The organism is Cellulosimicrobium sp. BMG9.22 (assembly GCF_059159975.1).
The window spans coordinates 1-57,127 of record NZ_JBZGBY010000017.1 but is presented as its reverse complement, the minus strand read 5'-3'; the positions used below and the strand labels follow the sequence as shown (position 1 = coordinate 57,127).

Below are 57,127 nucleotides of genomic sequence, written 5' to 3'. Positions count from 1 at the left end.
CCCGAGGCGCATCGCGTGCAGCCACTGCCTGGTGAGCTCGACGCGCGAGGCGAGCACGGGGTCGGCGCCGTACGTGAGGTCGCCGACGCACGGGTGGCGCAGCGCGGAGAAGTGCACGCGGATCTGGTGGGTGCGCCCGGTCTCGAGGTGCACCTCGACGAGGGACGCGGCGGGAAGCATCTCGAGGACCTCGTAGTGCGTGACGCTCGGCTTGCCCTCGGCCGTGACGGCGAACTTCCAGTCCGCGCTCGGGTGCCGGCCGATGGGGGCGTCGATCGTGCCGGTCGTGGGTTCCGGGTGCCCCTGGACGAGCGCGTGGTAGACCTTGTCGACCGTGCGCTCCTTGAACGCGCGCTTGAGCGCCGTGTACGCGAGCTCGCTCTTCGCGACCACCATGAGGCCCGAGGTCCCGACGTCGAGCCGGTGCACGATGCCCTGTCGCTCGGCGGCGCCGGACGTCGAGATGCGGTAGCCGGCCGCGGCGAGCGCGCCGACGACGGTCGGTCCCGTCCAGCCCGGCGACGGGTGCGCGGCGACGCCGACGGGCTTGTCGACGACCACGACGTCGTCGTCGTCGTGGACGATCCCCATGCCGGGCACGGGCTCGGCGACGACCTCGACCGCGGCGGGCGCGGCGTCGGGCACGTCGACCTCGAGCCACGCTCCGGGGACGAGCCGGTCGGACTTGCCGACCTCCCGGCCGTCGAGGCGGACGGCCCCGTCGGCGGCGAGCTCGGCTGCACGGGTGCGTGACAGGCCGAGGAGCCGCGACAGGCCGGCGTCCACACGCTCGCCCGCGAGCCCGTCGGGGACGGGCAGGGAGCGCAGGCTCACCGTTCGACCTCGCGCTCAGGGCTGTCGGCACTGCGCGCGGTCCCCGGGTCGGGAACCACCGGCAGGTCGTCCGCGGGGGTGGCGCCCTGTCCGGGTGCGGGCTGCGACGCCGCAGCGCCCGCGCCGTCAGCGGCCACGGCCTGCGTCTCGTCCGTCGCCTCGTCGCCCCCGTGGCGCGTGCCGTCCAGTCCGATGCCGACGACGGAGAGCACGGCGATCATCACCGCCGCGCCGACTACGGCGATGTCCGCGACGTTCCCCACGAACCAGTTGCCGTACGCGATGAAGTCGACGACGTGGCCCCGTGCGAAGCCGGGCTCGCGGAAGAACCGGTCGATCAGGTTCCCCAGCGCGCCGCCCAGCAGGAGGCCCAGCGCCACGGCCCACGCGCGGGAGCCGATCCGGCTCACCATGCGGATGATCACCACGACGACCGCGACCACGCCGATCGTCAGGAGCCAGGTCATCCCGGTCGCGATCGAGAAAGCCGCGCCCGGGTTGTAGATGAGCCGCAGCGAGAGCAGGTCGCCGATCAGCGGGACCGGGGCGGCGCCGACCTCGAGGGTGGACTCGGCCCACCACTTGGTGAGCTGGTCGATCGAGAGGACGAGCGCGGCGAGGACGACGGTCCACAGGACGAGGACCCTGCGGGGTCCTCGACTCGGGGTGTCGTTGGCGGTGGTGGCGGCGGCCGCGTCGGCGTGCTCGGACGGCTCGGGCTGTGCGGAGGAGGACATCGGCGGCAAGTCTGCCACGTCCCCGGCAGCGCCGGGTGTCGGTCAGGGGCCGCCCGGCGCCGCCGGACGTGTCAGCGGCGTTCCTCGCGCTGCTTCGCCTCGACCGAGAGGTTCGCCCGGGGGAAGGCCTGCAGGCGCGCCTTGCCGATGGGCAGGCCCGTCGCCTCGCACGTCGCGTAGGAGCCTGCCGCGATGCGTTCGAGCGCGTGCGACGTCTGCGCGAGCAGGTCGCGCACGTTGTTGACCAGGGTGAGCTCCTGCTCGCGCTCGAGCGCGCTGGAACCCGAGTCGGCCTGGTCGTCGCCGGCACCGTCGCCCGAGTGGCGCAGCAGGTTCGAGAGCTCCTCGTCGGCCGAGGCGAGCTCGCCCTCCAGGCGCTCCTTCTCCGAGAGCAGCTCGGCGGCCAGCTCCTCGACCTCACGCAGGGTCCAGGGCTCCTCCCCGTCTCGCACGGGGAAGGACTTCACGTCCTTCGCGAGGTTCGGGAACTGTTCGCGCACGGCCGACCTGGCCGCGGTGGTGAGCTTGGTCATGACGCCCCTCCTGGATCGAGTGCCGCGAGAGTAGACGCAGCGGCCGGTACGCACAACACACCACGCCGGTCCGCCGGAGCGGGAGGCGCAGGTGCGAGGCGTACCGGCCGCTGCCGGACGGTCGACGCAGGTGCTAGATGCCGGGCGCGAGGTCGCTCGTGCGGCTCGTCCCACCGACGTTGCTGCGCGGCGGGAGCGCGCTGCCCCGGTTGTCCAGGTCACCCAGCAGGTTCTGCAGGTAGCTCTTGAGACGCGTGCGGTAGTCGCGCTCGAAGATGCGCAGCTCGTCGATCTTGCGCTCCAGGAGCGAGCGCTCCTGCTCGAGCTGCGAGAGCGTGCGGTGCGACGTCTCCTCGGCCTCGCGCACGATGCGCGTGCCCTCCTCCTTCGCCTCCGCGATGAGCCGGTCACCCTCCTCCTGGCCGGAGCGCACGTAGTCGTCGTGCAGCTTCTGGGCCAGCTGGAGCATGCCCGTCGCAGACTCGGGCTCGGCGCCGTTCTTCGCGACGACGGCCTGCGAGATCGGCGCGGCGGGAGCCGGCTCGGGCGCGGGCGCCTTGGGCGCGTCGACGACGGCGGGCTGCACCGCGGCGTTGGACGCGTCGGCCCGGCTGAGCTCGGCGATACGACGCTCCGCCGCGGCGAGCTTCGACGTGAGGTCCTCGTTCTCCTCCTGCACGGAGTTGAGGGTCCTCACCACCTCGTCCAAGAAGTCGTCGACCTCTTCGACGTCGTAGCCCTCGCGGAACTTCGTCGCCGAGAACTTCTTGTTCAGGATGTCCTCTGCAGTGAGCAGTGCCATCGGTTCACCTCATAGCGTTTGCGTGTCGGTCCGGGCGACCTCGCGATCACCAGAGTCCAAAGTAGCGGAGATTGCCCTCGGGGGGCGGGAGCGGCCGTGCGCTCGCGCGCCGCGACCTTCGCCCACCCGCCGTCCGCGCCCGGTCAGGACGGCGAACGGGTCGGGGCGAACCGGACGTAGCGCCCGGCGTGGTGCCGTCCGGTGCGTGACGTGCGTCTCAGAGACCGGCGACGACCTGCGCGGCGATCGTCACGGCGAAGAACAGGATGATGAAGGCGAGGTCGAGCCGCACCTGACCGAGCGTGAGCGGCGGGATGACGCGGCGCAGGGCACGCAGGGGCGGGTCGGTCGCGGAGTAGATCACCTCGGCGAGCACGAGCACCGCGCCCCGCGGCTTCCACTCGCGCGCGAAGAACTGCACCCAGTCGAAGACGAGCCGACCGATGAGCAGCAGCAGGTAGAGCCAGAGCAGGAATCCGACGATCCCTGTGATGAGGTCCCAGATCACGGGGTCAACTGTGCCAGACGACGGCGGCGCGCCCGGCCACCGGACACGCCCGGGCACTGCAGGTCACCTCGACGGGCAGAGCGGAGGGGCAGACGCCGGACGGCGTCTGCCCCTCCGGTCGACGGCGCGCGAGGACGCGCTGCTGCTCAGCCGGGTCGCGGTTCAGCTCTGGTTGTAGAAGCCGGCCCGTCCTGGCGGCGGGGTCGCGGCGGCCTGCTCCTCGCCCGTGATCTCCACGTGCTCGGGCGACAGGAGGAAGACCTTGTTCGTCACGCGCTCGATGGCGCCGTGCAGGCCGAAGATCAGTCCGGCGGAGAAGTCGACGAGGCGCTTGGCGTCCGCGTCGTCCATGTCCGAGAGGTTCATGATCACGGGCGTCCCGCCGCGGAACGCCTCGCCGATCACCCGCGCGTCGTTGTACGAGCGCGGGTGGACCGTCGTGATCCGGCGGAGCTCGGCGGCCGACATGTTGGTCTGCGGCACCTCTCGTGGCCCGAGGCCGCGGTGCAGCGGCGTCACCTGGGCCTGGTAGTCGTGCGACACGTCCGCCCCCGTCTCGTCGAGCTCGTCGACGTACTGGTCCTGCTCGTCCTCGCCGCGATCATCAGCGAGGCCCAGATACAGCATGGTCTTGCGCAGTGCTCCTGCCATGGGCCTTGCTCCGTCCTCGATCCAACCGTCGGTCCCGGCCGTCGGACCGGTGATTCACGCTAACCGAGCGCGTCGCGGGAGCGGGACGCGACACGCCCGGGAGGGGTGAACCTCGTCCGCTGCGCCCGGCGTGGCGCCCTCACACCTCGACGAGCGCCACGAGCCCGGCGAACCGCCCGGTCGTCGTGCCGTGGCGAACCGCACGGCGGTGCGAGAAGAACCGCTCGTCCTCGATCGTGCACGCCTCGACGCGGCGCACGGAGGCGACGCCGGCGTCCTCGAGGTCGGCGACGACGCCCGCCGGGAGGTCCAGCGCGGGCGTCCCCCAGGACGTCGTCGACCTGGTCGCCGGGCGGGAGCGCGCCACGTCGTCGCGCAGGGTGGCCGGGACCTCGTAGCAGCGGCCGCACGCGCACGGCCCGACGGCGGCGCGCACCCGGTCGGTCCGCGCACCCGCCGCGACCATCGCGGCGACCGCCGTCCCGACGACGCCCTCGGCCAGCCCGCGGCGGCCCGCGTGGGCGACCCCGACGACACCCGCCTCGGCGTCGGCGAGGAGCACGGGCACGCAGTCGGCGACCAGCACGCCGAGACCGTTGCCCGGCCCGGTCGCGACGATCGCGTCCGCCTCGCCGACGGTCGGAGCGTGGGCGTCCGAGCCGACGGGCGTGTCGAGGAACACCACGTGGGTGCCGTGCACCTGCGTCGCGAACGCGACGGGCGCTCCGAGCCACGCGGCTGCCAGAGCGCGGTTCGTGCGGACGCGCCCGGCGTCGTCCTGCACTCCGAGCCCGAGGTCGAGCGAGTCCCAGGGCGCGGGCGAGACGCCCCCGGCGCGCGTCGTGAACCCGGCGCGCACGCCGGGACCGAGATCCACCTCGACGACGTCGAGCGGGCCGGTGCCCACGGCACCGGCCCGCTCGTCGCGCTGCTCCGTCACGAGGTCACTTGAGGAAGTCCGGGACGTCGAGCTCCTCGACCTTGCGGCGCGCGGGCTCCTCGTCGAAGATGCGCGGCGGCACCTCGACCGCGGGGTTCTGACCGCCGGGGGCGGCCTCCGCGTTGTGGTTCACGGGCTGCTCCGACCCCACGACGGTGAACGCGGGGGCCCCTGTCGCGGAACCGACGGGAACGGGCCGCGACCCGCCGTCGAGCGTGACCGGGACGTCGTCGCCCTCGCTCTGGATCGGCACGACCGGGCGCGGGAGCGTGTGCGCCCCCGTCGTCGGGACGGGGGCCGGCGGCACCTGGCGCGGCACGCCCGGCACTGCGGGGATCGCACTCGTCGCCGGGCGCTGCGCGCCCGCGACCTGGCCCAGCGCGCGCGAGTCCCCCCGGACCGTAGGCGATCCGCCGTCGAACCCCGCGGCGATGACGGTGACACGCACCTCGTCGCCGAGCGCGTCGTCGATCACGGCACCGAAGATGATGTTCGCCTCGGTGTGCGCGGCCTCGTGCACGAGCCGCGCGGCCTCGTTGATCTCGAACAGCCCGAGGTCCGATCCGCCCTGGATCGACAGCAGCACACCGTGCGCCCCGTCGATGCTCGCCTCGAGCAGGGGCGAGGAGATCGCCATCTCGGCGGCCTGGACGGCGCGGTCGTCGCCGCGCGCGTTGCCGATGCCCATGAGCGCGCTGCCTGCGCCCTGCATGACGGACTTCACGTCCGCGAAGTCGAGGTTGATGAGGCCCGGCGTGGTGATGAGGTCGGTGATGCCCTGGACACCGGACAGCAGCACCTGGTCGGCCTGGTGGAACGCCTGGAGCGCGCTGACGTTGCGGTCGGACATCGAAAGCAGGCGGTCGTTCGGGATGACGATGAGCGTGTCGACCTCGTTGCGGAGGTTCTCGATGCCCTGATCGGCCTGGACGGAACGGCGCCGGCCCTCGAACGTGAACGGACGGGTCACGACACCGACCGTGAGCGCGCCCAGCGAGCGCGCGATGCGTGCGACCACGGGGGCGCCGCCCGTGCCCGTGCCGCCACCCTCGCCCGCCGTGACGAAGACCATGTCCGCGCCGCGGAGCACGTCCTCGATCTCCTCGGCGTGGTCCTCGGCGGCCTTCTTGCCGACCTCGGGGTCCGCGCCGGCACCGAGCCCGCGCGTGAGCTCGCGACCGACGTCGAGCTTGACGTCGGCGTCGGACATGAGGAGCGCCTGCGCGTCCGTGTTGATGGCGATGAACTCGACGCCCTTGAGGCCGACCTCGATCATCCGGTTGACGGCGTTCACGCCCCCACCGCCGATGCCGACCACCTTGATCACTGCTAGGTAGTTCTGCGGAGTTGCCACGTCAATGCCTCTCGATCGGTCAGCCCTGAACCTTCACCCTCAACTAGAGGGTTATAGTTATGTCAGGTCGTTCATGGGTCGACCGTAGGTGTCGGCCTGCCCATCATCAACGACCGCCTCGCGCGTGTCGGGGATCGCTCATCGCGTCACCGGCATCGTGGGCGCCGAGACGTCGTAGTGCGTCACCCCGGCGTTCTCGGGAACGGCCCGCAACGTCTGCAGGACGCGCACCTTGAGCGCCGCGTCCTCGCCGCTCCCCCACTCGACGACCACGCCGTCGCGCAAAGTCATCCGCACCGCGTCGCGCGTCGGCGCCGAGACCTCCGCGACCTGCGCGTGCAGGTCCGCAGGGAGCGCGTTGAGCAGGACGAGAGCGGTCTCGAGCGCCCGGGCACCCCGCTCGTCGAGCGGTGCGTCGATCTCGGGCAGCCCCTCGGGCACGACCGGGTCGGTACGGACCCGGACACCGTCCGCGTCGAGCAGGGCGAAGCCCTCCTCCACCGGGACAGCGACCACCGGTTCCCGCGACTCGAGACGCACGTCGAGCCCCGACGGCCACACCCGGCGGATCTCGACGTCCCGGACCCCGTTCAGCCGTAGCACGCGCTCGCGCAGCGCGACGGTGTCGAGGCGGGGCAGCGGGACGCCCGCCGCCTCGGCGACGACGGCCTCGACCTGTGCCGGGTCGATCACCGTCCCCTCGCCCGAGATCGTCACGTCCTCGGTCTGCAGGCCGAGGACCGACGAGAAGAACGCGACCCAGACGAGGGCTGCCGCGACGACCACACCGCCTGCCCACCAGAGGATCCGGGACCGCACCCGGTGGCGGCGCATCGCCTCACGCTCGGCGAGCCGCTCGGCCATCCCGTGCGAGACGACGCCGACCGGCGCCGTCGAAGGACGAGACGGCGCGGTCCTGGGGACGCGGGCGGGACGCGCGCCGGCGTCCCGTGCCGTTCGCGGAGCGCCAGTCGGCACGAGCTCACCGCGCGGCACGGAGGCGACCTTCCGCACAGGGCGGGTCGGTGTCTCCTCGGGCGGCACGGGCGCCCGTCCCGTCGAGCTCGACCCGCCCGGACGCGTGCCCGACGACGCGCCCGCGCTCGTCCCACCGGCGCGCGTCCCGTCGGGCCGGGCCTGTGCGGGGCGAGGGCGGGGTGGGGGTCGCATCAGCGCACGCCCCCTCCGCGGGCGGCGAGCAGGTCGAGGACGACCGCTCCCAGCTCCGTGACATCGCCCGCGCCGACAGTGAGGAGAAGGTCCCCGGGCCGTGCGGCATCGGCGATCCGGTGCGCCGCCTCGACCCGGTCCTCGACCGCGGCGGCCGCCGCCGACCCCATGAGGTCGACGATCGTGTGCGGGCCGACGTCCGGGTCCGGGTCCTCGCGCGCGGCGTAGATCCCCGTGACGACGACCTCGTCCGCCGCGGCGAGCGCGTCGGCGAACTCGCGCGCGAACGTCGCGGTGCGCGAGTACAGGTGCGGCTGGAAGAGCACGAGCAGGCGCCCCTCGCCCGCGACCGGCCGCGCGGCCGCGAGCAGCGCCGCGACCTCCGTCGGGTGGTGCGCGTAGTCGTCGACGACGCGCACGCCCCCGGCCTCGCCACGCTCCTCGAAGCGACGGCCGGTCCCGAGGAAGCCGTGCGCGGCGGCCACGGCCGTGGGCGGGTCCACGCCCAGCAGCACTGCCGTCGCCACGGCGGCCGTCGCGTTGAGCGCGTTGTGGTGCCCGGCGACGCGCAGACGCAGCCCGACGGGCCCGAGCTCCACGGCGCCCACCGACCCGGCGAGCGTCGCCCGCACGCCGACGCGACCCTCGTCGTCGGCCTCCGGGCGCACGTCCGAGAGCCGCACGTCGGCGTCCGCGGACGTGCCGTACGTGACGACCGTGCCGCCCTGCCCCGCGTGCGTCGCGGCGAGGGCGCGCGCTCCGGGGTCGTCCGCGCACGCGACGAGCGTCCCGCCCCCGGCGACACGACCGGCGAACTCGACGAACGCCTGCTCGAACGCGGCACGCGACCCGTAGTGGTCGAGGTGGTCCGGCTCGACGTTCGTCACGACCGCGATGTCGGGCGCGTAGTTGAGGAACGACCCGTCCGACTCGTCGGCCTCCGCGACGAGCACGTCGGACCCGAGGTGCCCGCCTGCGACCGGGCCGTCCGCCGTGAGGACCGTGCCGCCGATCGCGAACGACGGGTCGAGGCCCACCCCGCGCAGGACGGTCGCGATCATCGCGGACGTGGTGGTCTTCCCGTGCGCCCCCGCGACCGCGACGGACCTGCCCTGGGCCATGAGCGTCGCGAGCGCCTGCGACCGGTGCAGCACGCGCAGGCCCGCGGCGCGCGCGGCGGCGAGCTCGGGGTTGGACTCGCGCACCGCGCTCGAGACGACCACGGTGTCCGCGCCCTCGACGTGCCGGGCGTCGTGGCCGACCCACACGCGCACGCCGTCGGCGCGCAGCGCGGCGAGCGTCTCGCTCTCCTTGGCGTCCGAGCCCTGCACGCGCACGCCGTGCGCGGCCAGCAGCCGCGCCACCACGGACATGCCGGCACCGCCGATCCCGACGAGATGCACGATGCCCAGCTCGTCGAGAGGCACGGGGGCGCGATCCTGGCGGTCCGTCACGTCCTCGCCCCCGCAGCGGCCTCGGCGACCGCCTCGGCCACGAGGTCCGCGACACGCGCGGCGCCGTCGCGCACGCCCGCGCCGGCCGCGGCGTCGGCCATGGCTCCGAGCCGGTCCGCGTCGCCGAGGAGCGCCGGGACCTGCTGCGCGACCCACGCCGCGGTGAGCTGCGCGTCGTCGACGAGGAGGCCGCCGCCGGCGGCGACGACCGGGCTGGCGTTGAGCCGCTGCTCGCCGTTGCCGACGGGCAGCGGGACGTACACGGCGGGGACACCGAGCGCGGCGAGCTCGCTCACGGTGCCCGCGCCCGCGCGGCACACCACGAGGTCGGCGACGGCGAGCGCGAGCTGCATCTCGGAGAGGTACTCGCGCACGTCGTAGCGTGCGCCCGGACGGGCCGCCACGGCGTCGGCCGCGGCGTGGCGCACGGCCGCGTCCTTGCCCTTGCCCGTGAGGTGCAGCACCTGGACCCCGCCGGCGAGCAGCTCGCCCGCGGCGCCCGACACCGCCTCGTTGAGGCTCTGCGCTCCGAGCGACCCGCCCGTCACGACGAGCGTGCGCGCGTGCGGGTCCAGCCCGAGGCGCGCGGCGGCGTCGGCACGGGCGGCCGCGGCGTCGGCCTCGCGCGCGGCCACGAGGTCGGCGATCTCGCGCCGCAGCGGCAGGCCGGTCAGGACACCGTCCTTGAGGGCGGTGCCGGCGAAGGTCACACCGACGCGCGCGGCCCAGCGGGCCCCGAGGCGGTTCGCCAGCCCGGGGCGGGCGTTCTGCTCGTGGATCACCACGGGGACGTCCCGGCGCCGGGCCGCGAGGTACGCGGGCGTCGAGACGTACCCGCCGAAGCCGACGACCACGCGCGCGCCGGTCTCGTCGATCACCGCGCCCGCGGCGTCCACGGCGGACTTCAGGCGACCGGGAAGGTTGACCCACTCCGCGCTCGGCCGCCGCGGCAGCGGGACGCGCGGCACGTACCGCAGCGGGTAGCCGCGTGCCGGCACGAGGTCGTCCTCCAGCCCGCCCGCGACGCCGAGCGCCGTCACCACCACGGAGGGCTCACGCTCCCGCAGCTCGTCCGCCACCGCGAGCAGCGGGTTCACGTGCCCCGCCGTCCCGCCACCCGCGAGCACCACCGAACCGATCGTCGTCACGTACCTCGTCGTCCTCTCCTGCGCGGCCGGTGCCGCGTCGTGGTCGTCGTCCTGCAGTCGTTCACGTGCTGCGTCGTCCTGCTCCCGGGCGCGCCGTGGCCCGCCCGAGGGTTTGCTCACGAGGTCCGTCGTCGGGGCCGCGCGGCCCGGCCCACGACCGCGAGCGAGCGCCGCACGACGCTACCCCGTGCCGCGAGCGCCTCGGCGGCACCGGGCTCGGACCGCGCGAACGAGATCACCACGCCGAGCGCCGCCATGGTCGTGATGAGGGCAGACCCGCCGGCCGACACGAGGGGCAGCGGTACCCCGATCACCGGGATGAGCCCGATCACGACACCGATGTTGATGAACGCCTGCCCCACGATCCAGCAGGCGATGGCGGCCGTCGTGATCTTCACGAACGGGTCCGGGTGACGGCGCACGATCCGGCTCATCGCCACGCCCAGGACCACGAACAGACCGAGCACGAGGAGCGTGCCGAGCAGACCCAGCTCCTCACCGATCACGGCGAAGATGTAGTCGTTGTGCGCCTCGGGCAGGTAGCTCCACTTCTCGCGGCTCGCGCCGAGGCCCACGCCCGTCAGGCCACCAGTGCCGAGTGCCCACATCCCGTGCATCGGCTGGTAGCACGAACCCAGGGTGTCGGCGCACTCGCCCCAGGTGTCGGTGATCCGGCCCAGCCGGTCCCCACCGTCCTGGAGGTAGATGAAGAAGTACGTCACGACGAAGGCCGCAGCTGCCGCGCCGAGACCGAGCAGTCGCATGCTCGCGCCGGACACGAAGAACGCGCCGGCGACGAGCAGCATGACCACGAGTGCGGTACCGAGGTCGTGGCCGGCGAGGACGAGAGCGATCACGAGGCCGGCCACGGGTGCGGCGGGGATCAGGACGTGTCGCCACTGGCCCAGCAGCCGCTGCTTACGCCCGAGGACGGCTCCGAGCCAGAGCGCGAGCGCGAGCTTCGCCACCTCGGCAGGCTGAAAGGTGAACAGCCCCAGGTCGACCCAGCCCGCGTTCCCGTTCACGTTCTTGGCGAGCGACGTGAACACGAGCATCTGCACGGCGAGCGCTCCGACGAGCACGGGCCACGCGAGCCGCTTGTACCAGGCCACGGGAACCCGTGTCGCGACAAGGAGCACGGGTAGTCCCATGAGGACGAACTGCGCCTGACCGACGAACGCCTCGAACGGGGAGTTCCCGGCCGCGATCTCGGTGACGGCCGAGCTCGAGAACACCATGACGAGGCCGATGATCGTCAGGAGCGCGGTCGCGCCCACGAGCAGGTAGTAGCTCGTCACGGTGCTGTTCCACTGGCCGAGCCACTGGGGTTCGGCCGGCGCCGAGCGCTTGCGCGCCGGTCGTGCCGAGGTGGTCGTGCGCGGCGCTCCGCCTCGCGCCGTCGTTCGACCGCCGCCGGTGCGGGACGTCGTGCGCGTCGCCGTCGTGCCCCGGCCGCTCGCGGTCTGTGTCATCGCCGGTCCGGCCTACCCGTGCTCGGGCGCCAGGGCCCGCGCGGCGTCGGCGAACGCGTCGCCGCGGGCGGCGTACGAGCGGAACTGGTCCATCGAGGCTCCGGCGGGCGCGAGCAGCACCGTGTCGCCGGCCTGGGCGAGGCGGCGCGCGGAGTCGACGGCACGGGTCATCACCGACCCAGTGTCACCAGGATCCACGCGCACGACGGGGATATCCGGCGCGTGTCGGGCGAGCGCGCCCGCGAACGGCTCGGCGTCTACCCCGACGAGCACGACGGCACGCAGCCGGTCCGCTCGCGCGGCGACGAGGTCGTCGAACGACGCGCCCTTCGCGAGCCCACCCGCGACCCACACGACCGTGCCCGGGGCGAAGGCGGCGAGCGACGCGGACGCGGCGTGGGCGTTCGTGGCCTTGGAGTCGTCGACGTACGCGACGCCGTCGACGCTCGCGACCTGCTGGATACGGTGCGCGCCCGTGCGGAACGCTCGCAGCCCGTCTCGCACGGCGACGGCGGTCACGCCGTGCGCGCGCGCGAGCGCGGCCGCCGCGAGCGCGTTGGCGACGACGTGCGCCGGCACGACGCCGTCGGACCCGGCGAGGTGCGCGAGGTCGCCGAGCGTCGCGAGCTCCGCGGCGTACGTGTGCCGGTCGCGCGCGTCCGCGGGAGCGTGGAACGCCCGGTCGACGAGCACGTCCTCAATCAGGCCGAGCTGGCCGCGGGTGGGGGCACCGAGCGTGAAGCCGACGGCGCGCGCGCCCTCGACGACGTCGGCGTCGCGCACGAGCGCCTCGGTGCGCGGGTCCGCGGCATTGTAGACGCACGCGATCTGCACGTCGGAGAAGACCCGACCCTTGTCCGCCGCGTACGCGTCGAGACCGCCGTGCCAGTCGAGGTGGTCCGCGGCGACGTTGAGCACGGCCCCGGCCTCGGGCGAGGTCGTGTGCGTGAAGTGGAGCTGGAAGCTCGACAGTTCGACGGCGAGGACCTCGAGCGTCGGGTCGAGCGCGGCCTCGACGACCGGGGTCCCGACGTTCCCAACGGCCGCCGCGCGCAGACCCGCGCTCCGTAGGATCGTCTCGAGCATCTCGACGGTCGTCGTCTTGCCGTTCGTCCCGGTCACGGCCAGCCAGGGCGCGGGCCGCCCGGACGGGCCGTCCACGCGCAGGCGCCACGCGAGCTCGACCTCGCTCCACACGGGGACGCCACGCTCGGCGGCGTCGACGAGCAGCGGGTGGCTCGGCGGCCAGCCCGGCGAGACGACGACGAGGTCGGTCGCGCCGAGGTCGACGGCACCGGCGTCGTGCAGGTCGGCGTCGTCCGCGCGGTCGTCGAGCGTGACGACGGCCGCCGCGCGGGGCCGCAGCGCCGTCGCGGCCGCGCGGCCGGAGACGCCGAGGCCCGCGACGACGACGCGCGCCTGGTCGAGCGGGACGGCGAGGTCGTGACGGTCGCGCACTAGCCGACCACCCACTCGGCGTAGAAGACCCCGATGCCGAGCGCGGCGAACAGCCCCGCGATGAGCCAGAACCGGATGACGATGGTGACCTCGCCCCAGCCGGACAGCTCGAAGTGGTGGTGCAGCGGCGCCATCTTGAACACGCGCCGACCGGTCATCTTGAAGAAGCCGATCTGGATGACGTCGGACAGCACGATGATGACGAACAGCCCGCCGATGATGAGCGCGAGGAACTCGGTGCGCGTGAGGATCGACAGGCCGGCGAGCGCGCCGCCGAGGGCGAGCGAGCCGGTGTCCCCCATGAAGATCTTGGCCGGGCTCGCGTTCCACCACAGGAAGCCGAAGCACGCGCCGACGATCGCGGCGGCGACGATCGCCATGTCCTGCGGGTCGCGCGTCTCGTAGCAGCTCGGGCCGGCGGAGGCGAGCCGCTGGCAGGTCTGGTTGAACTGCCAGATGCCGACGAGCACGTACGAGCCGAACACGATGAGCGACACCCCCGTGGCGAGGCCGTCGAGCCCGTCGGTGAGGTTCACGGCGTTCGACCAGGCGGTGATGAGGAAGTTCGCCCAGATGACGAAGAGGATCAGCCCGACGGTGGCGCCCGCGAACGCGAGGTCGAGGTTCGTGTCGCGGAGGAACGAGATGCGGGTTGACGCGGGCGTGCGCCCGTTCTCGTTGGGGAACATCAGGGCGAGCACCGCGAATGCGATGCCGACGGCACCCTGCCCGACGATCTTCGCGCGCGCGGTGAGGCCGAGGCTGCGCTGCTTGCGGATCTTCGTGAAGTCGTCGAGGAACCCGACGATCCCGAGGCCCGTCATGAGGAACAGCACGAGCAGGCCGGAGACGCTCGGCAGCCGGCCCGAGACGACGTACGACATCGCCCAGCCCAGCAGCGTCGCGCCGATGATGACGACGCCGCCCATGGTGGGGGTGCCGCGCTTGGTGAAGTGCGCCGTCGGCCCGTCCTGCCGGACGAACTGCCCGTAGTTGCGGCGCACGAGGAAGCGGATGAACAGCGGCGTGCCGAAGAGGGCGACGAGCAGGGAGACGCCCGCCGCGACGATGATCGCGATCATGCGGCGCTCCCTCCCGCGAGCTCGTTGCCGAGACGCCACAGCCCGGAGCCGTTGGAGGCCTTCACGAGCACCACGTCCCCTTCCCGCAGCTCGTCGCGCAGGAGCTCCGAGGCCTCCTCCACGTCCGCCACGAAGCGCGTCTCGTCCCCCCACGACCCTTCCTGGGTCGCGCCGTCGTGGATCCCGCCGGCCCCCTCGCCGACGACGACGAGCAGCTTGATGTTCAATCGCACCACGAGCCGGCCGATGTCGTCGTGAGCGACGCGCGAGTCGTCCCCGAGCTCGAGCATCTCGCCGAGCACCGCGACCGAGCGCCGCTCGCGCCCGGCCATGACGGCGAGCGCCCTGAGCGCTGCCCGCATGGAGTCGGGGTTCGCGTTGTAGGAGTCGTCGATCACGGTCACCCCGTCGGGGCGCTCGGTCACCTGCATGCGGTGCGGGCTGAGCGCGCGCGCGTCGGAGAGTCGCGCCGCGACGTCGTCGAGCGACACACCGAGGCGCAGGGCCGCGGCCGCCGCCGCGAGCGCGTTCGTCACGTGGTGCTCGCCCACGAGCCCGAGGGTCACGTCGGCCTGCATCTCGGCAGGCGTCTCGGAAGTCTCGGCGTCCGCCGCGGCCCGGCGCACGCGCAGCGTGAACGCGGCGCGGCCGCTGCGGTCGATGCGCAGGTCCTGCGCGCGCACGTCCGCCGAGGAGATCGTCCCGAAGGTCACGACGGCGCCCGGGGCGACGTCGGCCATCGCGGCCACCCGCAGGTCGTCCGCGTTGAGCACGGCGACGCCGCCCGGTGCGAGACCGGCCACGATCTCCGCCTTCGCCCGGGCGACGGCGTCGATGCCCCCGAACTCCCCGAGGTGCGCGCTGCCCACCACGAGGACCACGGAGACGTCCGGCGGCGCGATGCGCGTGAGGTAGGTGAGGTGCCCGACCCCGCTGGCGCCCATCTCGAGCACGAGGAAGCGCGTGGACTCGTCGGCCTCGAGCACGGTCAGCGGCAGCCCGATCTCGTTGTTGAACGAGCCGCGCGGCACGACGGTCGGTCCCTGCGGGCTCAGGAGCTGGCCCAGCAGGTCCTTCGTCGTCGTCTTGCCCACGGAACCCGTGATGCCGACGACGCGCAGGTCGCCGCGCTCGCGCAGCGTCGCGAGGACGTGCCGGGCGAGCTCGCCGAGCGCCGTCTGGACGTCGTCGACGACGACGCACGGGACGTCGAGCTCACGGGCCGCGAGGACGAGCGACGCTCCTGCCGCGACCGCGGTCGCCGCGTAGTCGTGTCCGTCGACGTGCTCGCCGGGCAGCGCGACGAAGAGCGATCCCGGTGCGACCCGACGGGAGTCGACGACGACGGGCCCCCCGACCCGTGTCTCGGGGTCGGCGGACAGCCGTCCACCGGTCGCTGCGGCCACCTGGGCCGCAGTGAGCTCGATCATGCGTGGTGCTCCTTCGGGTCGTGCGGGGCGGGGGGTGCGGCGCGGCGCTCGAGCGCGGCGCGCGCCTCGACGCGGTCGTCCAGCGGGTGGTCCACGCCCGCGATCTCCTGCCAGACCTCGTGCCCACGGCCCGCGACGAGCACGGTGTCGTCCGGGCCCGCCGCGGCGATCGCCTCGTGGATCGCCCGCGCGCGCGGGGCGACCTCCCGCACGACGACGTCGCGGGGCTCAGGTGCGGCGGCGGCGGCCTCGCGGGCCGCGAGCGCGCCGGGCAGGACCTCGGCCCGGATCGAGGCAGGGTCCTCGCCGTGCGGGTCGTCGTCCGTGACGACGACGACGTCGGCGCCCTCCACGGCGACGCCGCCCATCGTGGGGCGCTTGCCGCGGTCCCGGTCGCCCGTGGCGCCGAAGACCACGACGAGGCGGCCGGGCGTCGTCGGCCGCAGTGCGTCGAGCGCGAGCGCGAGGGCGTCCGGGTTGTGCGCGAAGTCGACCACGACGCGCGGGGCGTGCGGGGGCTGGGAGACGACCTCCATGCGGCCCGGGACCGCCGGGGCGAGCCCGCCGACGGCGTCGAGCGCCGCCTCGAGATCGCGCGGGTCGGTGCCCGCCTCGAGCACGAGCGCCAGCGCGAGCGCGGCGTTGGCGACGTTGAACGACCCGGGCAGCGAGGTCGTCGTGCGCACGGAGCGACCGTCGCGGTGCCGGAGCGTGAAGGACGTGCCGCCCGCACCCTGCGGCACGGCCTCGGTCACGGTCCAGTCCGCGTCGCCCGCTGCTCCGCCGTCGTCCCCACCGGCGACGCGCAGCGTCGCCACGGGGACGTGGGCGGCCGCGACCATGCGCTCGCCCCACGCGTCGTCGACGACGACGACGCCGCGGCGTGCGTGCTCCGGCGTGAAGAGCAGAGCCTTCGCCTCGAAGTACTCCTGCAGGTCGCCGTGGAAGTCCAGATGGTCCTGGCTGAGGTTCGTGAAGCCCACGACGTCGAAGACGAGGCCGTCCACGCGGTGCAGCGCGAGCGCGTGCGACGAGACCTCCATCGCGAGCGTGCGCACCTCGTCCTCGCGCATCGCGGCGAGCAGCGCCTGGAGGTCGGCGGCCTCGGGCGTCGTCAGGCGGCTGGGGAGCACGCGGTCGCCCGAGCGCATCTCGACCGTGCCGATCAGGCCGCCCTTCCAGCCGAGCGCGCGCAGCGCGTGGTCGACGAGGTACGTCGTGGTGGTCTTGCCGTTCGTGCCCGTGACGCCGAACGTTGTCAGGTCGTGCGCGGGGCTGCCGTAGACCCAGGCGGCGACCGGCCCGAGCAGCGCGCGCGGGTCCTGCGCGACGAGCACGGGGACGTCGATCCCCGCAGTCTCCAGCAGTCCCGCACCCTGCTCGTCGGTGAGGACGGCGTGCGCGCCGCGGCCGACGGCGGCGGCGGCGAACCGGGCGCCGTGCGCGCGCGCGCCCGGGAGCGCGACGAACAGGTCGCCCTCGTCCGCCGCGCGGTCGTCGGAGGCCACCGACCACACCTGCACGGCAGCGTGTGCCGAGGGAGCTTCGACCTCCCCACCTGCGCGGACGTCGAGACCGAACCGTGCAGCCAGGTCCTCGACCGTGCGACGGGTGGTCGCGGCAGGACGAAGACGGTCGATCGGGGATGTCACGTGTAGAACCTACCGTGCCAGGCACGGCAGGCCCGCAAGCGGCGTGCCCGGCCGCAGGTCGGCAGACCGCGATCGCGCGGGTCGGCACCGCCTTCCACGCACGCCGTGGTGAGCATCACCACGTCGTGGCGAGAGGGACGTACGGCTCGGTGCTCGGCGGCACGCCCTCGTGCTCGAGGGTGAAGCCCATGATCTCGCTGAAGACCGGCGCCGCGACCACCCCGCCGAAGATCGAGGAGTGCGGGTCCTTGAGGAAGACCGACACCGTGTACTGCGGGTCGTCCGCCGGGGCCACGCCGATGAACGACGCCATGATTCCCGAGAGCTGCCCGTCGGCACCCGCTGCCTCAGCCGTGCCCGTCTTTCCCGCGATCCTGTAGCCGGGGACGGCGGCGCTCGACCCGGTGCCCTCCTCGACGACCGACTCCATCATGTGCAGCACCGTGTCGGCCGTCTCCTGTGAGACGACGCGCTCCGGTGCGGGGGTGTCGGCGGGCACGAACGTACCGTGCTCGACCGTCGTCCCGGCGACGATGCTCGGCGTCGTCCGGAGGCCGCCGTTCGCGATCGTCGAGAAGACGCTCGTTGCCTGGATCGCGTTCACCGCGACGCTCTGCCCGAACAGCACGGCGTACTCGGTGCGCCCGTCCCACTCGTCGGCCGGGTGGAGGATGCCCGCGGACTCCCCCGGTAGCCCGAGACCGGTCGTCTCCCCGAACCCGAACTTGCGCAGGTAGTCGTACCGCACCTGCTTGGGGATCTGCTCGCCCACCTGGACCGTGCCGGTGTTCGAGGACTCCGCGAGCACTCCCGCGAGCGTCAGCCGTTGCACCGGGTGGTCGTGCGAGTCCTTGAACGTCTGACCGTTGGGCGTCGTGTAGCGGTCGGCCACCTCGAACTGGGTCGCCGCGTCGGCATACCCGCCCTCGATGGCCGCTGCCATCGTGATGACCTTGCCGGTCGACCCGGGGTCGAACACGTTGGACACCGCCCGGCTCGGCCGGGACACCGCGTCGGTCGAGCGGTCGTTGGGGTTCACCGTGCCCGAGTCGGCGAGCGCGAGCACCTCACCCGTCCGCACGTTCTGCACGACGGCGATCGCGAACTGCGCGCCCGTCTCGCTCACGGCGCGGTCCACCGCGTCCTGCGCCTTCCACTGGACGTCGCGCGACACCGTGAGCTGCACCTCGCGCCCGGGCACGGCGTCGACGACCTCGCAGTGGCCGGTCGGGATGAGCTGGCCGCCGAGACCTGTCTCGCACCGTCGAAAGCCCGGTGTGCCGGCGAGGACCTCGTCGTATGCGGCCTCGATGCCGCCCTGCCCGACTTGGTCGCTGTCCACGAAACCCACGAGGTTGCCCGCCACCGTGCTCGCCGGGTAGGTGCGCTCGCTCGTCGGCTCGGTGATGATCCACGCTCGCACGTCGAGGTCCGCGATCGCCCGCTGGACCTCCGGCACGACGTCGCGCTTGAGCACCTTGTACCGGCTCGTACCGTTGAGGAGCGCCGCGAGCTCCGGGGGCGGCATCTGGAGCACCGGCGCGAGCAGCCGTGCCATCCCGACCGCGCCGCCCTCGGTCAGGGGCTCCCCGTCCACGAGGTGCGTCGGTCGCGGCGTGAAGTCGGCGATGGCCTGCTGGTCGGCGACGATCGTGTAGCGGTCGACCGACGTCGCGAGCACGACGCCGTCGGCGTCTGTGACGTCTCCGCGGTGCGCGACGGTCGTCGTGCTGCGCAGGCGTTCGTCGCGCGCCTGGGCGGCGAGCGCGGGACCACGCAACACCTGGACGTGCACGAGCTGCCCCACGAAGAGCGCCACGACCAGCCCGGCGATCACCATGAGCCACCGCTGCCGTCGCTCCGGGCGGCCGGGCTCGCGCGGGGGTCTCGGCGGTCGGGCCGGCCGCGCCGGGGGGCGCGACCCACCGCGCGTCGTCGCGGCCCGCGGTGCGGTCGCCCGGGCCCCGGTCGCGCGCCCCTGCGCCGGACGGGCCGGCGTGGTCCGGGCAGGGGTCGTGCGGGCCGTTCCCGCACGAGCCGGGGTCGTGCGCACGGGACGCGCCGACGACGCGGCCGGTCGCTGCCCGGTCGTGCGTCGCGGTCCCGTCCCCTGCGTCACTGCCCGGCCTCCTCCTGCGGGACGCCGAGGACCGTGCCGTCCGCGAGCCGGACCATCGCCGGGTCCTTCGCCTCGACCATGCCGAGACCGCGGGCCTGCTCGTCCAGCGTCGCCCTGTTGTCGTGGACCTGCGCCTGCAGGCTCTGCGTGTCCTGCGCCACGCGCCCCACCTCCCGGCGCAGCTCCGACATCTCGTAGGAGTTGCGCGCCATCGTCGTGTTCACCAGGAGAGCACACAGGAGCGCCGCACCGAGGAGCGACATGCACAGGACGAGGAACGGGACGCGCGAGCGCGCCTGCAGCGGCGCACGCACGAGCTCCAGCCGGGAGCGCGCGCCGCGCTCGGCGGCGCCACCGGGCAGGGCGGTCAGGTCGGGGCGGCGCGCCGGTGCCGGCCTCGCCGTGCGCGGGAGCGGGCGGGCGGTCGCTGCGGACCTCTGTGCGCTCATCGTGTCCTCTCCCCCGGGTCGTTCGGTCTGCGGGTCGGTCGGTGGGTCGGGCCGCCCGAGCTCGGGCGGCGGGACGGGCGGCGGTGGTCGGGGGTCGGTCGCGTGCGCTCGGCGGCACGCAGGCGGACCGAACCGGACCGCGGGTTGTTCTCCCGCTCGACGGGCGACGCCTCCTCGGCGCCCCGCGTCAGCAGGCGCAGGTAGGGCTGGTCCGACTCCGGCACCACCGGCAGCCCGGGCGGCGAGCTGACCGTCGCACCGGCCGCCAGCACGCGCTTGACGATGCGGTCCTCGAGCGAGTGGTAGGACTCGACGACGATGCGGCCGCCGACCGCGAGCGCCTCCACCGCGGCCGGCACGGCCCGCTCGAGGACCTCGAGCTCGCCGTTCACCTCGATGCGCAGCGCCTGGAAGGTCCGCTTGGCCGGGTTGCCGCCCGTCGTGCGCGTCGCCGCCGGGATGGACGCGCGCACGAGGTCGACGAGGTCGGCGCTGCGCGTCCAGGGACGCTCCTCACGACGGCGCACGACTGCCCGCGCGATGCGCTGCGCGAACCGCTCCTCGCCGTACTCGCGCAGGATGCGCGTGAGCTCGCGCTCGTCGTACGTGTTGAGGACGTCGGCCGCCGTGCTGCCCGTGGTCGCGTCCATGCGCATGTCCAGCGGGGCGTCGTGGGCGTAGGAGAACCCGCGCTCGCTCTCGTCGATCTGCAGCGACGACACCCCGAGGTCCATGAGCACGCCCTGGACCGGGCCGCCCACGACCTCCGCGACGACGTCGCCGATCTCGTCGTACACGGCGTGCACCGCGCGGAACCGGTCGCCGAACCGTGCGAGACGCCGCGACGCGCGGTCGATCGCCTCGGGGTCGCGGTCGATGCCCACGACGCGCGCCGTCGGGACCTGGTCGAGGACGGCCTCCGTGTGGCCGCCCATGCCGAGCGTGCAGTCGACCAGCACCGCCCCGGGCTCCGCGAGCGCCGGTGCGAGGAGGTCGACGCAGCGCTGGAGCAGCACGGGGACGTGCCGCTGTGCGGCGTCGTCGGATGTCGTCATGGCCGTGCTCTCCTTCCTCGTCGGTCTCGCGTCGTCGTGCTGTCGTCCGTCCGTGCGTCCGGGGAGCCGCCTCGTACGGTCAGGTCTCCCTCCGCGTCCTTTCTGGCGCCGGGGAAGTGCGCCAGACCGGGCGGGAGGAGGCCTCACCGTGCGAGGGCCCTCCGTCCTACCTCGTGCTCGTCGTGCTCGTCGCTGCTAGAAGCGCAGGTCGGGGAACACCTCCTCGGCGGTGTCGGAGTACGCCGACTCCTGCTCCGCGAGGTACGTCTCCCAGGCCTGCGCGTCCCAGATCTCGACCCTCGTCCCGGCGCCGATCACGGCGACGTCGCGGTCGAGACCCGCGTAGGCCCGCAGCGGCGCCGGGATCGAGACGCGCCCCTGCCGGTCCGGGATCTCGTCGCTCGCCCCCGAGAGGAAGACGCGCAGGTAGTCCCGTGCCTGCTTGCTCGTCACCGGTGCCTGACGGACCTGGTCGTACATGCGCCGGAACTCGTCCATCGGCAGCAGGAACAGGCAACGCTCCTGCCCCCGCGTCATGACGAGCCCCGGTGCGAGCCGCGGCCGGAACTTCGCCGGGAGGATGAGCCTCCCCTTGTCGTCCAGACGTGGCGTGAAGGTGCCCAGGAGCAGGCCGGAAGAGCCGCCGAGCACGTCGCCCTCGAAGCCGGACATGCACCTGGCACCTCCCCTCCCGCTCCCTGGTCCTCCACCGTACTCCACTTCCCTCCACCGCTCTCGGGGAACTTCCGCAACTTCACCCTGGTCCGTCGAATCTCCGCAGGTCAGCGCAGGTGGAGGAGGGTGGAGGGGAGGACTCCCCATGGCGCGTCGCAGGACCGAGATCGCCCCCGCAGCGATCCCTACCGGGGGCACACCGGGCCCGACGAGGATCCGGGAGCCCCCAGCGGTCGGACGAGGGCTCCGGTTCAACTAGGCTCGTCCCCACCTGCGGTTCTCGTACCATGCCCCTGCGCCACCGACGACGGAGGTCTTCGTGCTCCCCGACATCGCCCCCCTCGCGTCGTCCGACGAGAGCGGCCTCGACGGCCTCGACGAGCTCGTCGAGACGACCGGACGGATCCGGTCGGGCATCGAGTCCGTCGTCACGGGCCGCCCGGACCTCGTCACCATCACCGTCGCGGTGCTCCTCGCGCAGGGACACCTCCTCATCGAGGACGTCCCGGGGGTCGGCAAGACGACGCTCGCGAAGGCGCTCGCGCGGACGATCGACTGCAAGGTCGGCCGTATCCAGTTCACCCCCGACCTGCTGCCGAGCGACCTCACCGGGGTCAACATCTACCGGGCGGCGAACCACGAGTTCGAGTTCCGGCCCGGGCCGGTCTTCTCCAACATCGTCATCGGGGACGAGATCAACCGCGCCTCGCCCAAGACGCAGTCGGCCCTCCTGGAGTGCATGGAGGAGGGCCAGACGACGGTCGACGGGACGACGCACCTGCTCCCCAGCCCGTTCCTCGTCGTCGCCACCCAGAACCCGGTCGAGATGGAGGGCACGTACCCGCTCCCCGAGGCGCAGCGCGACCGGTTCATGGCGCGCCTGACCGTCGGGTACCCCGACCTGGACGCGGAGCTGCGGATGCTCGACCGTCAGGAGGCGGACACGCCGCTCGCGCACCTGCGGCCGGTGACGACCGGTGCGGACGTCCTGCGGTTCGCCGACGTCGTCCGGTCGGTCTACGCGTCCACGGCCGTCAAGCGCTACGTCCTCGGCCTCGTCACCGCGACGCGCGAGCACCCCGGCCTGCGCCTCGGCGCCTCCCCGCGCACCTCGCTGCAGCTCCTGCGGGCCGCCAAGTCCGTGGCCGCGATGTCGGGACGCGACCACGTGCTGCCCGACGACGTGCAGTACCTCGCCGTGCCGGTCCTCGCCCACCGCCTCGTCATCACGACGGAGGCGCGCCTCGCCGGCCAGGACTCCGAGGCCGTCGTCGCCTCGATCGTGGCGCAGACGCCGATCCCCGCCCTGGACGCGACCGAGCGACGCTGACGTGCGCGACTCCCCGCTCCTCGCGAGGCTCCGCCGCACCCGCCGGGGCCTCGCCCGGGCGCGCCCGACGCGTCGTGGCACGGCCGTGCTCGTGGCCGGTGCTGCGCTCGTCGTCCTCGGCGTCACGCTGGGGCTCCAGGACCTCGTCGGGCTGGGCGCCGCGGCGCTGCTCGCGGTCGGCGCGGCGTGGTGCTGGATGACGGTCCGGCGCATCGACCGCGGCCGCGGCGCGCTCCACGTCGCCCGCCGCGTCCAGCCCAACCCCGCCGTGCGCGGCCAGTTCACGACCGCACGCCTCACCGTCGCGGCGGCGCGCACGACGGCGACGACCGCGACGACGCTCTCCCGGCTGCGGATCAGCGAGCAGGCGGCCCACGAGCTGTGCGACCAGGGCTCGCTGCGCGCGCAGGTCGCGACCGTGGGCGACCACATCGCCGTGCGGTACCGCCTGCGCCCGCTGCGGCGGGGCCGGTGGGCGCTCGGACCGCTGCTCACGACCCGGGTGGACCTGTTCGGCCTCGTCAGCGCGACCCAGGAGCTCGGCGACCCGACGTCGGTCGCCGTGTGGCCGCGTACGGTCGAGCTCCCGGTGCGCGGGGCGCGCGCGTTCGGCGAGCACGAGCGCTCGGCGTCAGGCGCCCGGCTCGCCTCGAGCGACGACTCCGTCCTGCGCGACTACGTCGCAGGCGACGACCCCCGGCGCGTGCACTGGGTCAGCGCCGCCCGGCGCGGACAGCTCATGGTCCGCGCCGACGAGAGTGCCGGCCTGCCGCCCGTCACCGTGCTCCTCGACCGAGGTCTCCTGCCACACCCGGAGCTCGCCGCCTCGAGCTCCCGCGCCCTCGCCGACGGCGAGTGGGCGGTCGAGTGCGCGGCGTCGATCGCAGTCTCGCTCCTGCAGGCCGGCCATCCGGTGCGGCTCGTCCCGACGTCGCTCGCACCCGTCGTCTCCGGCATCGGCTTTCGCGTCAACAGGTCGGGCGAGGGGCCCGCAGACCTCCTCGACGCGACCGTCGACCTCCATGGCCACCACGCGGTGGCAGACGTCGACCGGTCCGTCGTCGCGACCGCCGACGCCCTGCGTCGTGACCGCCGGCCGGGAGAGATCACCGTCGCGGTGCTCGGGCCCCTCGGCTCCGTCGCCCGGCACACCGTCGCCGCGATGGCCTCCGACGGGCTCCACCGGGCGCTCGTCGTGAGCCCCCGGCCGTGGGCCCCGGAGCACGCCGACGCGCTCGAGACCGTCTCCGCCCTGCGGGCGACCGGGGGCCATGCCGTCCTCGTCGACCCGTCCGCGCCGCTCGAGCGCGCCTGGACCCTGCTCGTGGAGGGCTCGCGATGACCAGACCCGGCACCACGGTCCCGAGCGGCCTCGCGCTGCGCGTCCTCGCGACCAGCGCGTGCGTCGCCGTGGCGGTCGTCGCGTCGACGTACGCGCTGGGGAGCGTCATCGGTCCGGGTGGCTGGACCGGGACGGCGACGCGGACGATCGCGCTGCTGGCACTCGTGACCGGGCTGTCCCGCTACGCCCTCGAGCGCTCGCACGCGGCGCGAGGCGAGACGCTCGCGCCGCCCGCCGCCCTGCTGCCGTCGCTCGCCGGCCTCGTGGTGGGCCTCTGGGCGCTCCTCGGCCTGTACGGCGGACCGACGGACCGGTTCTCGCTGCTCATCGGACTGACGAACGTCGACCGCCTCGTCTCCCGGCTCACCACGGCTCGTGATCTGACCCTCGCCGAGGTGGCACCCATCGACCCGAGCCTCCCGATCGCGCTCATGGCGGTGGGCGGCGCCGTCGTCGTGTTCCTCGTGGCGGACCTCATGGCGGGAGGGCTCCGGCTCGGCGCCGGCGTCGCCCTGCCCCTGCTCGCGTTGTGGGTGCCCGGGCTCGTCATCGTCGGCGAGGTGCCGCCCGTGGCGTTCGTCGTGACCGTGACCGCGCTCGTCCTGCTCCTGGCCGTCGACAACCCGCACCGCACGGTGCGCCGCGGGCGGACCGGGGCACGCGGCGCCGACGACCGGGCCGTGGGCGGCCTGCGCGCCGTCGGAGCCGTCGTCACCGCGCTCGCCGTCGCGATCGTCGGCCTGGGCATCGGGACGGCGAGCGCCTCGCTCCCCGAGATCGCCTCGGCGTCCTGGTCCCGGCTCTTCGCGTCGGCCGGGCAGACCGTCCGGCTCTCGGACGACCTCGACATGCGCCGCGACCTCGCCGAGCGCTCCGACGAGGTGGTCCTGCGCTACCGCACGGACGGCGACGACGTCGGCCCGCTGCGGGTCTTCACGCTCACGGGCTTCGACGGGACGAACTGGCGGCGCGGCGCGGACCGCGACGGCGAGCCGGTCGACGGGGACCAGGTCCTGTGGCCGGACGAGACCGTGGGCGAGGAGCCGACGACGGTGGACGTCACGCTCGAGTCGCTGCGCGACACCAAGCTTCCCGTCCCGACGGAGCCCCGCACGCTCGACATCGGCGGCGAGTGGTCGTACGATCCCGTCCGCGACGAGGTCGTCGGCGCGCAGCCCACGGACGAGGGGACGTCCTACGAGCTCGAGGTCTTCCCGCGCCCTCTCGACGCCGAGTCGCTGCGCACGGCGTCGGGCAGCGACCCGGACGACCCCAACTACCTCGACGTGCCGGCCTCCGATCACGAGCAGGACATCCGCGACCTCGCGACGGCGGTCGCCGGCGGCGCGACGACGCGGTACGACCAGGCGCTCGCCCTCCAGACCTACTTCCGCGACACGTCGCAGTTCACGTACTCGACCGAGATCCCGCCCGGCGAGTCGGGCGACGCGGTGTGGGACTTCCTCGAGGACCGTACGGGCTACTGCGTCCAGTTCGCGACGGCGATGACGATGATGGCGCGGTCGCTCGGTATCCCGGCGCGACTCGGCGTGGGGTTCCTCCCGGGCGACCAGGTGAGCGACACCGGCTACCAGGTCACGGGCCGGGACTCGCACGCCTGGCCGGAGCTCTACTTCCCGGGGCAGGGCTGGGTGCGGTTCGAGCCGACGCCGGCGCAGCAGACCGGGCCGACGCCGCGCTGGGCGACCCCCGTGAGCGTCACGCCCGGAGGGGTGTCCGACCCGGGCAACGTGCCGACGCCGGGCGCCGCGACGCCCGCTCCGTCGGTGCCTGCGAGCCAGGCCCCGGACGCGCCGGGCGTCGGTGGGACGCTGGAGGACGGGCAAGGCGAGGGCGCGCCCTGGCCGGTCGTCGTCGGGGTCGCCCTGCTCGTCGTGGCCCTCGTGGTCGGGGCGGTCTGGATGCTGGTTCGCAGGCGCACGCGAGACGAGGGGCTGCACGACGCCGAGGACGCGTGGCGCGAGCTCGTCGAGCGGCTCGGCGGTCTCGGCGTCCGGTGGCCGTCGTCGACCACGCCGAGACAGGTCCCGGAGAAGGTCCTCACGGCGCTGCTGGCGCAGCGCGGCCCGCACCCGCTCGACGAGGACCTCGCCGAGACGATCGCCGAGCTCGCGACGGCGCTCGAGGACGAGCGGTACGCACGGCGCCCGCGAACGCTCGCGCCCGAACGCCTGCGCACGCTCGTCGACGCCGTCGTCGGCGCGGTGGAGCAGTCGCTCAGCGACCGTCCTGCTCGCGTCGACGGTCCCAGCGCTCTTCCAGTCGGCTGAGGAGCGGCTTGCGCCCCGCCTTGCTCTTCGCGGCCGGACGCACGGTGCCGTCGGGCTCGACGGTGCCGGACGGACCGCTCTTGGACGGGCGCGGCCCCTGGAAGACCAGCACGACCCCGGCGAACATGAGGACGAACCCCACGACGCCGATCCATGTCTGGGACATGGCGGCGCCGAGCACCAGGAGCAGCAGGCCACCGACGACGCCCACTCCTGCCAGGACGTAGCGCAGCGCCGAACGTCGTCGTGGCGCCTGGAACGTGTTCGCCAACCGCGGATCGTCCGAGGTGAGCGCGCGCTCCATCTGCTCCAATACCCGCTGCTCGTACTCAGACAGAGGCATGAGCACCCCGTTTCTCCACGGTGGTCGAATGTCCCCCTCAGGATAGATCGACATCCGCGGGCGTGGTAGTCGAGGGGGCCCTGGAGGGGCCCATGGCGATGGATCTCACCCCGAACCGGCCCCGAACCGCGTCGACGGCCTCCTCCACGCGCCGCCGAGACGCCGACGTCTCCTCGACCGCCTCCTCGAGGGTCGGCTGGACGACCGCCTCGGCGCGCGGCTCGAGCCCCTCGGCTCGCACGCCCACGAGACGGACCGCCAGTCCCCGCAGGTCGACCCCGGCCACGAGCTCACGGGCCACCAGGTAGATCTCGCGTGCCACGTCGGTCGGGGCTCCGAGCGTCCGCGCCCGGGTGACGGTGCGGAAGTCGCTCGTGCGGACCTTGACGCTCACCGTCCGGGTCACCAGGCCCTGGCCGCGCAGCCGGGCGGCGCACCGGTCGGCGAGCTCGAGGACCCGCGCCTGGACCGCGGCGAGGTCGCGCAGGTCGTGGGTGAAGGTGGTCTCGGCACCGATGCTCCGCTCGGACCGCTCCGGCTGGACCGGCCGCGGGTCGCGACCCCACGCGAGGTCGTGCAGGTGGGCGCCCGCGACCTTGCCGACGGCCGTCTGCAACGACGCGACGTCCGTGTCCGCGAGCTCGGCGACGGTACGGATCCCCCACTGGGCGAGGGTCTGCTCGGTCCGCTCCCCCACGCCCCACAGCGCGCCCACCGGGAGCGTGCGCAGGAACGGGACGGTCGCGGCGGCGGGCACGAGGAGCATGCCGTCCGGCTTCGCGTACGTCGACGCGAGCTTGGCGACGAACTTCGTCGTCGCAATGCCCACCGAGCACGTGATCCCGTGCTCGGCCAGCACACGACGGCGCAGCTCGGCACCGATCCGCGTCGGCGCGCCGAGCCGACGGCGTGCGCCGCTCACGTCGAGGAACGCCTCGTCGACGCTCACCTGCTCGACCAGCGCGGTGACCTCGCCTAGGATCCCCATGACCGAGGTCGAGACCTCGTGGTACCGAGCGTGGTCGGGCGGGACGACGATCGCCCGAGGGCACAGCCGGCGAGCGGTGACCATGGGCATCGCCGAGTGCACGCCGAACGCCCGCGCCTCGTACGTCGCGGCCAGCACGACCCCGCGCTCCGCCGCGCCGACGATGACCGGTCGACCCGCGAGCTGCGGCCGACGCGCCAGCTCCACGGAGGCGAAGAACGCGTCCATGTCGACGTGGAGGATCGCGCACCCGTCCTCGTCGTCGCCCCAGTCGCGCCGGACGACGGCGCGCGGTCCCCGGCTCACGTCCGGCTCGGCGCGCTGGTCACGACGCCACGGTCCGCAGCCCTGGCAGGCGGACGAAGCCCGCCTGCGGGTCGACGAGCATCGCCACCTCGTCCCGGAAGTCCTCCGCGCACGCGACGAGCTCGTCGGCGCGGCGCGCGTCGACGGCGTCGAACCGGCCGGCGTCCACCGCCGCACGCACGCGCGCGCCGCTCGCGAAGTAGACCGACCAGGCGGCAAGGCCGGGCTCGGCGTCGGCCAGCTGGTCCCACACCGGCCGGGCGCGCCCGCGGCGGACGGGCCGCCCGCGCAGCGCGACGACCGCGGCGGCGGCCCGGAGGGCGCCGAGGTGCGCGTGGAGGAACCGCTCCGCGGGGTTCGTCGCGAGCGACGCCGCGACGAGCTCGGCCTCCGCGCGCGCCAGCAGCCGGTGCACCTCCGCCGGTACGGCGGCCGGACCTCTCACGCCTGCGTCGTTCGTCATCGCGCACCTCCCGCTCCCACTATCGAACACGTGTTCGACTCCTGTCAACGTCGTCACCGGACGTGCCCGGTGTGCCCGTACCGTGGGCGCATGGCCCGCCGCACCGCCCGTCGCTCACCAGGATCCTCGGGGCCACCCACATCGCCCCGGCGACGAGGCACGGGGCCCCGTCCTGCGGAGCTGCCCACGGAGCCGGTCCCGACGTCCACCGGGACGGCGCACGTCGAGCGCGACCCCGACCGTCCCTCAGCGGTGACGCTGTACGTCAACGGCGTCCCGAGCTCCCACCTCGACCTGGACGACCCCGGGATGCTGGCGTTCGAGTACATGCAGCAGATGGCGGCCGTCGTCGACGAGCTCCCCGCGGGCCCGCTGCGCGTCCTGCACCTCGGCGCGGCGGGATGCACCCTCGCGCGGTGGGTCGAGCACAGCCGTCCCGGCTCGAGCCAGGTCGGCATCGATCTCGACGCCCGGCTGCTCGAGCTCGTGCGCGAGTGGTTCGACCTGCCGCGCTCCCCCCGTCTGCGCCTTCGCCCGGACGACGCCCGCCACGCCGTGGCGAGCCTGCCCGAGGAGTCGTTCGACGTCGTCGTGCGGGACGTGTTCGACGGCGACCGGACCCCCGAGCACCTCGTCACGCTCGGTGCCGTGGCAGACGTGCGGCGGGTGCTGCGCCCTGGCGGTGTCTACCTCGTCAACTGCGCCGACCGGCCTCCGCTCACCACGACCCGGCGCGAGCTCGCGACGATCGCCGCCGCGCTGACAGGTCCCCCGGCGCGGGGCCCCGCCGGCCCGGCCGGCACCACCGGCGCACGCCTCGCCGCGATCGCCGAGCCCGCGCAGCTCAAGGGACGGCGCTACGGCAACGTCGTGCTCGTCGCGGTGCGCGACGGCGGGACCCTCGATCTCGACGGTCCCGGCCTGGCGCGCGCCGTCCGTTCGCTCCCGGCCCCGGCGCGCGTGCTCGCCGGGTCGGAGCTCACGGCGTTCGTGGGCCCGGCCACGCCCTTCACGGACCCCGTGGGACCCGTGCCCGCGGACGGCTCGGCACGAGGGGCCTGAGACGGCAGGAGCCGCACCCCGTGCCGGGTGCGGCTCCTGCGGGACTGCTCTCCGACCGGGCGGCGCCGGCCGGGACGTCGGAGACGTCAGAGCGGGCGGACCTGCTCCGCCTGCGGGCCCTTGGGGCCCTGGGTGATCTCGAACTCGACCCGCTGCGCCTCTTCGAGCGTGCGGTACCCGTTCGTCTCGATCGCCGAGTAGTGCACGAAGACGTCGGCACCGCCGCCGTCCTGCGCGATGAAGCCGTAGCCCTTCTCGGCGTTGAACCACTTCACAGAACCCTGCGCCATGCTGTTCCTCTGACCTTCTGTCCATCCGGGACATCAGCGAGCGGACCCTTCGTCCACCCCCGGTGCGCCGCAATGTCATGCCCCACGTCCTTCGCCGGCGGCCCGGCCGGGGACGGCCGGCAGGTCCCGTCGCGGCCCGCCCCGCCGGGCAGAACCACGCGTGACCTGCACCGGGTCGTGCGCAGGTACGTCACTGCAACGGGTGACAGTGTGGCACGCGCCGTGTGAGGTCCGCCACGCCGACTCGCCGCTCTCGTGAGCATTTTTCAGCACATAGCACCCCGGGGACACGGGGCCGCCCGATGCCGTCAGTCGCCGGCCTGCTGGGCGAGGAACCGCTCGAACTCCGCGCCGAGCTCCTCCGCGGTCGGGATGGGTGCCGACTCGGCGAGCAGGCTCGTGCGCCCGACGGAGCGCGCGAACGCGTCGTACTGCTCCTCGAGCGCCCGCACGACGGCGGCGACCTCCTCGGAGTCGCGGACCTGGCGCTCGACCTCCGTCGTCGCGTCCTGCGCGGCCTCGGCGAGCCCCGCCGTCGCGAGGTCGAGCCCCGTGACCCGCTGGACCTGCTCGAGCGCGACGACCGCCGCGGGCGGGTACGCCGACTGCGCGAGGTAGTGGGGAACGTGGACCGTGTAGCCGACCGCGTCGTGACCCGCGCGGCCGAGCCGGAGCTCGAGGAGCGCGGCGAGGCTCGCGGGGACCTTCACGGTGCCGAACCACGACGAGTGCTCGCCGAGCAGCTCGGGCCGCGTCGCGTGCGCGGTCACGGACAGCGGGCGCGTGTGCGGGATGCCCATGGGGATCCCGTGGAAACCGACCGTGAGCGACACGCCCAGCCGCTCGACGACGTCGCGCACCGCGGCGACCACGCGCTCCCACTGCACGTCCGGCTCGGCTCCGTGCAGGAGCAGGAAGCCGCTGCCCTCGGCGTCGCGCACGTGGTCGATCACGAGGTGCGGCTCGTCGTAGTCGCTCCAGCGGTCGGTGCTGAAGGTCATGGTCGCGCGCTTCGAGCGGTAGTCGAGGAGCTGGTCGACGTCGAACGTCGCGACGCGCGTCACCTCACCGATCTCGAGCAGGTGCTCGACGGCGATCTCGCCCGCGTTCCCGGCGTCCACGAACCCCGCCACGGCGTGCAGCAGCACGGGCCCCGCACCGGGTTCGGGAGCCGTCGGCCACAGGCGTGCGACGGCCTGCTCGTCGAGCTCGTAGATCCCTCGAGGGTCCAGCATGCTTCCTCCTCGTCACGTCCTTGCCACCTCTGCGCCCCGGCACCGCGAGCGGCGCCCAGGGCCTGAGGACCGTAACAAGAGGGGTCGCCTGATCCTTCCCGCGCAGGTCGGGCGCGGCCGGAGCCGCGTGCTCAGCGACCCGGCAGGCGCACTACCGAGACGAAGAAGTCGTCGATCTGCCGCACGACGTCGATGAACCGGTCGAAGTCGACGGGCTTGGTCACGTAGGCGTTCGCGTGCAGCGAGTAGCTGCGCACCACGTCCTCCTCGGCCTCCGACGTCGTGAGGACGACGACCGGGATCTTGCGCAGCGCCTCGTCCTCCTTGAGCTCGGCGAGGACCTCGCGGCCGTCCATCCGGGGCAGGTTCAGGTCGAGCAGGATGAGGTCGGGCGTCGGGGCGTCGGCGTGCTCGCCCTGCTTGCGCAGGAACTCGAGCGCGCTCACGCCGTCGGAGACCACCGAGAGGCGGTTCGTGACCTTGTGGTCCTCGAACGCCTCGCGCGTCATGAGCACGTCGCCGGGGTCGTCCTCGACCAGCAGGACGTCGATCGGCAGGCTGGCGTTGCTCATGCGGTGCTCTCCTCGTCGTCGTGGCGCGCGCGGGGTGCCGTCTCCTGCGTCGCGTCGCGGTCGGAGCGAGCGTAGCCGACCTGGGCGTGCACGTACGCGTGGGCGAGGGTGAAGCGGATCGTCGTGCCACCCTCGCGCGGCTCGATCCAGATGCGGCCGCCGTGGTACTCGACGATGCGCTTGCACAGCGCGAGGCCGATGCCCGTGCCCTCGTAGACGTCCTTCGCGTGCAGGCGCTGGAAGATGACGAACACGCGCTCGGCGTACTGCGGGTCGATCCCGATCCCGTTGTCGGCGACGGAGAGCTCCCAGTGCGTGTCGCGCGCGAGCACGCCGACGTGCACGACGGGCGCGCGGTCGGGGTCGCGGAACTTCAGCGCGTTGCCCAGGAGGTTCGCGAGGAGCTGGTGCAGCAGGGCGCGCTCGCCGACGACGACGGGCAGCGGGTCGTGCGTGATCGTGGCTCCGGTCGCGGCGATGGTCTCGGAGGCGTCCTCGACCACGGTCTCGAGCGCACGCTCGAGGTCCACGTCGACCCGCTCGGCACCGGTGCGCCCGACCCGGGAGAACCCGAGCAGGTCCTGGATCAGGCGTTGCATGCGCTTGGCGCCGTCGACCGCGAAGTCGATGTACTGGTCCGCGCGCTCGTCGAGCTCGCCCCCGTACCGCTTCTTGAGGAGCTGGGTGAAGCTCGCGACCTTGCGCAGAGGCTCCTGCAGGTCGTGCGAGGCGACGTAGGCGAACTGCTCGAGGTCGCGGTTCGAGCGCTCGAGCTCGCTCGCCTGCTCGGCCAGGAGCTCGTGCGAGCGTGCGGCGTCCTCGTGCGAGGACTTGATCTCCGCGACCTGGTTCACTAGCTCGACCCGCATGTGCTCGACGTCCTTCGCGAGGTCGGCGATCTCGGCCGGACCCGAGGTCACGACGGGCTCGTCGAGCTGGCCCGAGCTCACGAGCCGCACCCGGTGCGCGAGCGCCGCCATCGGATCCGTCACCCAGCGCTTGAGGCAGACCCACAGGATGATGCCCACGGCGAGCGCCGAGCCGACGAGGACCAGGACGCTGCCGAACAGCGCGCGGCTCCACCGGTCGAGGGCGTCGACGTGCTCGAGGCGGTCCGCCCGCAGCGCGGCGACGTAGTGGGACGTGTCCGCCCGTGCCTGCCCGAACAGCTCCGCCCCGCGCGCCTGGTCGCCGGCCCGCACGCGTCCGGGCCCTACGTCCTCGGTCCTGGCGATCGCCGGCTCGGCATACTGCGCGACCCAGGCGCGGACGGAGGCGTCCGCCTGCTCCGTCGTCGTGGCGAGGTCGTCGTCGAGATCCAGGCCTGCGAGCACGTCCGGGTCCGGGACGACTCCCGCGGCGTCCGGTCCGACGGCGCGCGTGTAGGCCTCGAGCGCCGTGTCGTCCCCCGTGGCGACGAACGCGCGCACCGCGACCTCGGCGTCGAGCAGGCCGACGTAGGCCGCGTCCGCCTGCGTGACGGCCTCGAAGTAGGGCCCGGTGACCTCGGCCTGCAGCGTGAGCACGCGGGAGAGCGCGATCGCCGACGTCGCGAGGACCCCGAGCAGGATCACCCCGGCGACGACGAGCGCCCAGCCGAGCCTGCGGCGCAGCGTCGGAGCACGGGTCTCGGCACGGGTCGGCGCACCGCGCGGACCGTCCGGCGTCGCGCTCACCGCGCCCACTCGTCGGAGTCCGCGAGGGTCGCGGTGCGCTCGCCCGGGGACGCGGTGTCGCCGCCCCAGCCGATGACGAGGAGCGCGGCGTCGTCCGCCAGGGGCCCACCGTGCAGGTCCCGCACGCGGTGGAACACGCGCTCCACGACACCTTCGGTGCCGTGCTCGAGCGCGGCGTCCACGGCGCGGCGCAGGCCCTCGACCCCGACGCGCTCCGGTCGTGCGCGCAGGCCGGCACCGGCGCCCTCGGGTCCCGCCACGGTCGCCTCGACGAGGCCGTCGGTGTAGAGCATGAGCGCCCAGCGCTCCCCCAGGTCCACCTCCTGCGGCGTCCACCCGCCCGAGACGGGGATGCCGAGCGCGCGGCCCCGGGCCGTCGGCCGGATCTCCGAGGACGTGTCCCGCAGGAGGAGCGGGGCGAGGTGGCCCGCGAGGTAGATCTCGGCTCGGCGACGGTCTGCGGAGACCACGACCTGGCACAGCGTGACGAAGACCTCCGAGCGTGCTCGCTCCGGCACGAGGACACGCTCGAGCAGCGGCAGGATCCCGGCAGGCTCGGTGTCGCTGAGCACGATCGTGCGCCACGCCGTGCGCAGCGTCGCCCCGAGCGCGGCCTCGTCGGGTCCGTGCCCCGCGACGTCGCCGATGACGCACAGGACGGACCCGTCCGGCCGTTCGACGGCGTCGTAGAAGTCACCGCCCAGGAGGCCGTTGCCGCCCGGGACGTAGCCGACCATCACGTCGAGGCGGTCGTCCTGCACGAGCGGCGTGGGCAGGAGCGCACGCTCGAGCCTGGCCGTCTCCGCGGCGCGGACCTCGCTGCGGTACAGAGCACGCTGCTGCTCGACGGACATGCGGCGCTGGACGGCGTAGCGCACCGAGCGCCCGAGCAGGTCGCCGTCGACCTCGCCCTTGACGAGGTAGTCGTCGGCTCCGGCCGCGACCGCCTGGACGCCGAGGTCGATGCCCGCGTGTCCCGTGAGCACGACGAGCGCGGGCGGGTGAGTCCCGGCCCGGACCCGCTCCACGGCCGACAGGCCCACCGAGTCCGGGAGGCCGAGGTCCAGCAGGACGCAGTCGACGTGGTGGGTGAGGAGCATGTCGAGCGCGGCGTCGAGCGTCGTCGCCCGGTGCAGCTCGACCTTGAGGTTCGCGTCGGAGAGCAGCTCCTCGACGAGGATCGCGTCGCCGTCGTCGTCCTCGACGAGGAGGATCCGCAGCTCGTCGGTCGGAGCGAGCACGGCACGCTGCGGGCGCGACACGTCGCCCCGTGCCGAGCGCCCCTCGGGGGGGACCTGCCGGTCGTTCTCCGTCACGACGCCGGCTCCCGTCTGGTCGCCATGGGCCCCGATCCTAGCGGGCGGGTCGCTTCCGGCCCTGCCGGGCGAGCGCGTGTCTGCGACAGGCTCCCCGTGCGCCATAATGGACGGCCGCACCGGCGGGCACGACGGGGAGCGCGGCACGGGTCGACGAAGGGACAGCGTGGGACGCATCGACGAGCTCCGGCTCGAGCAGGAGGTCGTGGACACCCTCTACGCGCGCCTCGACGAGCTGCGGGCGGCGGCACGCGCACGGCTCGACGCCGTGCGGCGCTCGGGCCCCTCCGGCTCCCCGCAGAACCGCAGCGAGCGCGACGCGTTCGCGACCCTCTACGAGGACCGCGTCGCCCAGCTCGACGCGGTCGAGGACCGCCTGGCGTTCGGCCGCCTCGACCTCGACGACGGCGCCGCCCGCTACGTCGGCCGCATCGGGCTCGCCGACGCCGAGCACACGTCCCTGCTCACCGACTGGCGCGCTCCCGCCGCCCAGGCCTTCTACCGCGCGACCGCGGCGCACCCCGACGGCGTCGTGCGCCGTCGCCACCTCGTGACGCGCGGACGCGAGGTGACCGGGATCGAGGACGAGCTCCTCGACCTCGACGCGCCGGCCGACGTCACCGGGACCTCGCTGTCCGGCGAGGGAGCCCTGCTCGCCGCCATGGCCGCGGGCCGCACCGGGCGCATGGGCGACATCGTCGCGACGATCCAGGCCGAGCAGGACACGATCATCCGCTCGGCGCTCGCCGGCGCGCTCGTCGTGCAGGGCGGGCCCGGCACCGGCAAGACCGCGGTCGCGCTGCACCGCGCCGCGTACCTGCTCTACGCGCACCGGCGCGTGCTCGAGCGCTCGGGAGTCCTGCTCGTCGGCCCCAGCCTGTCGTTCCTGCGCTACATCGACCAGGTGCTGCCGTCCCTCGGAGAGACGGGCGTCGTCAGCACGACGATCGCGGACCTCCTGCCCGGCGTCGTCGCGGACGGCGACGAGGACCCGCTGGTCGCGCGCGTCAAGGGGCGGGCGGTCATGGCGCGCGCGGTCCTCCGCGCCGTGCGGGCGCGCGAGCGCGTGCCTGCCCACGACGTGCCGGTGCGCCTCGACGGCCGGGACCTCGTGATCCGACGACGTGACGTGCGCGACGCCATCGCCAAGGCGCGGCGCGCGCACAAGCCGCACAACCTCGCGCGCGTGACGTTCGTGCGCGAGATGCTCTCGCGTCTCGTGGACCAGTACGGGACGCAGCTCGGCGAGCCGCTGGTCGGCGAGGACCGGGCGGTCGTCCTCGAGGACCTCCGCTCGCACCACGACGTGCGGGTGGCGCTGAACCTCGCGTGGCTGCCCATCACGCCCGAGCGGCTCGTCGAGGACCTGTTCACCAAGCCGCACCGGCTCGCCGAGGCGGCGCCCGAGCTCTCGGTGGAGGACCAGCGGCTGCTCGCACGGCCGAAGGGCTCGCCCTGGACCCCCGCGGACGTCCCGCTGCTCGACGAGGCCGCCGAGCTGCTCGGGGAGGACGACCAGGCCGAGCGTGCCGAGGCGGCGGCCCAGGCCGCGCAGCGCACGCGGGACCTCGAGTACGCGCGCCAGGTGCTCGAGTCGTCGGGCGCGGGTGCCGGGATCGTCGGGGCCGACGTGCTCGCGGAGCGGTTCGCCGCGAGCGGTCCCCGGCTCACGACGGCGGAGCGTGCCGTGCAGGACCGGTCGTGGACGTACGGGCACGTCGTGGTCGACGAGGCGCAGGAGCTGTCGGCGATGGCGTGGCGCATGCTCGTGCGCCGCTGCCCGACGCGCTCGTTCACGATCGTCGGGGACGTGGCGCAGACGTCGTCGCCCGCGGGCGCCCGCTCGTGGAGGGGGATGCTCGACCCGGTGTTCCGTGACGCGTGGCGGCTCGCGGAGCTCACCGTCAACTACCGCACGCCCGCCGCGGTCGCGGACGCGGCCCGCCGCGCGGCCGTCGCCGCGGGCCTGCCGGTCTCGCCGCTGACGTCCGCGCGCGAGGTGCCGGACGCGCTGCGCGTCGTCGCCGTCGGCCCCGTCGGCGCCGCCGGACCGGCCGCCCCCGCCGGGCCCGACCGCACGGCGGACCTCGTCGCCGCGGTCCGCGCGCAGGTCGAGGCCGCGCGCGCCGAGTTCGTGGCGGACGACGCCGGCCGCGTCGCCGTCGTGGCGGCGCGAGCGAGCGTCGCGCACCTGCGCGCGGCGCTCGGCGTCGAGGACGGCGGCGCCGACGAGACGGTCGTCGTGCTCGACCCAGTGGAGGTCAAGGGCCTCGAGTTCGACGCGGTCGTTCTCGTCGAGCCGGCCGACGTCGCGGCGGGGCCCTCGGGGGCGTCCGACCTGTACGTCGCGATGACGCGGCCGACGCAGCGGCTCGTCCTCGTGCACGCGCGCGAGCTGCCGGCGGGGATCGTGGAGCCGGGCGGGGCGTGATCGGGAGGTCGTTCACCTCGTCCCGAGGGTCAAGACCCGTTTGGTCGCCACGCCGTCCACGGCGCACCATGGGTGGGTGCTACGCGCCCTCCTCCTCGAAAACCTGCACCCCCTCGCCGCCTCGAACCTCGAGGCCTCCGGGATCGACGTCACCGTCCGCACCGGCGCCCTCGACGAGTCCGAGCTCATCGAGGCGCTCGACGGCGTCCACCTGCTCGGCATCCGGTCCAAGACGAACGTCACCGCGAACGTGCTCGAGAACGCCCCCGACCTGGTGGCGCTCGGCGCGTTCTGCATCGGCACCAACCAGATCGACCTGCGGTCCGCCGCGGCCCAGGGCGTGGCCGTCTTCAACGCGCCGTTCCAGAACACGCGCTCGGTGGTCGAGATCGCGCTCGCGGAGATCATCGCGCTGACGCGCCGCCTGACCGAGCGCGACAAGGCCCTGCACGAGGGCCGGTGGGACAAGTCCGCGGAGGGTGCGCACGAGGTGCGCGGCCGCACGCTGGGCATCGTCGGCTACGGCAACATCGGCACCCAGCTCTCCGTCGTCGCCGAGAACCTCGGCATGTCGGTGGTCTTCTACGACACGGCCGAGAAGCTCGCGCTCGGCAACGCGCGCCGCATGGACACGCTCGACGAGCTGCTCGAGCAGGCCGACGTCGTGACGCTGCACGTCGACGGGCGCGAGGGGAACGCCGGGTTGTTCGGCGCGAAGCAGCTCGCCCGCATGCGCTCGGGCGCGATCTTCCTCAACCTCTCGCGCGGCTTCGTCGTCGACTACGGCGCCCTGCGCGAGGCGATCGTGGCCGGCCACGTCTCCGGCGCTGCCGTCGACGTCTTCCCGCACGAGCCGAAGCGCAAGGGCGACGCGTTCGACTCCGAGCTCCGCGGCCTGCCGAACGTCATCCTCACGCCGCACATCGGCGGGTCGACGGAGGAGGCCCAGGAGGCCATCGGGCAGTTCGTCTCGGCGAAGCTGCGCGACTACCTGACCACCGGCTCGACGACGCTGAGCGTCAACCTGCCGAACCTCGCGCTCGAGCAGACCACCGGGATCACGCGCATCACGCACCTGCACCGCAACACGCCGGGTGTGCTCGCCGCGGTCAACGCGACCCTCGCGGAGCACGGCACCAACATCGAGGGCCAGCTCCTCGCGACCCGCGGCGAGCTCGGCTACGTCGTCACGGACGTCGGCTCGCGCGTCGAGCCCGCCGTCATCGAGGCCCTCGCGGGCATGGACCAGACGATCGCGCTGCGCGTCCTCGACTGACGGGCCCTGACGCACGTCGTCCGGCCCCCCGAGCGGGGAGCCGGACGACGGAACGGTCCGTGCGGCGGGTCAGCCGGACTTGCGGCGGAACGTGCGCTGGACGGGCCCGACGGTCTCCGAGCCGTGCACCGAACCGGTGTTCGTCTCGCCGTCCGCCGTCCGGTGCTGCGCCGCCTTCTTGCGGTCGAGCGCCTCACGGAACTTCGCCTTGGCCTCGTCGGTCGGTGCAGTGTCTGCAGCAGGTTGCTGCGCGTCGGACGCCATGGGCGGGCTCCTCGTCGGTGGGGGATGTGGACGGGCCCGACCAGGCGGGCCCACGGCCAGGGTCTCGCACCGCTCCCGGCAGCGCCACCTGATTTCGCCGGTGGCGCAGCCGCCGCCACGTGCCGGGTCCGGTAGCGTCGAGGCCGTGCCGTCCACGCCGTCCCCGACCGCCCACGTGCCGATCCCGCACCGGCCGCTCGGTCGCGGCGGCCTGACGCTCCCGGCCCTCTCCCTGGGGCTCTGGCAGAACTTCGGCGACGCCGACCCTGCCGCCACCCAGCGTGAGATCGTCCTGCACGCCGTGGGCCGCGGCGTGACCCACCTGGACCTCGCGAACAACTACGGCCCGCCCGGGGGCGCGGCCGAGGAGTCGCTGGGCAGGCTGCTCGCCCGCGAGCTGCGGCCCGTGCGCGACGAGCTCGTCGTGACGACCAAGGCGGGCTACCGCATGGGACCCGGCCCGTACGGCGAGGGCGGCTCGCGCAAGTACCTGCTCTCCTCCCTCGACGCCTCGCTGCGACGGCTCGGTCTCGACCACGTCGACATCTTCTACAGCCACCGGTTCGACCCCACGACGCCGCTCACCGAGACCGTCGGCGCTCTCGCGACGGCGGTGCGCTCCGGTCGGGCCCGGTACGCCGGCATCTCGTCGTACTCGGCGAGCCGGACGAGGGAGGCGCTCGACGTCGCCGCACGCCTCGGCGTCGACCTCGTCGTGACCCAGGTCTCGTACTCGATGCTCAACCGCTGGATCGAGGAACCGGACCCGGCGGACGCGGCCGGGCGGAGCCTGCTGGACGTGGCCGGCGAGACCGGCACCGGTGTCGTCGCCTTCTCACCGCTCGCGCAGGGGATGCTCACCGACCGGTATCTCGGCGGTGTGCCCGAGACCTCGCGCGCCGCGCGCGGCGGACCGCTCCGGCGCGAGTTCCTGCGCGAGGAGAACCTCGCGCACGTCCGCCGGCTCGACCGGCTCGCCCGCGCGAACGGGAGGTCGCTCGCCCAGACGGCCGTGGCATGGGCGTTGCGCGACGAGCGCGTGACGTCCGTGCTCCTCGGCGCGAGCTCGACCCAGCAGCTCGACGAGAACCTCGCGGCGCTCGAGGTTCCTCCGCTGACCGCGGAGGAGCTCGGCGCGGTCAGGGCGATCCCCGCGGACAGCGGCATCAACATCTGGGCCGCCCGGTCGAGCGACCTGTAGGCGGCGTGGTCAGCGCGCGGACGCCGCTTCCTCGACGTGGTCGTCGGGACCGGGGCCCTCCCCGCCGGGACCTTCGCCGCCGGGACCTTCGCCGTCGGGACCTTCGCCGTCGAGGGCGTCGCCCGACCCGGACGCCGCACGCCGACGCTCGGCCCGCTCGACCCGCAGCGAGGTGATCGCGCTCTCGAAGTCCTCGAGGGAGTCGAACGCCTGGTAGACGCTCGCGAACCGGAGGTAGGCGACCTCGTCGAGCTCGCGCAGCGGGCCCAGGATCGCGAGACCGATCTCGTACGCGTCGAGCTCTGCGCTCCCGCTCGCGCGGATCGTCTCCTCGACCCTCTGCGCCAGGACCGCGAGATCGTCCTCGTTGACCGGGCGACCCTGGCACGCCTTGCGGACGCCGTTGACGATCTTCTCCCGCGAGAACGGCTCGGTGACACCCGATCTCTTGACGACGGACAGGCTCGCGGTCTCGATCGTCGTGAACCGGCGGTTGCACGCCGGGCACTGGCGCCGGCGACGGATCGACGCGCCGTCGTCGGAGGTGCGCGAGTCGACGACTCGGGAGTCCGCGTGGCGGCAGAACGGGCAGTGCATGGGCGGGCTCCTCCGCGGGATCACGCCGGCGCCGTCGGCGTCGGCGCGTCGAACGTAAGCCGTCGCGGTGCGCGCGTGCAACACGCGGAACGGAAGGGGCTGACCGCGGGCGGCAGCAGAACGGGGGCGGTCGATTCCGACCGCCCCCGTCGGGACGCCCCCGTCCCCATCTCGCGCGTGTCTCGCCTCACGCGCGTCGACGTGCGCAGGAGTCGCGGTGGACCGCGTGCTCCTCGCCTCTCGCCCAGCCCCCCGGCCCGGCGTGTGAGGTGATACTAACTTAGGTCACCCTAATCGTCTCCGCAACCCCCCGAGCCCCACTCGCCGCCAGCGCGAGACGTGTCCTCGGTCACATCCGGCGCGCAGGGGCGGCGAGCAGCCCGACCCGCGTCATGCGCCATCGACCGGCAGGAGCACCCGCTGACCCACCTGGAGCCCTGCCGACGGGAGCTCGTTCAGCTCGACGAGGCCGCCGACGACGTCGCGGAGATCCTCGCCCGGGTCGGCGACGGCGGCGGCGAGACCCCACAGGGACTCGCCCGCGGACACCACGTGGACCCGCACCTCGACGGGTTCACCGGGCGCACCCGCCACCGCGGAACCGACCCGGGCGGCGAGCAGGGCGACCAGCGCGACGAGCACGACGAGCACCACCCGCCCTCGGCGCGTGAGGCGAAGCCGACCGCCGGGCGCCCGACGGCTCTCGCGCGAGACGGCCGGCCCGGACGCCGGCAGCGTGATCGTGCTCATGTCTTCTCCGTCCCGGCTCGTGGGGCGGATCGCCTTCCCCGGTCGATCCGCCCCGCGAGCCCCGTCGTGCGTCCGCCGACGAGGCGTCGGTCGAACACGTGTACGTCGAACATCTGTACGAAGGTCTATCACGAACGGCCGACGGAGTCGAGACATGCTCGAACAGATGTTTGATTCGTGTCGCGCTCTCCCCTAGCCTGGGGTCAGGTCGGTTCGCCGGACATGTCCACACCTGGACGCTCCGGCACGGCCGAACCCGGGGCGCTCGTCCCGGGTGAGGGTGGCCGGGAGCCCGCAGTCGAGCTCCGCGGCCAGCGACGGACGAGGGCGGAGCGGACCATGGCGGGACGAGGCACGGACAGCGCACGGGGGCTCGCCGAGGTGCGTGAGCTCCCGGACGGCTCGGCGGGGGGCGACGGGCTGACGCCGCGCCAGCGCCTCGTGCTCGAGACGATCAGGGCGTGCGTCGAGCAGCGCGGCTATCCGCCCAGCATGCGCGAGATCGGCGAGGCGGTCGGCCTGACGAGCCCCTCGTCGGTCAAGCACCAGCTCATGACGCTCGAGCGCAAGGGGTACCTGCGCCGGGACCCGAACCGGCCCCGGGCCATCGAGGTCGTCCAGCCCGACGACTCCCGCCGCGCCACCGCGCTCCCCGGCACGTCCTCCCCGCCGGAGTACGACGAGGCGCACCCGGCCCCGTCGTACGTGCCCGTCGTCGGACGGATCGCCGCAGGCGGTCCCATCCTCGCCGAGCAGCTGGTCGAGGACGTCTTCCCGCTGCCCCGCCAGCTGGTCGGCGAGGGCGAGCTGTTCCTCCTGCGCGTGCAGGGCGACTCGATGATCGACGCCGCGATCTGCGACGGCGACTGGGTGGTCGTGCGTCGGCAGCCGGTCGCCGAGAACGGCGAGATCGTCGCGGCGATGATCGACGGTGAGGCGACGGTCAAGAGCCTGCGCCGCGCCGACGGGCACGTCTGGCTCATGCCGCGCAACGCCGCGTACGACCCGATCCCCGGCGACGACGCGCAGGTGCTCGGGCGCGTCGTCTCGGTGCTGCGCAGCCTCTGACCACGACGAGGGCCGGGTGGCCGACTACGGCTACCGGGCCCTCGGTGGGCTCAGCCCGCGGCGCTCAGAGTCCGAAGCGCCGGGCGACGCTCCTCAGCGAGTCGGCCGACGCGCGCAGGCCCGCGAGCTCGTCGTCGGAGAGCGGCACCTCGATGCGCTCGACCGCACCGCGCCGGTCGACGAGGGTCGGCAGCGACAGGCACACGTCGTCGATGCCGTAGTCGCCCTCGAGCAGCGACGAGACCGGCAGGAGGCGGTGCTCGTCACCGAGCACCGCCTCGATGATGCGCGTCCCGGCGAGCCCGACGGCGTAGTTCGTCGCACCCTTGCCCTCGATGATGCGGTAGGCCGAGTGGACGACCTCGTGCGCGATCTGCTCACGCACGTCCGCCGTGAGCGGCGTCTTGCCGCCGAGCCCGGGCCAGTCGAGGAGCGGTGTCCCGCCGATCGTGGCGGAGCTCCACAGGGGGATCTCGGTGTCCCCGTGCTCCCCCGCGATGTAGGCGTGGACGTTCTGGACCGCGACGCCGCAGTGCTGGGCGACGAGGAAGCGCAGCCGTGACGAGTCGAGCACCGTCCCGCTGCCGAACAGCTGCTGCGGTGGGAGACCGGAGACCTTGAGCGCCGCGTAGGTGACGATGTCGACCGGGTTCGTCACCATGACGTAGGTCGCGTGGGGGGCGACCTCGACGAGTCCCGGCAGGATCGTGCGCACGAGCCCGATCGTCGCCTCGGCGAGATCCAGGCGCGACTGGCCGGGCTTCTGCTTGGCACCCGCCGTCACCACGACGACGTCCGCGTCCGCGCAGACCGCGACGTCGTCCGAACCCTCGACGTGGGCCATCGGCATGAACTGGATGCCGTGCTGGAGGTCGAGGACCTCGGCCTCCACCTTGGCGCGGTTGACGTCGAGCAGTGCGACCGTCCGTGCCGCACCGCGCATGAGCGCCGCGTAGGCGAGGGTGGACCCGACCGCTCCGGCTCCCACGATCGCGAGCTTGGTGGTGCGCGCGCCGCCCGCCGCGCGCGCGGTCGGTCCGGTGGCCTGCGAGGACGTGCTCGTGGTCATGTCGTCTCCGTGTCGTGGCTGGTCGTCGCTGGTCGTCGCTGAGGCGTTCAGCCTAGGGCGACGAGACGCTGGAGCGCAGCGGTGGCGACGTCACGGTCGGTCGTCTGCCAGAAGCCGGGCATCGAGCGGGTGAGGAACGTGCCGTAGCGTGCGGTGACCAGTCGCGGGTCGAGCACCGCGACGACGCCGCGGTCCTGGGTCGAGCGCACGAGCCGCCCGGCACCCTGCGCGAGCAGCAGCGCCGCGTGCGTGGCGGAGACCTGCATGAACCCGTTGCCGCCCGAGGCCTCCACGGCTCGGGCGCGCGCGGACTTCACCGGGTCGTCCGGACGGGGGAACGGGATCCGGTCGATGAGGACGAGCTGGCAGGACGGTCCCGGCACGTCGACCCCCTGCCACAGCGACAGCGTGCCGAAGAGGCACGTCGCCGGGTCGGCGGCGAACTCCTTGACGAGCGTCGGGAGCTGGTCGTCGCCCTGGCACAGGATCGGCACGTCGAGGCGCTCGCGCATCGCCTCGGCCGCCGCGACCGCGGCACGCCGCGACGAGAACAGCCCGAGCGTGCGACCTCCCGCGGCCTCGACGAGCGCGGCGATCTCGTCGAGCTGGTGCTCCGTCGCCGCGTCGCGCCCCGGGGTCGGCAGGTGCTTCGCGACGTAGAGGATGCCCTGGCGCGCGTAGTCGAACGGGCTGCCGACGTCGAGGCCGCGCCACCGCGGCGCGTCCTCGTTCTCGCCGTCGGCCCCGCCGCCGAGCCCGAACGTCCGCGCGACGGGGTCGAACGTCCCGCCGAGCGCGAGCGTGGCCGAGGTGAACACGCCCGTGCGTTCCGCGAGCAGATGCGTGCGGATCAGCCCTGCGACGCCGAGGGGCGCGGCGTGCAGGCGGCTCGCGCCCTCCCCGAACCGGTCGGCCGACCACCCGCCCTCGCCGGGGCGGGAGCACCACAGCACGTCGTGGCCCGTGGGGTCGGCGGCCATGCGCTCGGCGACCTCGAAGAGCTGGAGCATCGTCGACTGCGCCATCTTGAGACCGGTGTCGGGTTGTGCGGGCTTCGTGACGCCCGTCTCGGGCTTGAGCGACGACAGCACCTCGCGCGCCGCGTCGCGCACGGCGGCCACGGCCGTGCGAGCGTCCTCCGGCAGCCCGTCCGGGAACCGCTCGGCCGGCAGCGCGCCGACGACCGTCCCGAACGCCGCCGACGCCGCGTCGAGCGCGTCGGTCTGCACGCCGGCGTGCCGGCGAGCGAGCCGGGCGGCGCTCTCGATCGCGGGCACGGACAGGTCCACGGTCGCCGCCGCGGTCACGCGGTCGGCCAGCTCGTGCGCCTCGTCGACGACGAGCACGTCGTGCTCGGGCAGGACGCCGGGCGAACCCATCGCCGCGATGCCCAGCATCGCGTGGTTCGTGACGACGACGTCGGCCTCGCGCGCCGTGGCCCGCGCGCGCTCGGGGAAGCACTCCGCGAGCAGCGGGCACCGCTGGCCGAGACACTCGAGGGCCGTGACGGACACCTGTCGCCAGGCCTTGTCGCTCACGCCGGGCACGAGGTCGTCGCGGTCCCCCGTCGGCGTCTCGTCGGCCCACTCCCGCAGGCGCACGACCTGCTCGCCGAGCGCCGCCGCACTCGTCCCGCCCCGGGCGGCCGGGTGGTCTGCGGCACCCGCGGACTCGCCGGGCAGGTCGAACAGCGTGGGCTCGTCGACCGGGTAGCCGCCCGCGATCTTGTGCACGCAGAGGTAGTTGTGCCAGCCCTTGAGCAGCGCGATCGACGCAGGGCGCGGGAGACGGTCGGCGATGGCGTCCGCGACGAGCGGGAGGTCGCGCGTGATCACCTGGCGCTGGAGCGCGAGGGTCGCCGTCGAGACGACGACGCGCTCGTCCGTCGCGACCGCGTGCCGCACGGCCGGGACCAGGTAGCCGAGCGACTTTCCCGTGCCGGTGCCCGCCTGGACGACCAGGTGCTCGGTGCCCTCGATCGCCGCGGTGACGGCAGCGGCCATCGCGTGCTGCCCGTCGCGTCGTGCGCCACCGAGCCGCTCGACCGCGAGGTCGAGGAGCGCGTCGACCTCGGGCACCGGCGCCGCGGCCGGTGCCGTCTCGCCGACCTGTCCGGCGTCGTCCGCAAGGTCGGCGTGGTCCACGACGGGTCGGGCGGAGGCACGGGAGGGGGGCACCCACCGAGTCTACGGTCGCGCACCGACGCGCCGTCGGCCCCCTGTGGACGCCGGCCCACGAGGGCACGCGCGGATCGACCCCGGGTCGGTGTGCCGGCCCGGGGTCGTCCTGTGCGTGCGTCAGACTCCGGCCGCGGCTCCCGTGAGCTCGGCCGCGAGCGCCTCGGCGACACGACCCCGCAGGAGCGTGCCCTCCGGCGTGTGCTCCTCGTGGTCGATCTCACCCTCGGTGTGCACGCGGTGCACCAGGTCGCCACGGTGGTAGGGCACGACGAGGTCGATCGTGACGTCGGGGCGCGGCAGCTCGAGCGCGATGAGCTCGCGCAGCGCCGCGATCCCCTCGCCCGTGTGCGCCGAGACGACGACGGTCCGCCGCTCGCGCCGACGGATCCGGGCGATCGTCTCGGGGTCCGCGACGTCGGCCTTGTTGAGGACGATCACCTCCGGCACCTCCTCGACGCCCGGGATGTCGGCGAGCACGTGGCGCACCGCGGCGATCTGACCTTCGGGGTCCGGGTGCGACGCGTCGACGACGTGCAGGAGCAGGTCGGACTGCCCGACCTCCTCGAGCGTCGAGCGGAACGCCTCGACGAGCTGGTGCGGGAGCGCGCGGACGAAGCCGACGGTGTCAGCGAGCGTGTAGACGCGCCCGTCCTCGGTGCGCGTGCGGCGCACGGTCGGGTCGAGCGTCGCGAACAGCGCGTTCTCGACGAGGACGCCCGCACCCGTGATCGCGTTGAGCAGGCTCGACTTGCCGGCGTTGGTGTACCCGGCGATCGCGACGGCGGGGACGGCGTGCCGCTTGCGCGACGCGCGCTTCGTCTCGCGACCCGGAGCCATGGCCTGGATCTCACGGCGGAGCTTGGCCATGCGGTTGCGGATGCGCCGCCGGTCGAGCTCGATCTTCGTCTCACCAGGACCGCGCGAGCCCATGCCCGCGCCGGCGCCGCCGACCTGGCCACCGGCCTGGCGGGACATCGACTCGCCCCAGCCGCGCAGGCGCGGCAGGAGGTATTCGAGCTGGGCCAGCTCGACCTGGGCCTTGCCCTCTCGCGACTTCGCGTGCTGGGCGAAGATGTCGAGGATCAGCGCGGTCCGGTCGATGACCTTGACCTTGACGATGTCCTCGAGAGAACGCCGCTGCGAGGGCGCGAGCTCGCCGTCGATGACGACCGTGTCCGCGCCCGTCGCCGCGACGACGTCGGCGAGCTCCACGGCCTTGCCGGACCCGAGATAGGTCCCCGGGTCGGGCTTCGCCCGCCGCTGGATGATGCCGTCGAGCACCTGGGAGCCCGCCGTCTCGGCGAGCGCCGCGAGCTCGCGCAGGGAGATCTCCGCCTCCTCCGCGGACGACGGCGCGCCGTCCTCGCGCGGGTCGGAGCCCGGGCTCCACAGCCCGACGAGCACGACCTTCTCGAGGCGCAGCTGCCGGTACTCGACCTCCGTGACGTCCTGGAGCTCGGTGGACAGGCCCGCGACACGCCGCAGCGCGCTGCGCTCCGCGAGCTCGAGCTGCTCGCCGTCGTGCTCCGCGTGGACCGTGCCGCCCTCGGCGCGCGCCGTCCCGGCCCGAGCGAGCACCCGTGCCACGACGTCGCTCGCGATGTCCCGCGTCACGCCGGTCGGCTCGTCCTGAGCCGCGGTGGGGTTCGCTGGGGTCTGGGTCATGTGCCGCCTTCCGTCGGTGCCAGGCGCTCGTGCGCCCGGTGGTAGAACAAGCGTGGCACGGGAAATCGTCCCGGAGCCACCGGATTCCACGGGTGCCGCGTAGGATCACCCGTCGTGACCGACGAGCACGACCACTACTTCACGGCGCAGCCGGCGTCCGCCGCCGAGCGGCGCACGATCTCCGTGCGCCTCGCGGGACGCGACGTCGAGGTCGAGGTCGCCCCCGGCGTCTTCTCCGCCGGGCGGCTCGACCTGGGCACGCAGGTGCTGCTCCGCACGGTCCCGCCGCTCGACGACGTGCTCGCCGCGCGCGACGACGACGCACCCGCGCACGTGCTCGACCTGGGCTGCGGGTGGGGGCCGGTGGCCCTGACGATGGCGGACCAGGCCCCGGACGTGACGGTCTGGGCCGTCGACGTCAACGAGCGCGCGCTCGACCTCGTGCGCCGCAACGCCGAGCGCCTCGGGCTGACCAACGTCCGTGCGGTCACGCCGCACGAGGTGCCCGACGACGTCGCGTTCGCCGCGATCTGGTCGAACCCTCCGATCCGGGTCGGCAAGGATGCCCTGCACGCGATGCTCCTGCACTGGCTCCCGCGCCTCGCGCCGGGCGCGGTCGCGCACCTGGTGGTGCAGCGCAACCTCGGCTCGGACTCGCTCCAGCGCTGGCTCGCCGAGCACCTGCAGCCCGGCCTTCCCGGCGCGAGCGTCGAGCGGGCCGCGAGCGCCAAGGGCTTCCGCGTGCTCGAGGTCCGCGCCCCGGCCTGAACCGCACCGGCCCCCACCGCACCGGCCGCCCGCGACCGCCGTCAGACGGAGGCCTGCGCGTCCTGGTCGCTCGCCGTCCCGGCGTCGCTCGACGCCGAGGCGGTCTCCTCCTCCTGCGCCGGCGCCACGGGCACGTCCTCGGAGGAGGCCGTCGGGGACACCTCCTCACCCGCGTCGCCGGCGCTCAGGACGACCGGCTCGACGGGCGCGACGAGCGCGGCGAGGTCGACCTCGCCGGAGTGCACGAGCTCGGCCGGACCGGCGAGCTCGACGCGGTCGCCCTCGAGCGCCCGCACGCGGACGGTCCCGCCCGGGACGTCGACGAGCCACGTGTCGGGCGCGTCCGGGCCGCCCCAGACGCGCACCGCGAGCGCCGCCGCGCACGCACCCGTCCCGCACGACGGCGTCTCCCCCACCCCGCGCTCGTGCACGCGCATCCGCACGCGCCCGACGACCGTGCCGTCGTCGGCGGTGGTCTCCCCCAGCGGGACGACGAGCTCGACGTTCGTCCCGTGCACCGGGTGCGGCTCGACGACCGGGGGCGCCGTGAGGTCGGCGCGCTCGAGGACGTCCTCGCGCGCGACGGCGAGGACGGTGTGCGGGTTGCCGAGGTCGACGCTCAGCGCGGGGCGCGGGACGTCCCAGCCCCGGACGACGACGGTCGCGTCGTACCCGTCGTGCAGCGCCGGGCGGCCGCCCGGCAGGAACCACGGGCCCATGTCGACGGCGAACCAGCCGTCCGCCTCCTTGCGCACGCGCTTCACGCCCGCGCGCGTGCCGACCGGGACCTCGGTGCCGCCCGCGAAGCTCACGAGGCCCAGGCGCTCGGCGAACGCGGCGAACACCCGCACCCCGTTGCCGCACATCTCGGCGACCGAGCCGTCGGCGTTGCGGTAGTCCATGAACCAGATGGCGTGGGGGTCCTCGGCGAGCACGTCGCGCGACTCGGGCACGAGCGCGGTCGGGACGAGCCGGATGACGCCGTCGCCACCGATGCCGCCACGACGGTCCGCGAGAGCGCGCACGAGCTCCGGCGTGAGGTCGAGCTCGCCCTTCGTGTCGGCGAGCAGGACGAAGTCGTTGCGGGTGCCGTGGCCCTTGATGAACCGGGTGCGCGTCATGAGCCCAGACTACGGCGGACGCGCGCCCTCGTGTCCGCTTCGTCCCGCTCGTTCGGCGGCGGCGGACCTGCCGCCCCTGCCGCGTCGGCGGCGCGCACGGCGGCGAGCGCGTCGGCCAGGAGGGTCGGCGACTGCGCGTCGAACCAGTGCACGCGCGGGTCGCGCCCGAACCACCCCATCTGCTTGCGCGCGAGGCGGCGCGTGTTCGCGGTCACGGCCTCGCGCGCCGTCCGCTCGTCGCTCTCGCCGTGCAGGTACGCGAGCACCTCGGCGTACCCGACGGCGCGGCGCGCCGTGCGACCCATGCCTGCCGCCGCCAGCCGGCGCACCTCGTCGACGAGCCCGTGCGACCACATCCGCTCGACGCGCCCGGCGACCCGTGCGTCGAGGACCGCGCGGTCGCAGTCGAGCCCCACCTGGACCGTGGGGCGCACGTAGACCTCGCGCGGCAGGTTCGCGCTGAACGGCTCGCCGGTGATCTCCATGACCTCGAGCGCGCGCACGATCCGGCGTGCGTTGGACGGTCCGATGCTCGCCGCGGCCACCGGGTCGCGCCGCGCGAGCTCGTCGTGGAGCGCGCGTGAGCCCTCGGCCTCGGCGCGCGCCTCGAGCGCCGCACGCACGTCGGGGTCGGTCCCCGGGAAGCGCAGGTCGTCGAGCAGCGCGCGCACGTACAGCCCCGAGCCACCGACCACGACGGCGCGGGCGCCCCGCGCGGCGATCTCGTCCAGCGCGCCACGAGCCTGCTCCTGGTAGCGCGCGACCGACGCGTCCTCGACCGGGTCCAGCACGTCGAGCAGGTGGTGGCGCACCTTGCGGCGCTCGGCCTCGGGAACCTTGGCGGTGCCGACGTCCATGCCGCGGTAGAGCTGGTACGCGTCGGCGTTGACGATCTCGGCCGGAGCGCCGGGCAGCGACAGGCGCTCGGCGAGGTCGAGCGCGAGGTCGGACTTTCCGGTCGCCGTCGGCCCGACGACGGCGACGACGACGCGACGTCCGTCCGTGGGCCGGTCGCCCGTGGCGGTTCCTGATGAGGACAGGCGCGCGGGAGCGCGGACGGTCGGGTCGTGCTCGGGTTTCACCCGCGCAACGGTACCGTCCGGCCCTGCCGACGCCGCGGGGTGTCGGTGGCGTTGCATAGGGTGTCCGTGCGCGTCGGGGCACGGGCCCGGGCGCGCGCCGCCCGACCGACACGCAGACGACAAGGACTCGAGCCATGGGTTTCTTCACCAAGCCGGACGACGCCCCGACGACGCAGAACGCGCCTCTGTCGCGCGAGCGGATCCAGGCGTTCCTTACGAGCCGCGACTGGCGGTTCTTCGTGGACTCCGACGGCGACCTCGGAGGCAACTGGGACGGCAAGGTGTTCTTCTTCTTCCTCATGGGCGAGAAGGAGGAGATCCTGCAGGTCCGCGGCCGCTGGAACCGCACGCTCCCCGCCGCGGCGGAGGCGCAGGTCGCGCTCGTCGCCAACGAGTTCAACCGCGACAAGATCTGGCCCAAGGTCTACGGCCGCGTGGAGGGCGACGAGCTCGCGGTGTACACCGAGGTCGCCACCGACCTGGAGTTCGGCGTCGCCGACGACCAGCTCGGCCAGCTGGTCGAGTGCGGCCTGTTCACGGGCCTGCAGTTCTTCGACCTGCTCGACGAGCGGTTCCCGGACACGGCCGCCCAGGCCGTCGCCGACGGCGCCGGTGTCGACACCGGCGCCGGCACCGACGTCGACCCGCGGTGAGCGCGGCGCACGAGCCGAGCCTGGACACCGGTCGTAGCGCGGCGGGAACCGACGTCGCCGGTGCGAGTGCCGCGTTCCAGGTCGACCTGCGGGGCGTCGTCGACCTCCTCGCGCGGCACCTGTACTCGAGCCCCCGCGTCTACCTCCGCGAGCTGCTGCAGAACGGCGTCGACGCCATCACGGCACGCGCCGCGCTCGGGGGCGCGCCGGCGCCTGCCCGGATCGTCCTGCGTCCGCTCACGGGCGGTGGCCTCGAGGTCCGCGACACGGGCGTCGGCCTGACGAGGGACGAGGCGCGCGAGCTCCTCGCGACGATCGGCAGGAGCTCCAAGCGGGACGTCGAGCTCGGCACCGGGCGCGAGGAGTTCCTCGGCCAGTTCGGCATCGGCCTGCTCTCGGCGTTCATGGTCGCCGACGAGATCGAGCTCGTCTCGCGCTCGGCCCGTGTCGACGCCGAGGGGCGGCCCGCCGCACCGGTGCGCTGGCGCGGACGCGCCGACGGACGGTACGAGCTCGTCGAGCTGGCGCCCGACGACCCTGCGGCACCCGTGGAGGCGGGCAGCGTCGTGCGGCTGCTCCCCCGGCGCGACACCGAGCACTGGCTCGGCCCGGAGACCGTCGTCGCGCTCGCGCAGGACTTCGGGTCGCTCCTGCCGGTGGAGGTGCTGGTCGAGACACGTCTCGACGACACGTCGGGCGTCGGCGAGCCCGATGTCGCGCTGCGCCGCCTCAGCGGCGAGGAGCTGCCGTGGCGCGCGACCCACCCGACGCCCGCAGCGCGCGACGCCGCGCTCTCGACCTACGGCGAGCGCACGCTCGGTTTCACGCCGCTCGCGCGCATCGACCTCGACCTGCCCCTGGCGGGACTGTCCGGGGTCGCCTACGTGCTGCCGGTCGCGGTCGCGCCGACGACGACGGCCCGGCACCGCGTGTACCTCAAGCGCATGCTGCTCGGCAGCGCCGTCGACGACCTGCTGCCCCCGTGGGCGTTCTTCGTGCGGTGCGTGCTCGACGCGTCGGTGCTGCGCCCGACCGCGTCGCGCGAGGGCCTGTACGAGGACGAGGTCCTGCTCGCGACGCGGGACGCTCTCGGCGCCCAGGTGCGCCGGTGGCTGCTGGAGACCCTGGCGACCGACTCGGTCCTGTCGCGACGCTTCCTCGAGACCCATCACCTCGCTGTGCGCGCGCTCGCCCTCACCGACGACGAGATGCTCGACGTCGCCGCACGCGTGCTGCCGTTCGAGACCACGGCCGGGACGGGGACGCTCGCCGACCTGGCGCGTGCCCACCCGGACGGGCGGCTGCTGTTCACGACCAGCGTCGAGGAGTTCCGGCGCATCGCCCCGGTCGCGGCCGCGCAAGGCCTGCCCGTCGTCAACGGCGGCTACGTCTACGACGCCGACCTGCTGGCCCGGGTCGCCGCACGGTTCCCCGGGTGGCGGCTCGTCCCCGCGACGTCCGACGACGTCGCGCACGTCCTCGACGAGGTCGAGCCCCTGCGCGAGCTCGAGGTCGCGGACGCGCTCGCCTCGCTCGGGGACGCGCTCGCCGACCAGGACTGCGACGTCGCGCTGCGGCGGTTCGAGCCCGGTGCGCTGCCGGCGATGCTCCTCCACGACCGCGACGGCGACCACGCGCGCGAGGCGGCTCGCATCGCCGAGACCGACGACCTGTGGGGCGGGATCGTCGCGGGGCTCAGCGCACCGGCCCGCGCGCGGCAGCTCGTGCTCAACGACGCGAACGACACCGTCCGGGCGCTCCTCGCGTCACCCGAGGACGACGTGCGCGGCGCCGGCGTGCGTTCGCTGTACGTGACCGCCCTGCTCGCGTCGGGCAAGGCGCTGCAGGCCGCCGAGGCGGACGTCATGAACGCCTCGCTCACGCTGCTGCTCGCGCGAGCCCTCGGTCCGCGCGCCGTCGGCCCCGCCGAGGTCCGGGAGCGCGGTGCGGCCGCCGAACACCCCGATCAGGACACCGACGAGGAGATCTCATGACCCGGTCCGTGGACCAGGCGAACGCCGCGCTCTACGACGTCCGGCGGATGCCCTACGGCCTCGCCCGCTCCACGGCCGCGGCCGCCGAGGTGGAGCGCATCGAGGCCGAGGGCCCGCACGACGCTCGCGCGTACGCGCTGTTCGTCCTCGTCGAGTCGTACGTCTGGGGTGGCGAGGTCGCCAAGGCGTACCTGCCGTTCACCAAGATGCTGCGCTGGTGGGACGAGCACCCGGAGCACTTCGACGCCGACGACGCGCACTCCCTGTTCTGGTCGTTCAAGTGGATGGTCGGGCACCTCATGGAGTTCCCGGACGTCCCGGCGAGCCAGATCGAGCGCACCCTCGACGACATGGCGCACCGCTACGCCCTCGCGGGGAACGGGACGAACGCGGTCGCCCTCGAACGGTTCGAGTGGGCCCGCGAGCGCGGCACGGACGACGTCGAGGACGCCTACCTCGCGTGGGTCGCGACCCCCCGTGACGAGTACTCGCAGTGCGAGGCGTGCGAGCCCGGCGACCGGGCGGCGTACCTCTTCGAGACGGGCCGCCACGGCGAGGGCATCCGACTGCTGGAACGGGTGCTCGAGGGCTCGCCGTCGTGCGCCACCGAGCCGGGCGACATGCTGTCCCACCTCCAGCTCGCGTACCTCGACGCAGGGAACCCCGGGGCCGCGGCACGCACGCACCGACGTGGGCTGCGCCACCTCGACAACGGCGTGGCCATGACCGGGCCGAAGGGCCGGCACCTCGAGTTCCTCGCCCGCACCGGCAACGCGGACCGCGTCCTGCGCCTCCTCGTCGAGCACCAGTCGTTCCTCCTCGAGGCGGACTCGCCCGGCGAGCGGCTGGGCTTCCTCACGAGCGTCGGCGTCGCGACACGGACGCTGCGGCCCGACCACGGAGAGGCGCCGCTGCGCCTCCGTAAGGTGCCCGCGTCCACGCTCGCCGAGCTCGACGACTGGGTGCGGCGCGAGGCGCTCGCCCTCGCCCGCGCGTTCGACGTGCGCAACGGGACCGACGCGGCGTCCGCGCGGCTCGCAGCGGCGTGGGACCGCTCCGGCGCGGTCGTGCCCCTCGACCTGTCGGTGCTGGGCCCCGAGCGGACCGCGGAGGGCACCGCGCCGACGGCCACGGCGGAGGCGGACGGCTCCACGTTAGCGGCGGTCTCGGCCCAGGCGACGGCCGGTCCGACGAGCACGGAGCCGGACGACGCCGAGGGTCTGCTCGCCCTCGCGGACGACGTCGCGGCGGCCGACCCGGTCCGAGCGGCGCGGCTCCTGCGCCGAGCGTCCGCGCTCCTCGAGGCGGACGGGCACCTCGACCGGGCGGGCTTCGCGCTCGCCGAGGCCGCGCAGATCGCCGCGGCGGAAGGGGACGACGCCGGGGCGGCGCCCGCGTTCGTGCGGGCGATCGCGCTCGCACGAGCCGGCGGCGTCCCGGCCCGCTACGTCGGCCCCGTGGTCCGGGCGCTCGCCCGGGTGGCGGCCGGTCGCGGCGACGTCGAGGCGGCTCTCGCCCAGGTCGACCGCACGCTCACCGACCTGGACGCAGCCGACGGGTCCGACGAGGTCGAGCGCGCCGCCGACCTCGTCGAGCGTGACGCGGCCGCACAGGCCCGGGAACGGCGCGAGCTGCGCGACACCCGGGCCCGGCTGCTCGCGACGGCCGGCGACCTCGACGAGGCCGCCACGCTCGCCGAGGCGGTGGCCGAGGAGTTCGCGCGAGCGGGAGAGGTTCGCGACGCGGCGCACGCGTTCTGGCTCGCGGGACGCTCACGCCGGGAGCAGGGCGACGAAGCGGCCGCGGTCGACCTGCTCGAGTCGGCGATGGAGGGATTCGCGATCGCGCACGACCAGCCCCTGCGCGCGACGGTCGCGAACGACCTGGTCGCGGCGTTGCGCACGCTCGGGCGGGACCAGGAGGCGGGGACCGTCGCGGCGGCCCTCAGCGACTGACGGTCGCGGCCGGCGTGGACGACGGGGTGCGGTGCGTGAAGCGCCGCACCTCGTACGTCCGCTCGTCGTACTCCCCGGTCCACACGTCCGCGTGGACGTCCCACGCCGGGTCGACCACCCCCTCGAGCACCGCGGTCACCGCGCTCGACCGCGGGTCCTCGACGACGACGACGCGCGCACCCCGACGACGCAGCTCCTCGCCCAGCGCACGGCAGCGCTCGCGGGAGGACCCCGTGCGGCTCGGGCCGTCCGTGTCGTCGTCGGCAGCGCGGGCGCCGACCTCGACGACGTCGACGGGTCCCGCCCACCCCGCGGCGGACAGTGCCAGCAGGGCGACCGACGCTGCCAGGCCGGCGACGCGCGGCGCGTCGGTCAGGGTCTGCCGGCGCCAGGAGTCGTCGATGCGCGTGGCGGGCACGCCTGCCGCGGCGAGGGAAGCGCGCGCGGGTCCCCGCACGACGTCACGGACGGCGTCGTGCCCCATCGCCACGACGACCACCTGCGGGGCGTCGACGACGAGCTCGCGCAGCGCCGCGAGCACCGCCTCCCGGACGTCGCGCAGCACCACGGCCCGCCCCGCTGCTCCGGGGGCGAGGAGCGGGCTGCCGGGCAGGACGACGGCGCGGACGGTCACGGCCCCACCGTAGCCGCCGAACGCCGTCGTACCGTCCCGCACCGTCCCCGTCCCCGTCCCCGGACGGTCACCGCCGGTTGCCGCAGCGGGCCTGCGATGCGACGTCCGCTGCGGTGCACGAGTACGGTGGGACGGTGAGGTTCTTCGGAGCGCGGGACGACGACCGGCGGGAGGGCGAGTCGGGCGGGTCCCGGGACGCCGCTGCGTCCGGGCAGGGTGCAGGGCTCGAGGACGACGCCCTGCGCTCGCAGGTCGAGGACCTCCTCGCACGCGAGCTCGGACAGGTCGTGACCAGCGAGCGTCGCGCTCCCACGCGCCTCACGCTCGACCGGGTCGTCGAGTGGATCACCGACAGCGGCTACAGCTACTTCGTCGACTCCGACGGCGACGTCGGCGGCCTGTGGCACGGCCGCCTCTTCTACTTCCTCCTCTTCGGCAACAGCGACGAGATCCTCCAGGTGCGCGGTCAGTGGAACCGCGACCTCGCGATCGAGCGGCTGGAGGAGATCCTCGAGTTCTGCAACGAGTGGAACGCCGACCGCATCTGGCCCAAGACGTACACCCGGGTGCGGGACAACGGGATGATCCAGGTCTTCACCGAGGTCACCGTCGATCTCGAGCACGGCGTGACCGACGACCAGCTCGACCAGCTGCTCCAGTGCGGTCTGAGCACGGGGTCGATGTTCTTCGACGCCCTCGACGAGTACTACCCCGACCCGGCGAGGCTGGCGCCATGACGCAGACCCGCACCGGCTGGTTCTCCCGCCTGTTCGGCAACCGCCGCCCGAAGCCGCCGGAGTCGCTGCCCCGCGACGAGGAGCTGCCACGCCCCCTGTCCATGGCACGCATCGGCGACCACCTCACGCGCCGCGGGTACCACTTCCGGGTCGACGACGACGGCGACATCACCGGGACGTGGGACGGGCACCGCTTCTGGTTCCTGCTGCTCGGCGACCGCTCCGAGATCCTGCAGGTCCGGGGCCGCTGGACGACGTCGCTGCCGCTCGAGGTACGCCTCGTGGTGCTCCAGGCCGTCAACGACTGGAACCGCGAGCGGATCTGGCCGAAGGTCTACGTGCGCGAGGAGGGTGGCAGTCTCGCGGTGTACGCGGAGGTCTCCGTCGACCTCGAGCACGGCGCTACCGACGCCCAGCTCGCGCAGACGATCTCCTGCGGCCTCGGCACGGCCGTCCAGCTCTTCCACGCCGTCGGCGCCCAGCTCCCGCCGGGGATCCTCGACGGCTGACGCCGCTTCGAGCGGAGCGTTGGTCGGGTCCGCGGGCGCTGCGCCGTCCGTGCTCGGGCTCGTCGGGCGCTCGTGGTCAAGTCCGCGGGCGCTGCGCCGTCGGTGCTCGGGCTGGCCGGGCGCCTGTGGTCGGGTCCGCGGGCGCTGCGCCGTCGGTGCTCGGGCTGGCCGCGCCGTCACCCTGGTCTGTCGGCCGTCAGTTCACGAGCGCGGCCTCTCCGCCCTTCGCATCCGACGGCGCACACCCGCTCGCCCTTCGGCCTACCACGGTCCCGCCCGGTTCCGCGCCTGCCGAGGTCCGTTTTCCGGCCCACAGCAGTCAGTCGCGTCGTCGGTGGCGCCGTCGGCCGGCCACGCGCCGAGGGTGACGGGCCTACGCGGCTGAGCCGGGGGGTGGGCGGAGGGGCGGCCGTGCCGGGTCGTGGCGGGTCTGGCC

50 protein-coding genes and 1 pseudogene (1 of these 51 cut by a window edge) are annotated in these 57,127 nt (G+C 74.2%); 14 read left to right on the top strand and 37 right to left on the bottom strand.

The window, feature by feature from the left end; translation table 11 throughout:
• The 20 genes from AC4H2H_RS12640 to mraZ form a co-directional block, all read right to left on the bottom strand.
• Positions 1-834, bottom strand: partial view of an RluA family pseudouridine synthase gene (locus tag AC4H2H_RS12640; RefSeq protein ID WP_494371159.1) — the 5' portion only. 99 nt of this gene lie to the left of the window's left edge; 834 of the gene's 933 nt are visible here — the first part of the coding sequence; it begins with the start codon at positions 832-834; its stop codon lies beyond the left edge, outside the window.
• Positions 831-1,571: a signal peptidase II gene (locus AC4H2H_RS12635; protein ID WP_494371158.1), complete on the bottom strand. Its 741-nt coding sequence runs from the start codon at positions 1,569-1,571 to the stop codon at positions 831-833. Before AC4H2H_RS12635 ends, AC4H2H_RS12640 begins: the two co-directional genes overlap by 4 nt.
• A gap of 71 nt (positions 1,572-1,642) precedes the next feature.
• Complete coding sequence (locus AC4H2H_RS12630) at positions 1,643-2,104, bottom strand: TraR/DksA family transcriptional regulator (RefSeq protein ID WP_494371157.1); 462 nt, start codon at positions 2,102-2,104, stop codon at positions 1,643-1,645.
• Positions 2,105-2,237: 133 nt separating this feature from the next.
• On the bottom strand, positions 2,238-2,906 hold the full coding sequence (locus tag AC4H2H_RS12625; RefSeq protein WP_494371156.1) for a DivIVA domain-containing protein: 669 nt from the start codon (positions 2,904-2,906) through the stop codon (positions 2,238-2,240).
• A 217-nt stretch (positions 2,907-3,123) separates the two neighbouring features.
• A complete protein-coding gene (locus AC4H2H_RS12620) occupies positions 3,124-3,414 on the bottom strand; it encodes a YggT family protein (protein ID WP_494371155.1) in 291 nt (96 codons plus the stop codon).
• Between the two features lie 162 nt (positions 3,415-3,576).
• A complete protein-coding gene (locus AC4H2H_RS12615) occupies positions 3,577-4,065 on the bottom strand; it encodes a cell division protein SepF (RefSeq protein ID WP_494371154.1) in 489 nt (162 codons plus the stop codon).
• Positions 4,066-4,204: 139 nt separating this feature from the next.
• Complete coding sequence (pgeF, locus tag AC4H2H_RS12610) at positions 4,205-5,005, bottom strand: peptidoglycan editing factor PgeF (RefSeq protein ID WP_494371153.1); 801 nt, start codon at positions 5,003-5,005, stop codon at positions 4,205-4,207.
• Positions 5,006-5,009: 4 nt separating this feature from the next.
• Positions 5,010-6,359, bottom strand: coding sequence for a cell division protein FtsZ (gene ftsZ / locus AC4H2H_RS12605; protein WP_494371152.1), 1,350 nt, complete (start codon positions 6,357-6,359; stop codon positions 5,010-5,012).
• Positions 6,360-6,497: 138 nt separating this feature from the next.
• Entirely contained in the window at positions 6,498-7,223 is a 726-nt protein-coding gene (locus tag AC4H2H_RS12600) for a cell division protein FtsQ/DivIB (RefSeq protein WP_494371151.1), read from the bottom strand.
• A gap of 305 nt (positions 7,224-7,528) precedes the next feature.
• Positions 7,529-8,902, bottom strand: coding sequence for a UDP-N-acetylmuramate--L-alanine ligase (murC, locus tag AC4H2H_RS12595; RefSeq protein ID WP_494371191.1), 1,374 nt, complete (start codon positions 8,900-8,902; stop codon positions 7,529-7,531).
• 77 nt (positions 8,903-8,979) lie between these two features.
• Positions 8,980-10,131, bottom strand: a complete 1,152-nt coding sequence (gene murG / locus AC4H2H_RS12590; RefSeq protein ID WP_494371190.1) for an undecaprenyldiphospho-muramoylpentapeptide beta-N-acetylglucosaminyltransferase — start codon at positions 10,129-10,131, stop codon at positions 8,980-8,982.
• A 116-nt stretch (positions 10,132-10,247) separates the two neighbouring features.
• Positions 10,248-11,603 carry a putative lipid II flippase FtsW gene (gene ftsW, locus AC4H2H_RS12585; RefSeq protein WP_494371150.1) on the bottom strand — a complete coding sequence of 452 codons (1,356 nt, stop codon included), beginning with the start codon at positions 11,601-11,603 and terminating at the stop codon, positions 10,248-10,250.
• Positions 11,604-11,615: 12 nt separating this feature from the next.
• The gene (gene murD, locus AC4H2H_RS12580) at positions 11,616-13,061 is read right to left on the bottom strand and encodes a UDP-N-acetylmuramoyl-L-alanine--D-glutamate ligase (protein ID WP_494371149.1); all 1,446 of its coding nucleotides are present in this window, start codon (positions 13,059-13,061) and stop codon (positions 11,616-11,618) included.
• On the bottom strand, positions 13,061-14,143 hold the full coding sequence (mraY, locus tag AC4H2H_RS12575) for a phospho-N-acetylmuramoyl-pentapeptide-transferase (RefSeq protein ID WP_494371148.1): 1,083 nt from the start codon (positions 14,141-14,143) through the stop codon (positions 13,061-13,063). Before mraY ends, murD begins: the two co-directional genes overlap by 1 nt.
• Positions 14,140-15,573 (bottom strand): UDP-N-acetylmuramoyl-tripeptide--D-alanyl-D-alanine ligase, encoded by a 1,434-nt coding sequence (locus tag AC4H2H_RS12570; RefSeq protein WP_494371147.1) that lies wholly within the window; start codon positions 15,571-15,573, stop codon positions 14,140-14,142. The genes mraY and AC4H2H_RS12570 overlap by 4 nt, the downstream gene beginning before the upstream one ends.
• Positions 15,570-17,225, bottom strand: a complete 1,656-nt coding sequence (locus tag AC4H2H_RS12565) for a UDP-N-acetylmuramoyl-L-alanyl-D-glutamate--2,6-diaminopimelate ligase (protein ID WP_494371146.1) — start codon at positions 17,223-17,225, stop codon at positions 15,570-15,572. Before AC4H2H_RS12565 ends, AC4H2H_RS12570 begins: the two co-directional genes overlap by 4 nt.
• 115 nt (positions 17,226-17,340) lie before the next feature.
• Entirely contained in the window at positions 17,341-19,065 is a 1,725-nt protein-coding gene (locus AC4H2H_RS12560) for a peptidoglycan D,D-transpeptidase FtsI family protein (protein ID WP_494371145.1), read from the bottom strand.
• A gap of 275 nt (positions 19,066-19,340) precedes the next feature.
• On the bottom strand, positions 19,341-19,793 hold the full coding sequence (gene ftsL, locus AC4H2H_RS12555) for a cell division protein FtsL (protein WP_494371144.1): 453 nt from the start codon (positions 19,791-19,793) through the stop codon (positions 19,341-19,343).
• Positions 19,790-20,848: a 16S rRNA (cytosine(1402)-N(4))-methyltransferase RsmH gene (gene rsmH, locus AC4H2H_RS12550; RefSeq protein ID WP_494371143.1), complete on the bottom strand. Its 1,059-nt coding sequence runs from the start codon at positions 20,846-20,848 to the stop codon at positions 19,790-19,792. The genes ftsL and rsmH overlap by 4 nt, the downstream gene beginning before the upstream one ends.
• A gap of 195 nt (positions 20,849-21,043) precedes the next feature.
• The gene (gene mraZ, locus AC4H2H_RS12545; protein ID WP_483776827.1) at positions 21,044-21,478 is read right to left on the bottom strand and encodes a division/cell wall cluster transcriptional repressor MraZ; all 435 of its coding nucleotides are present in this window, start codon (positions 21,476-21,478) and stop codon (positions 21,044-21,046) included.
• Positions 21,479-21,842: 364 nt separating this feature from the next.
• Here mraZ and AC4H2H_RS12540 point away from each other — a divergent pair, with 364 nt between their 5' ends.
• The 3 genes from AC4H2H_RS12540 to AC4H2H_RS12530 are packed head-to-tail and all read left to right on the top strand — an operon-like array spanning position 21,843 to position 26,486.
• Positions 21,843-22,853: an AAA family ATPase gene (locus AC4H2H_RS12540; protein WP_494371142.1), complete on the top strand. Its 1,011-nt coding sequence runs from the start codon at positions 21,843-21,845 to the stop codon at positions 22,851-22,853.
• Between the two features lies 1 nt (position 22,854).
• On the top strand, positions 22,855-24,195 hold the full coding sequence (locus AC4H2H_RS12535; RefSeq protein WP_494371141.1) for a DUF58 domain-containing protein: 1,341 nt from the start codon (positions 22,855-22,857) through the stop codon (positions 24,193-24,195).
• Positions 24,192-26,486: a transglutaminase TgpA family protein gene (locus AC4H2H_RS12530; RefSeq protein ID WP_494371140.1), complete on the top strand. Its 2,295-nt coding sequence runs from the start codon at positions 24,192-24,194 to the stop codon at positions 26,484-26,486. Before AC4H2H_RS12535 ends, AC4H2H_RS12530 begins: the two co-directional genes overlap by 4 nt.
• Here the strand turns inward: AC4H2H_RS12530 and AC4H2H_RS12525 are convergent.
• From AC4H2H_RS12525 to AC4H2H_RS12515, 3 genes are read right to left on the bottom strand one after another with little or no spacing between them, the layout of a single operon-like run.
• Complete coding sequence (locus tag AC4H2H_RS12525; RefSeq protein WP_494371139.1) at positions 26,434-26,829, bottom strand: SCO2097 family morphological protein; 396 nt, start codon at positions 26,827-26,829, stop codon at positions 26,434-26,436. The two genes, AC4H2H_RS12530 and AC4H2H_RS12525, sit on opposite strands and share 53 nt — an antisense overlap.
• Before the next feature lie 37 nt (positions 26,830-26,866).
• The gene (gene dinB, locus AC4H2H_RS12520; RefSeq protein ID WP_494371138.1) at positions 26,867-28,123 is read right to left on the bottom strand and encodes a DNA polymerase IV; all 1,257 of its coding nucleotides are present in this window, start codon (positions 28,121-28,123) and stop codon (positions 26,867-26,869) included.
• Positions 28,124-28,142: 19 nt separating this feature from the next.
• Entirely contained in the window at positions 28,143-28,586 is a 444-nt protein-coding gene (locus AC4H2H_RS12515; protein ID WP_494371137.1) for an SAV_6107 family HEPN domain-containing protein, read from the bottom strand.
• A 252-nt stretch (positions 28,587-28,838) separates the two neighbouring features.
• Here AC4H2H_RS12515 and AC4H2H_RS12510 point away from each other — a divergent pair, with 252 nt between their 5' ends.
• Positions 28,839-29,648 carry a spermidine synthase gene (locus AC4H2H_RS12510; RefSeq protein ID WP_494371136.1) on the top strand — a complete coding sequence of 270 codons (810 nt, stop codon included), beginning with the start codon at positions 28,839-28,841 and terminating at the stop codon, positions 29,646-29,648.
• 86 nt (positions 29,649-29,734) lie between these two features.
• Here the strand turns inward: AC4H2H_RS12510 and AC4H2H_RS12505 are convergent, their stop codons facing one another.
• The 5 genes from AC4H2H_RS12505 to AC4H2H_RS12485 form a co-directional block, all read right to left on the bottom strand.
• Complete coding sequence (locus AC4H2H_RS12505) at positions 29,735-29,938, bottom strand: cold-shock protein (RefSeq protein WP_125775282.1); 204 nt, start codon at positions 29,936-29,938, stop codon at positions 29,735-29,737.
• 308 nt (positions 29,939-30,246) lie between these two features.
• Positions 30,247-31,173 carry a proteasome assembly chaperone family protein gene (locus AC4H2H_RS12500; protein ID WP_494371135.1) on the bottom strand — a complete coding sequence of 309 codons (927 nt, stop codon included), beginning with the start codon at positions 31,171-31,173 and terminating at the stop codon, positions 30,247-30,249.
• Between the two features lie 131 nt (positions 31,174-31,304).
• Entirely contained in the window at positions 31,305-31,745 is a 441-nt protein-coding gene (locus AC4H2H_RS12495; protein ID WP_494371134.1) for a response regulator, read from the bottom strand.
• The gene (locus AC4H2H_RS12490; protein ID WP_494371133.1) at positions 31,742-33,421 is read right to left on the bottom strand and encodes a sensor histidine kinase; all 1,680 of its coding nucleotides are present in this window, start codon (positions 33,419-33,421) and stop codon (positions 31,742-31,744) included. Before AC4H2H_RS12490 ends, AC4H2H_RS12495 begins: the two co-directional genes overlap by 4 nt.
• Positions 33,418-34,737 (bottom strand): PP2C family protein-serine/threonine phosphatase, encoded by a 1,320-nt coding sequence (locus AC4H2H_RS12485; RefSeq protein ID WP_494371132.1) that lies wholly within the window; start codon positions 34,735-34,737, stop codon positions 33,418-33,420. Before AC4H2H_RS12485 ends, AC4H2H_RS12490 begins: the two co-directional genes overlap by 4 nt.
• Positions 34,738-34,843: 106 nt before the next feature.
• Between AC4H2H_RS12485 and AC4H2H_RS12480 the strand changes: the two genes are divergently transcribed.
• Positions 34,844-37,168 carry a HelD family protein gene (locus AC4H2H_RS12480; RefSeq protein WP_494371131.1) on the top strand — a complete coding sequence of 775 codons (2,325 nt, stop codon included), beginning with the start codon at positions 34,844-34,846 and terminating at the stop codon, positions 37,166-37,168.
• A gap of 76 nt (positions 37,169-37,244) precedes the next feature.
• Positions 37,245-38,444, top strand: coding sequence for a phosphoglycerate dehydrogenase (serA, locus tag AC4H2H_RS12475; RefSeq protein ID WP_494371130.1), 1,200 nt, complete (start codon positions 37,245-37,247; stop codon positions 38,442-38,444).
• 69 nt (positions 38,445-38,513) lie between these two features.
• Here the strand turns inward: serA and AC4H2H_RS12470 are convergent, their stop codons facing one another.
• Positions 38,514-38,708 carry a DUF5302 domain-containing protein gene (locus AC4H2H_RS12470; RefSeq protein ID WP_494371129.1) on the bottom strand — a complete coding sequence of 65 codons (195 nt, stop codon included), beginning with the start codon at positions 38,706-38,708 and terminating at the stop codon, positions 38,514-38,516.
• A 145-nt stretch (positions 38,709-38,853) separates the two neighbouring features.
• On the opposite strand from AC4H2H_RS12470, the gene AC4H2H_RS12465 reads away from it, so the two are divergent.
• Entirely contained in the window at positions 38,854-39,909 is a 1,056-nt protein-coding gene (locus AC4H2H_RS12465; RefSeq protein ID WP_494371128.1) for an aldo/keto reductase, read from the top strand.
• A gap of 9 nt (positions 39,910-39,918) precedes the next feature.
• Here the strand turns inward: AC4H2H_RS12465 and nrdR are convergent, their stop codons facing one another.
• Both nrdR and AC4H2H_RS12455 read right to left on the bottom strand, forming a co-directional pair.
• Positions 39,919-40,506 (bottom strand): transcriptional regulator NrdR, encoded by a 588-nt coding sequence (gene nrdR, locus AC4H2H_RS12460; protein WP_494371127.1) that lies wholly within the window; start codon positions 40,504-40,506, stop codon positions 39,919-39,921.
• Between the two features lie 390 nt (positions 40,507-40,896).
• Positions 40,897-41,256, bottom strand: a complete 360-nt coding sequence (locus tag AC4H2H_RS12455) for a LysM peptidoglycan-binding domain-containing protein (protein WP_494371126.1) — start codon at positions 41,254-41,256, stop codon at positions 40,897-40,899.
• A gap of 339 nt (positions 41,257-41,595) precedes the next feature.
• Here AC4H2H_RS12455 and lexA point away from each other — a divergent pair, with 339 nt between their 5' ends.
• Positions 41,596-42,324, top strand: coding sequence for a transcriptional repressor LexA (gene lexA / locus AC4H2H_RS12450; RefSeq protein WP_494371125.1), 729 nt, complete (start codon positions 41,596-41,598; stop codon positions 42,322-42,324).
• A gap of 64 nt (positions 42,325-42,388) precedes the next feature.
• Here the strand turns inward: lexA and AC4H2H_RS12445 are convergent, their stop codons facing one another.
• The 3 genes from AC4H2H_RS12445 to hflX form a co-directional block, all read right to left on the bottom strand.
• The gene (locus AC4H2H_RS12445; RefSeq protein ID WP_494371124.1) at positions 42,389-43,393 is read right to left on the bottom strand and encodes an L-lactate dehydrogenase; all 1,005 of its coding nucleotides are present in this window, start codon (positions 43,391-43,393) and stop codon (positions 42,389-42,391) included.
• Between the two features lie 47 nt (positions 43,394-43,440).
• A complete protein-coding gene (locus tag AC4H2H_RS12440) occupies positions 43,441-45,537 on the bottom strand; it encodes an ATP-dependent DNA helicase (RefSeq protein WP_494371189.1) in 2,097 nt (698 codons plus the stop codon).
• A 153-nt stretch (positions 45,538-45,690) separates the two neighbouring features.
• The gene (gene hflX / locus AC4H2H_RS12435) at positions 45,691-47,238 is read right to left on the bottom strand and encodes a GTPase HflX (protein ID WP_494371123.1); all 1,548 of its coding nucleotides are present in this window, start codon (positions 47,236-47,238) and stop codon (positions 45,691-45,693) included.
• A 114-nt stretch (positions 47,239-47,352) separates the two neighbouring features.
• Between hflX and AC4H2H_RS12430 the strand changes: the two genes are divergently transcribed.
• Positions 47,353-48,006, top strand: a complete 654-nt coding sequence (locus AC4H2H_RS12430; protein WP_494371122.1) for a class I SAM-dependent methyltransferase — start codon at positions 47,353-47,355, stop codon at positions 48,004-48,006.
• A gap of 221 nt (positions 48,007-48,227) precedes the next feature.
• Here AC4H2H_RS12430 and dapF read toward each other — a convergent pair.
• Both dapF and miaA read right to left on the bottom strand, forming a co-directional pair.
• Positions 48,228-49,127: pseudogene (gene dapF / locus AC4H2H_RS12425) on the bottom strand (diaminopimelate epimerase); the annotation flags it as partial.
• The gene (gene miaA, locus AC4H2H_RS12420) at positions 49,124-50,209 is read right to left on the bottom strand and encodes a tRNA (adenosine(37)-N6)-dimethylallyltransferase MiaA (RefSeq protein WP_494371121.1); all 1,086 of its coding nucleotides are present in this window, start codon (positions 50,207-50,209) and stop codon (positions 49,124-49,126) included. The pseudogene dapF and the gene miaA, both read right to left, overlap by 4 nt.
• Positions 50,210-50,343: 134 nt before the next feature.
• On the opposite strand from miaA, the gene AC4H2H_RS12415 reads away from it, so the two are divergent.
• The 3 genes from AC4H2H_RS12415 to AC4H2H_RS12405 are packed head-to-tail and all read left to right on the top strand — an operon-like array spanning position 50,344 to position 54,811.
• Entirely contained in the window at positions 50,344-50,862 is a 519-nt protein-coding gene (locus AC4H2H_RS12415; protein ID WP_494371120.1) for a type III secretion system chaperone family protein, read from the top strand.
• Complete coding sequence (locus AC4H2H_RS12410) at positions 50,859-52,856, top strand: HSP90 family protein (RefSeq protein WP_494371119.1); 1,998 nt, start codon at positions 50,859-50,861, stop codon at positions 52,854-52,856. The genes AC4H2H_RS12415 and AC4H2H_RS12410 overlap by 4 nt, the downstream gene beginning before the upstream one ends.
• Positions 52,853-54,811 (top strand): hypothetical protein, encoded by a 1,959-nt coding sequence (locus AC4H2H_RS12405; protein ID WP_494371118.1) that lies wholly within the window; start codon positions 52,853-52,855, stop codon positions 54,809-54,811. Before AC4H2H_RS12410 ends, AC4H2H_RS12405 begins: the two co-directional genes overlap by 4 nt.
• Here the strand turns inward: AC4H2H_RS12405 and AC4H2H_RS12400 are convergent.
• Entirely contained in the window at positions 54,801-55,445 is a 645-nt protein-coding gene (locus AC4H2H_RS12400; RefSeq protein ID WP_494371117.1) for a hypothetical protein, read from the bottom strand. The genes AC4H2H_RS12405 and AC4H2H_RS12400 overlap by 11 nt on opposite strands.
• Before the next feature lie 134 nt (positions 55,446-55,579).
• Here AC4H2H_RS12400 and AC4H2H_RS12395 point away from each other — a divergent pair, with 134 nt between their 5' ends.
• Together AC4H2H_RS12395 and AC4H2H_RS12390 are read left to right on the top strand one after the other, a co-directional pair.
• Positions 55,580-56,182: a type III secretion system chaperone family protein gene (locus AC4H2H_RS12395; RefSeq protein ID WP_494371116.1), complete on the top strand. Its 603-nt coding sequence runs from the start codon at positions 55,580-55,582 to the stop codon at positions 56,180-56,182.
• Positions 56,179-56,691 (top strand): type III secretion system chaperone family protein, encoded by a 513-nt coding sequence (locus tag AC4H2H_RS12390; protein WP_494371115.1) that lies wholly within the window; start codon positions 56,179-56,181, stop codon positions 56,689-56,691. The genes AC4H2H_RS12395 and AC4H2H_RS12390 overlap by 4 nt, the downstream gene beginning before the upstream one ends.
• Positions 56,692-57,127: the final 436 nt, after the last annotated feature.

Excerpts from the sequence above, each read along its gene's own strand:
- AC4H2H_RS12635 (WP_494371158.1), bottom strand. The coding sequence starts at position 1,571 with ATGTCCTCCTCCGCACAGCCCGAGCCGTCCGAGCACGCCGACGCGGCC.
- AC4H2H_RS12630 (WP_494371157.1), bottom strand. The coding sequence starts at position 2,104 with ATGACCAAGCTCACCACCGCGGCCAGGTCGGCCGTGCGCGAACAGTTC.
- AC4H2H_RS12625 (WP_494371156.1), bottom strand. The coding sequence starts at position 2,906 with ATGGCACTGCTCACTGCAGAGGACATCCTGAACAAGAAGTTCTCGGCG.
- AC4H2H_RS12615 (WP_494371154.1), bottom strand. The coding sequence starts at position 4,065 with ATGGCAGGAGCACTGCGCAAGACCATGCTGTATCTGGGCCTCGCTGAT.
- AC4H2H_RS12600 (WP_494371151.1), bottom strand. The coding sequence starts at position 7,223 with ATGGCCGAGCGGCTCGCCGAGCGTGAGGCGATGCGCCGCCACCGGGTG.
- murC (WP_494371191.1), bottom strand. The coding sequence starts at position 8,902 with ATGTCCGTGGTGGCGCGGCTGCTGGCCGCGCACGGCGTGCGCGTGCAG.
- ftsW (WP_494371150.1), bottom strand. The coding sequence starts at position 11,603 with ATGACACAGACCGCGAGCGGCCGGGGCACGACGGCGACGCGCACGACG.
- mraY (WP_494371148.1), bottom strand. The coding sequence starts at position 14,143 with ATGATCGCGATCATCGTCGCGGCGGGCGTCTCCCTGCTCGTCGCCCTC.
- AC4H2H_RS12570 (WP_494371147.1), bottom strand. The coding sequence starts at position 15,573 with ATGATCGAGCTCACTGCGGCCCAGGTGGCCGCAGCGACCGGTGGACGG.
- AC4H2H_RS12560 (WP_494371145.1), bottom strand. The coding sequence starts at position 19,065 with ATGGTGATCGCCGGGCTGGTCGTGGCGCTCTTCGTGGGGCAGCTCGTG.
- ftsL (WP_494371144.1), bottom strand. The coding sequence starts at position 19,793 with ATGAGCGCACAGAGGTCCGCAGCGACCGCCCGCCCGCTCCCGCGCACG.
- rsmH (WP_494371143.1), bottom strand. The coding sequence starts at position 20,848 with ATGACGACATCCGACGACGCCGCACAGCGGCACGTCCCCGTGCTGCTC.
- AC4H2H_RS12530 (WP_494371140.1), top strand. The coding sequence starts at position 24,192 with ATGACCAGACCCGGCACCACGGTCCCGAGCGGCCTCGCGCTGCGCGTC.
- AC4H2H_RS12525 (WP_494371139.1), bottom strand. The coding sequence starts at position 26,829 with ATGCCTCTGTCTGAGTACGAGCAGCGGGTATTGGAGCAGATGGAGCGC.
- AC4H2H_RS12515 (WP_494371137.1), bottom strand. The coding sequence starts at position 28,586 with ATGACGAACGACGCAGGCGTGAGAGGTCCGGCCGCCGTACCGGCGGAG.
- AC4H2H_RS12505 (WP_125775282.1), bottom strand. The coding sequence starts at position 29,938 with ATGGCGCAGGGTTCTGTGAAGTGGTTCAACGCCGAGAAGGGCTACGGC.
- AC4H2H_RS12500 (WP_494371135.1), bottom strand. The coding sequence starts at position 31,173 with ATGCTGGACCCTCGAGGGATCTACGAGCTCGACGAGCAGGCCGTCGCA.
- AC4H2H_RS12495 (WP_494371134.1), bottom strand. The coding sequence starts at position 31,745 with ATGAGCAACGCCAGCCTGCCGATCGACGTCCTGCTGGTCGAGGACGAC.
- AC4H2H_RS12480 (WP_494371131.1), top strand. The coding sequence starts at position 34,844 with ATGGACGGCCGCACCGGCGGGCACGACGGGGAGCGCGGCACGGGTCGA.
- AC4H2H_RS12470 (WP_494371129.1), bottom strand. The coding sequence starts at position 38,708 with ATGGCGTCCGACGCGCAGCAACCTGCTGCAGACACTGCACCGACCGAC.
- nrdR (WP_494371127.1), bottom strand. The coding sequence starts at position 40,506 with ATGCACTGCCCGTTCTGCCGCCACGCGGACTCCCGAGTCGTCGACTCG.
- AC4H2H_RS12455 (WP_494371126.1), bottom strand. The coding sequence starts at position 41,256 with ATGAGCACGATCACGCTGCCGGCGTCCGGGCCGGCCGTCTCGCGCGAG.
- lexA (WP_494371125.1), top strand. The coding sequence starts at position 41,596 with ATGGCGGGACGAGGCACGGACAGCGCACGGGGGCTCGCCGAGGTGCGT.
- AC4H2H_RS12445 (WP_494371124.1), bottom strand. The coding sequence starts at position 43,393 with ATGACCACGAGCACGTCCTCGCAGGCCACCGGACCGACCGCGCGCGCG.
- hflX (WP_494371123.1), bottom strand. The coding sequence starts at position 47,238 with ATGACCCAGACCCCAGCGAACCCCACCGCGGCTCAGGACGAGCCGACC.
- AC4H2H_RS12415 (WP_494371120.1), top strand. The coding sequence starts at position 50,344 with ATGGGTTTCTTCACCAAGCCGGACGACGCCCCGACGACGCAGAACGCG.
- AC4H2H_RS12405 (WP_494371118.1), top strand. The coding sequence starts at position 52,853 with ATGACCCGGTCCGTGGACCAGGCGAACGCCGCGCTCTACGACGTCCGG.
- AC4H2H_RS12390 (WP_494371115.1), top strand. The coding sequence starts at position 56,179 with ATGACGCAGACCCGCACCGGCTGGTTCTCCCGCCTGTTCGGCAACCGC.